This window comes from Bacillus cereus group sp. RP29, from assembly GCF_040459765.1.
GTDB classification, from domain to species: Bacteria; Bacillota; Bacilli; order Bacillales; family Bacillaceae_G; genus Bacillus_A; species Bacillus_A paranthracis.
Window position 1 is genome coordinate 4,437,624 of the sequence record NZ_JARVHN010000001.1, and the last position, 57,671, is coordinate 4,495,294.

Genomic DNA, 57,671 nt, shown 5'->3' on the forward strand with positions numbered 1-57,671 from the left:
GCAGATGAATTACGCTCAGTAATCAAGCAATCAATTGAATTACTTTCACAAGAAGAAGTAGTAATTCCTGCAGAACCTGCGAAAGAAGAAGAATGGCAGAACGAAGACGGTCATATCCTTACTCTTATCTCAGAGGACGATATGTGGAACGTGTACGCTGGTGTAAATTTAGACGGTACATTTAACTCTTATCCAGAAGCTGCGGAATACCTTGATGAAGAAGGGTTTTCACGTAAATAAAAATAGAAAGTGGGCATCCCCCACTTTCTATTTTTTTGCCCCTTTTAAAGACTCTCTAAGCACAAACTTCTGTAATTTCCCACTCGCATTACGAGGCAGTTCATCCACAAATAAATAATGACGTGGACGTTTATAATCCGCTAATTCATCACTTTCTTTACAATACGTTTCTAAATCAGCCTCTGTAATTGTTTCATCTTTCTTTACAACAACTGCCACAACACGTTCTCCCCATAATTCATCTGGCTCACCAAGCACCGCAACATCTAATATACCAGGATGACTATGGAGAAAATCTTCAATTTCACGTGGATAAATATTAACGCCACCACTAATCACCATATCATCCACGCGATCTGCGACGAATAAATAGCCGTCTTTATCGAAGTAACCTAAATCACCAGAGTGATACCACCCTTTATACATCGATTTTGCATTTGCCTCTTCTCGGTTATGATAACCAGCCATCATAGTTGGACCGCGCAAAATAATCTCTCCTACTTCATAAGGAGGCAATACATCATCTGGTTCTGCCGGTGCATCTTCGTTTGGTTTTACAATTCGAATTTCATGACTAAAGCACGGTGTTCCTGCTGAACCTGCTTTCGTAATTTGATCCTCTTCTACGAGAAATGCAACAACAGGTCCCATTTCTGTCATTCCATAAATTTGTACAAGATCAATATAAAGACGTTCTTTACATTCCTTCACTAATGCTGGTGCCATTGCAGCCCCGCCGTATATACCGATCTTCATTGACGTTAAATCATACTGCGTTAAATCCTTTTGCAACAGCATATTCCACATCGTCGGTGCTGCAAAAAACGTCGTAATCTTCTCTTCTTGAATTGTATGTAATACTGTTTCTGTGTCAAAATGATGTAAAATAACATTCTTTCCACCAACTTGAATGCGCGGTATAATTCCAGCATTCAACTCACCGCAATGATATAACGGCGCTACAACAAGCCCAATACTATCTCGATTATATTTTAGGAAATACGTACAAATCATACTATGCTCAGCCATTTCGCGATGACGATGTAATACACCTTTCGGATGACCTGTCGTACCGCTTGTATACAGCATCGAACAATAATCCATTTCATTAATTTCGATATCTATTTTCTTAGAAGATGCTGCGTTCACTTTTTCATGGTAAGAACTTGCATAAGAAGGTGTATCGTCTTCTACATACCAAAAAGACGAATTCGGAAAATCTCGTTCAATGATAGCCACGGTTGGCTCAACTGCTTTTTCAAAAACAACTACTTTCGAGGATGCGTCCTGGAGAATATAAGATACTTCTTTTGCTTTTAAGCGGAAATTAATTGGGTTAAAGATCGCTCCAATTTTTGCACAGGCTAAGTAAACGTTTACAAATTCACGGCAATTATATAAGTAAACAGATACCGTATCGCCCTTTCTTACCCCTTCTTCTAATAAAGCATGCGCCGTTTTATTTATTTGCTCATCCCACTGTTTATACGTCCAGCGAATATTTTTTTCTGGTTCCACTAACGCCTCTTTATTCGGATACTTACCAACAGATAAATCAAATATTCTCCCTATCGTCATGTACATGCCAACAATTTCCCCCTTTTCTCTTTCATAAATCTATCATTTCGTCCATAAGTAGACATTGTCCTTTAATGATTTGACTAATTTTTCTGATTATTATCGACATAGTTTTACAAACAGTTCCACTTTTGGCGGTAAGTGAAATTATATCGGCGTTTTTCGAAATATATCGGCGCAACTTGAATTATATCGGCGTTTTTCGAAATATATCGGCGCAACTTGAATTATATCGGCGTTTTTTCGAATATATCGACTTACCGACAAAAACTGACAAGATAAAAAAGAAGCTGTCCCGACTCGGAACAGCTCCTTTCTTCTTATGCAAATAGCTCTTCTAAAATTTTCAGTTTGTCTTCTGTATATTTTACGAAGCCATCGTTATATGATTTTGGATCTTTCGGATTAGCAAAGTGCGTAATTGCACCTGTCTTCGGGTGAACAAATTTACTTGATGCCCCGCAGCCAAGTCCGATAATCGATTGTACTTCTTCCATAATGACAATGTTGTAAATACTTTCTTGCGTCGGCATTGCATAACCAACGTTCTCTAAGTTACCTAAAATATTCTTTTGACGGTATAGGTAATATGGTACGTAATTATGCTTTTGCGTCCACTCTTCTGCTTCGTGCATCATCGCTGTAATTTCTTCGCGACCTGCTACTTTATATTTACGTTTGTTTTGCGTCATTTCGGAAGCACGTTTAAATGATAACGTATGAACTGTTAATGATTCTGGCATTAACTTTTCTGTTTCATCTAGCGTATGCTTGAAAATATCTAACCCTTCACCAGGAAGACCAATAATTAAATCCATATTAATATTATTCATTCCCATTTCACGAGCTAAATGATACTTCTCAATTGTTTCTTCTACAGTATGATGACGTCCAATTGCTTTTAATGTTTCTTGATGGTATGACTGCGGATTAATACTAATACGGTCAATGTTCCATTTATTTAACACTTCTAGCTTCGCTGGCGTAATTGTATCTGGGCGACCTGCCTCAACTGTTACTTCACGCACATTTTTCACATCTGGGAACGCTTCATACATTTCTTCATACAGCATATCCATCTCTTCTGCTGTAATACTTGTCGGTGTACCGCCGCCGTAATAAATCGTCGTAACTGTTACACCTTTTTCTTTTAAAAACTTACCAATTTCACGAACTTCATAATGTAAACCACCTAAGAATGAATCAACAGAGCCTTGACGTCCGTTAATTGCATACGCCGGGAATGTACAATATGCACATTTTGTTGGGCAGAATGGGATACCGATATAAATACTTACTTCCTCTTTCAAACGATATAAATCCGGAACTACCGCTAATTGGCAATCAACGATACGTTGAAGGAGTTCAATTTTCTCTTCATGAATTAAATAACTTTCACGAAGTTCTTGGTGTGCTTCTTCTTTTGACATACCGTTTTGAAGCATTTTATGAAGAAGTTTCGTTGGACGAACTCCAGTTAAAATACCCCAGCTTTGTTCAATACCAGTTAACTGCTGAAGAACAGAAAGATATACATAAGAAACAACGTGCTTCACTTGCTTCATACGCTCTTTTTCATCTGTAAAAGCAGATAAATCTTTTGCGAATGTTTCTTCATACACATTTCCAGTCGCAACATCTGTTAAACGAGCTGATGCTTTCACATTCTCTTCAATGTGTATATCAACGATAAGATTTGCTTCCTCTTGTTCAAATCCAATCGTACTATCTTCAAAAAATAAGCCGCCAATATTTTGTAGCGGACGTAAAAAACGATCATCTTGTAACGTTTTAATTGAAATTAACAACATTATCACCTTTTCATTTGCAAACTCTCTTTAGTTTACTTGAAGGGCGTTTGCAGGTCAATACAGAAGGTTTTACCTTATCTTCTTTCGGTATATCCTTAACCTATACATAAAAAAATGAAAAACAAAAAACGTAGCCAAAAGCTACGTTTTTCTTTTATCGTTTCGGTGTATTTTTATGATTCTTCAAAAACGGAAGCGGGAATTGCTTGCGGAAATGCTCTTTAATCATATACTCTACGCCGTTCTCACTATTTGAACGTGTAATCCAGTCGGCCGCTTGTTTTACCTCTACAGGCGCGTTCCCCATCGCTACCCCGAGACCCACATTTTCAATAACCTCTAAATCTTCCATGCTATCTCCAATGGCAACCATTTCGTTTAACGAAATATTTAAATGCTCTCCAAGCAATTGTAATCCACGTAATTTTGATACATTTTGTGGCAAAATTTCTATTCGTTTGGAATCACATTCAATATACTCTATATCTTGAAACGCTTTTCTTAATGTATTCAGTCCTCTTTCTTTTTCACCTTTCGTTTGGAAAAGAACATCAATTTTTGGCGCCGCGACTGGATGATCACGAAGCGCATCACCTAACGAATCTACAAATTGAACTGGATAAAATAACGGATCCGCACTCGATAGCACAGTACGCGCAATTAAGTTTGGTGTATTTCTCTCACGATTTCCGATTGAAAACCGTTCATGAGAAATGCGGACGTTACAGTCAAAATGCTCCAATACTTGCACAATGTTAAATGTCTTCTCTTCCGATAATCTTCTTTGAACGTACGGCTTATCTAAAGTTGCTGAAACGAAAGCACCGCCATGTGTCACTAATATAGAATCTAATTTTAACGCCTTTGCTACTTTATGAGCGGACTGAAAATTCCGGCTCGTAAATAATGTAACGTATACGTCTTTTCTTTTTACAAATTCAATTGTTTCTCTTAATCCTTTTGCAATTTTTCCGTTGTTGTATAGTAGTGTCCCATCTATGTTAAGAGCTAGTAAGCGATAAATCATGTCGCACTCCCCCTCTTCGCTGTTGTACTCTATCCATAATTTATGAAATAAATGTAGCAAATAGAACGAGTTAGAATTACTACTGAAAATTTGGTTTACTATATACATATACACTCAGTAAAGGAGATAGTACAATGCAGGCACCTCCTTCCTTTTATGAAGGCGATACGTTAGAAGTCGCAAAAAAATTACTCGGACAGAAACTTGTTCATATTGTAGATGGAATAAAGCGAAGTGGAATCATTGTTGAAGTAGAAGCATACAAAGGTCCGGGTGATAAGGCCGCACATAGTTACGGCGGCAGACGGACGGATCGTACGGAAGTCATGTTTGGTGCGCCAGGACATGCTTACGTATATTTAATTTACGGTATGTACCATTGTTTTAACGTCATTACAGCACCAGTAGGCACCCCGCAAGGTGTTCTCATTCGAGCCCTTGAGCCGGTAGATGGAATAGAAGAAATAAAACTAGCGCGCTACAACAAAACAGACATTACAAAAGCACAGTATAAAAACTTAACGAACGGACCTGGAAAATTATGTCGTGCCCTTGGAATCACTTTAGAAGAACGAGGCGTATCATTACAAAGTGACACATTGCATATTGAACTCGTCCCAGAAGAAGAACACATATCATCACAATATAAAATAACAGCAGGACCTCGTATTAATATCGACTATGCAGAAGAAGCTGTACATTATCCGTGGCGTTTTTATTATGAGGGGCATCCGTTTGTTTCAAAGAAATAAAGTGAAACTTTAATCAGTGGGGAGTGCCTTCATCCCCCACTGATTATTAGTTGAACCAATCGGACTTTTATGGGCAGTTGATCCCCCGCCTAACTTCTTTGCTTTCGCTGAATTTGGAGGTGGGGATTTTACTGCCCATTAAAGCGGGATAAACAATATCGACTTACCGACAAATAAAAGAAGATGTTGTCTCATAAGTCTCTTTCGAAGTAAAATCACATGAAAGTGAAAGGAAGAAACGTTATTAAATCAACGCTTCTTCCTTTCACTTTCTATTCGATTTTGGCTAAAAAGCACCTTTTGGGACAGCCTCTCTCCCTTTTACTCTGCACCTTCCGCAGTCGCAATATTATCCTCTAAGTTTTCTCTTGATAATTCAGCCGCCATAAAGTCAGCTGTTTCTGGAAGTGCTAAATGCATATGAGCTTTTTGACAAATTTGGATCGTACAGTTTTCAACAACATAGTCGAAAACATGTCCGCCCCCGCTTCTCTCATCATCAATGTAATGTAAATGGAATCCAGCTACACCAATACCTTGCGCATAATCTGGCGTCCAAAATCCAGCAAGCGTACCTTCTGTATTTTCAAATGAGAAGATTGGTTGTGATTTCGTCACTTCAACGAGCGGTGTATACGGTTTTTCTTGTCTTGGAACAGTTCTCGTTCTTACTTCACGGAACGTACCATCCATTCGAATACCATAAAATAGGTTTTTACTCGGCATTAATTCATGTAATAATGCTTCCACTTCTTCACGATTCATCGGATGCTCCACTGTATAACTCATTTCTTTCTCAAAAAACGTTACAGTCGCAAACGGTGTTGTTTCTTCTGGCTCTACTTTTTCTGCTGAACCGTCTGAACGTAAATGATAAAATTCATTATCAAACGCGATCATTTCACCATCTAATTGATCAAATGTGCCGATACCGAAATCACCACGTTCTTTTAGTTCCTCAAAGCTAATCACACCATCATATATACCATCTAATAGCGCAAGCATTGTAGATGTTTGATATACTTCATTACTCGTTTTCGTTTTTTTTGCATCAATATCAATTAATTGCGCAACAGTCATCTCAAATCTGCCTCCATTAGTTTAATTGGTTTGGTAATAATTTTTCGCTTAATTTAATGTTGTCACGATAGTCAATTGGAATATCAATAATGACAGGACCATCTGCTGCTAATGCTTCTTTTAATACCCCTTCTAATTCATCAGGCGTGTTAACACGAAGACCTAACGCCCCGAAACTTTCCGCATATTTCACAAGATCAACATCGCCAAACTTTGTAGCTGATGTTCTGCCGTATTTCATCATTTGTTGGAATGCAACCATATCATATGTGCCGTCTCTCCAAACGAGATGGACGATTGGAGAATTTAAACGTACCGCCGTTTCTAACTCCATCGCTGAGAATAAGAAACCACCGTCACCTGATACAGAAACTACTTTTTTACCTGGTTCTACTAAAGTAGCTGCGATTGCCCAAGGAAGTGCAACACCTAACGTTTGCATACCGTTACTAAATAATAATCTACGTGGTTCATAAGAACGGAAACATCTCGCCATCCAAATAGAATGGGAACCGATGTCACATGTAACGGTTGTATCGTCACTAATTAAAGAACGAAGTGTACGAATCACTTGAAGTGGATGCGTAACACCTTCTGAAGGACGATTTGGAACTTCTGCTTGTTCTGATAATTTCGCACGTAATCGTTCTAATACTGCTTCTGATTTCGTACTTAACACAAGTTTCGGTAATTTTTCTGCGATACTATTTACTGTTAAGGCAATATCACCAATTAATTCACGCTCTGGTTGGTAATCATGATCGATATCTGCTTGATGGTCATCAAGATGAATAATTGTTCTGTCCCCAAGTTTATTCCAGAATTTCGGATCATACTCAATTGGGTCATAACCGATAGAAATAACAAGGTCCGCTTCTTCTAGTAAAATATCACCTGGTTGGTTACGGAATAATCCAACGCGGCCGAAGAAATGATCTTCTAATTCACGTGAAATCGCACCAGCTGCTTGATATGTTTCAACGACAGGAAGTTCTGTATCCGCAATTAATTCACGAACAGCTTTTGTCACTTCATTTGTGCTTGCTCTCATACCGAGTAAAATAACCGGCAATTTCGCTGCTTTTATTTTTTCTACTACGTATGTAATATCATGTGTGGGAGCGATTCCAAGCTGTGGCTTAGAAAGCGCACCGATAGACTCTACAGTCGTTTCCGCAGTCATAACGTCTTGCGGAAGACTTACTAAAGTAGCGCCTGGATTTGTGGAAGTCGCACTTCGAAATGCATTTGATAATGCTTCTGGCACATTATCAGGATGCTCTACTTCTACGCTATATTTTGTGATTGGTTCGAATAGTGCAGCATTATCCATAGATTGGTGCGTACGTTTTAATCGATCTGTACGCGGAACTGCACCAGCTAAAGCAACAACGGGATCACTCTCCGCATTCGCAGTAACAAGACCTGTCGCTAAATTTGATGTCCCTGGTCCTGAAGTTACAAGACATACGCCCGGTTTTCCTGTTAATCTACCAATCGCAGCTGCCATAAATGCTGCATTTTGTTCATGACGACAAACAATTAACTCTGGTCCTCTTTCTTGCAGTACATCAAATACAGAGTCAATCTTCGCTCCTGGAATACCGAAAACATGTGTAACACCTTGTTTAATTAAACAATCAACAACAAGATCTGCTCCTTTTGTTTTTGTCTTCACGTCGTTTGCTTTTACACCTGTACTCAAAACTAATCATTCCTTTATTTCATAATGTGTGTAATAAAGATTTTAAACTTCACCTGGTTAATTAACGTGGTGAAGTATTATTTATCATTATATTACAAATGCATTATTTTTCCAACGATATGAATTTGACAGTTTTATGACACTCATTAAGGAATGCGCTTACAACCCTTTATTTATCTTAAAATAATATTTTCATATTTTCTCGAAAAAATCTAAAAAACTTCCATCTCATCACGGTACCAAAATGTTTACAGTACCTTGCAAAGAACACTACTAAATGATATATTTGTAAATATTGGAACACCCATTAATTGGAATAACATTCGTAGTTAGTATATCCCCCTCTCAAAAAAGAGCGAATTCTCAGCTATAATTCATTATTTTATAAAGGGAAGTGATTACAATGAACAAAAGTGAATTTTTAAGCCAACTTAGTTCCTCCCTACGGAATATACCTAATTCAGAAAAGGAGGATATCATCTCAGAGTACGAAACTCATTTTATTAGTGGTAAACAGGATGGAATATGCGAAGAAGAAATTTCTAAAAAACTAGGAAACCCTAAAGCTATTGCTAAAGAACTTAATGTTTCCTATGCAATAAGCAATGCTGACAAGAAACGAAGCTTCAAAAATATGATAACTGCACTATTTTCTGTTATGAGCTTAAGTGTTTTAAACTTTGCCTTTATCTTTATCGCCTTTTTCGTACTACTCTTTTTATTACCTTTTCTTCTAGCACTAATCATTGCCACTCCAGTATTAATTATTTCACCTATTTTATTAATAGGATTAGGATTCTTTAAAGGGTTTCATCAAATTAGTTATTCCGATGTTTATAATGTGTTCATCGCTTTTTGCGTCGGTTTACTCATATCCGTCGTATGTTATCAAATGGTCAAACATATATACGCACTTTTAGTAAAGTATTTGAAATGGAATATAGCTATTTTACAAAGACACTAATGAATAAAAAAGGAGAGTAAAATGAAGAAATATACTTTATATTCACTCATGCTACTTACAGTTTTATTTCTATCAGCTTGTTCAAACAGTGCACAACCTAAGGAAGAAAACGATGTACAATCTATTACAGATGTTACGGTTAAAATTCCGGAAACTATATTCACTTCCTCAAAAAAGAATGAAACGATTAATGAAGATGAAATGAAACGAAGTATAAAAACTTATTTAGATTATAGCGGAGAGTTATACGAAAACATCGTTGCACTTTCGTCAGCCATGTCTGACGAGAATGCAACGGAATCTGACCGGGAGAAATTAAAACAACTAGTAGATTTAGCACAACAAAACGATGCGAATTTCCTTAATTTTATTAATAACAATACGATCCCTCATGATTATAAACAGCCTTCAAAGGAAATTCATGATTACATTTCAGCGTCTACGGCACTTTCAGTAGAATTAGGGCAAGAACTAGACAAACTCGCTGAAGATGGCAACTTGTTCAAAACCAATTTTTCTTTTACAAAGCGCTTTGAGAAAGTGAATGGAAGAAAGCAAAAAGAGATTGAAAAGTTTTTGAGGGAGAAAAACATTGAAACGAAGTATTTCAAGAAATAACAAATAAAAAAGACGCCCCTATACTAGGAGCGTCTTCTCTCATTACGCTTGTTGTTGCGCGCTATATAATTCTTCAAGTGGTTTCATGATAATTTTGTTAACGTCGCCGATTACAACATTTAAGCGTTGCTCAGTTTCCATTAACTTTGTAATTTTAGCATCTTGTTGAATGCGAACTACAACTTCTTGTGCTTGTTGGTTGTCTTCTTCAGTGATTTCTTGGCCTTGCATCATTTTTTGTTGTAGGCTAAGTTGCATTGTGCGGAACTCATCGAATAAGTTCTTTGAAGCTGCATCAGCTTGAACTGCTGCGTAGCTCTCTTTTAACGTTTTGAAGTCATCGTTTTCAGCGATTGCTTTTTGTAATTCATATGCTACATCATGAATGTTTTTTGTCATTTTATTTTTCCTCCTTTAGAAGGCTAGCGCTTATCATACGCACTGCCTTTTACGTGCATTTACATACGCACCTCTTCTTACCATATCAAACTATGCAAGAGATGTGAAGAAATTTCACTTTTATTTGTATGTACATATGTTATTATTTCAGAAACAACAGTAATAACCCTTGCACAATTCCAATCATACCGCCTAATAAGGCACCTAAATACGTAATCATTTTCAGTTCATTTTTTGTAATGGACAGCACTAAATCTTCTAGTCTCTCCGTGGAAAATGTGGACACTTCTTGCTGCACAATTTCAGCCAAGTGGAGATTATTTAGTATACTCGCTACGTTTTCTGCTCCCCACTTCAAGCCTTTCGTTACTGCACTTGGGACTACCTTTTCCATAATTGTTTCTCGAACTGGCTCACATACTTGCTGCACAGATTGATTTAAAAACTTGCTCACTGTTTCCTCCACTTTAACTGCAGACAATATGGAGCTTACAATCATTTCTTTTTCTACAAACGTTTCTAATTCTTTTACATCTCTTCCTTTTAACTTTTCCCACTCTTTTTGCAGTACTTCAGTTAAAAGCTGCTTTGTGCCATCTTGCCCTAAAAACTTAATAACCTCAGGCTGCACACGATCCACTACACTTACATTCCCTAAAAACATTCCGACTAAGTTAAGCAATGTCCCCCTAGAAGCAAAGAAATCATCAATCATTTTTGAAAGACGAGATTTCCCTTCTTCACTTTCAAAAAAATGAATTGCTCGCTTTAAAATAAACGCCGAGACATTTGGAATTGCATTCTCTATTTTTTCATGAACAGAATGAGGTAAAGCTTGTTCCCATGTATATGTATAGTACTCTTCTAAAAATGCCTGAATCTTTTCTGTAATCACCTGTTCGATTTTCTCAGTTGCTTCTTTTTCTACATGCGCTACGTCCCATTTTTCTAACATGTGTCGCAGTGACTGTTCATTCGCCATTACTTTATCTACTTCTACTTGTGCCCAGTGGATTAAACCTTTTTGAAACTCTTCATTTGTTAACTTCTTGCCGATTCCTTCTGGTGTTAACAAATGTTCGACAACCATTTTCCCTAATTGAACAGCAAGCTCATCGCGGCGCTTCGGAATTAATCCTGGTGTAAATGGCACTTGAAACTTCCCAATATACATAGGGCGATGAGGACGAAATAACATTTTTATTGCTAAATGATTTGTAAATCCTCCAATAATTGCTCCGAGCCCTGTCGTCGTTAACATACTTAACCATATATTCATTACAATCAACCTTTCGCTTCTCCAAAACTATAGCATATCATCATACGGACAAAAGTATAATGGTATAAAAACGTATTTGCAATATATAGCTTCGCCTATTATGCCAACATTTTGTTAGTAAAGGAGTGATTTCGTTGGTTCTCGGTATTTTAACTTCTCACCCTCATTGTGAGCAAACGTATTACACCGAAATCGCTAAACGCGCTCGGCTTTATCATAATGTCGTTGCCCAGTTTACGCCGTTTGGTATTGATCCTAAAACAGATCTTATTTCTGGTCTGATTTATGATACAGATACAGGAAAATGGAAAGAGCAAATATTCCCTATTCCTTCTTATATATACGATCGTTCTTCTTTTAACGAGGAAACAAACGTCGAAAAAGCAAAGTCAATTATTCGCTCATTACACAACCGTGCTTCCACTACCTTTTTAAATAACACACTCATTGACTTAAGCGAACTACATGATGTATTTCTCACGAATAAAAAATTATCTCCTTATATACCAAAATTTGAAATAGCAACGATACACAACGTTTTCAAACTGTTATTAAAAACAAAAGATATTATTATACGTCCTACTAACGCACATTCCAATGAAAGTTTGTACCGGGTCGTTTATAAAAATAAAACGTTTCATGTTGATACGATAAATGATGCTTACCATACTTCTACTCCAATTAAACGAACTGATGAATTTATATCTTGGTACAAATCTCATATACGATCAGCACGTTACATCACGCATACAATGCTGCAACCTCCAAATCAATTAACATACCCACTCCATATTCGAACCATTTTACAAAAAAATAAAGAACAGAAGTGGAACGTTATCGGTCAGTTTATACAAAAAAGTTCATTTCCGAATCAACTTTTACTATCGGCAACCGATGATTCCTCCCTGCATGCATTTTCAAAAATTAAATACGTACTATCTAGTACCGGTGTACAATTGTTACAAGACGCTTTACAAGACATTATAAATGAAGTGTTTCAAACGCTAGATGCATCTTATTCTTCATTATTCGAGCTAGAGCTTTCCACTATTATGGATCAAAAAGGGGCAATTTGGCTTATGTATGTCAACACGATTCCCCCGTACGAACATTACATTCGCCATAGTGATTCATTAGCCGAAAAAATATATCACGGACCATTACAATTTAGTCGCTTTACACCATAAAGAAAGGGGGTAAGTCTATTTTGAAAGAGCACATATATACGTTAAATATTTCAGATGAACATCCAAATAGTATTACTTTACCTTATATTTTTTCCATCACACCACCAATTACATCCCTTTCCTTCGGCCTACGCCATGTTGCAAGTGAAGAGGTAAAAATTCATTATTCCTTTACTCGCGAAATCATTATTGGAAAACAAATTGCAGAGAAACTTTTACTGCCTCATTCCACTACTATCCATGCATTCACACAAAACCAAACGATTATTTTCGGACCATTAATCGGGATTTTCACGACTGGTTTTAACGATGACGCTTCTAATCCTTTAGGGAACCGTTCAACTTCTCTTGGCGAGTTACTAACGCCACCATTCACCTTACGACCATTTGTATTCGTTTTTGGTGTGCAACATATAGACTGGGAAGACGAAACAATTGAAGGGTATTTCTTTCAAGAGGAAAAATGGATAAAGAAAAAAGTCCCTTTACCGAATGTCATTTACGATCGATTACCAAATCGGAAAGCCGAAAATTATAAACCGATCGTAAGAGCAAAAAGAAAGTTAGAGCATGACTATGCGATTCCATGGTTTAACCCAGGTTTTTTTAATAAATGGGAAGTGCATCAACTTCTTATGAAAGATGAATCCATTATGCCGTTATTACCAAACACAGAAACATTTCAGCACTTCGAACAAGTGGAACGATTTCTCGGAACGTATAAATCCATTTATATGAAACCGATTCATGGTAGCTTCGGTAGAAACATTCATCAAATATTTTATTCCCAAACAGAGAATTGCTACTACTGTCGTTATCGCGAAAATGAAGAAAATAAACTAAGAAAGTACCAATCATTAGAAACACTTCTGAACCATGTGTTAAAAGGACATGATTTAAAAAAGTTTATCGTACAACAAGGTATCTCCTTGCTACGCTTCGATGGGCAGCCTGTTGATTTCCGCATTCATACAAATAAAAATCATTTCGGCCAATGGATGGTCAGTGCAATCGTCGCAAAAATTGCTGGCAAAGGTAGCTTAACAACGCATGTAAATAGCGGTGGCGATACGAAATTGCTGCAAGAACTTTTTCCTGATTCAACGAAACAAATTCAAATTGAAAATAAATTAAAACATACAGCCTTACAAATTAGTTACGCGCTCGATGAACAAGTAACCGGAAATATTGGAGAAATCGGTTTTGATATCGGTTTAGACACGCAGGAAAACCCGTGGCTCTTTGAAGCAAACTCTAAACCAGGGCGAACTGTATTCCAAGATGCCAAGTTAAAAGAACAAAGTGAACTAACGCGCCAATTATTTTACGAATATGCCATCTACTTAACTGAACACTCTTTGCGCGATACAAAAGAAAAAATGTCTCAAATAAAATCAGAGACTTCCTCAAACAACGAGCATATTCCGTCTCCTATGATTCACTCACAAATACAAAAACAAAAACTTCCACCTCATTCATAAGGTGGAAGTTTTCTATTTACACAAGTTTTACTACAAACTCTGTTTCCACGTTACATACTCCGCAATAAAAAATATGATTGCAATATTCATTTGAATTATTATGTGTCAATCCATCTACTGCACTTAATAATTCTTGGTCCATATACGCACTATAATCGTCTATGTAATCTACAGCCTTCCCATAATCTTGGAGTATACTTTGGCAATTTTGACAAGAATATGTTTGTGATTCTAATGCGTTGCAAAGCGGGCAAATTCCCATCACGATTCCTCCATATAATTGTATCTAGCTACGTATAGGAGCGTCTTGCCCCGTTCTTACTTACATTTACCTCAAAATAGCAGGATACAAAAAGAAAAATATATTTCATATCGCTCTTAGTTTTACCTTCTTTCTAAAAAATAAAACGATTACTCTTATTTCATAATTTACGAAATCACTAAGATTTTTTTACAAAATTTACAAATTATTATTTCGTATATCTTTCTAGGTAACATCCATACTATGAGTACAAACTTAATTACCGATGGATTAGCGCCAAACGGGGCGATAATCTGGTTCAACTCCAGCTAGTCCAACCAAAAAAATTTTTATAACTCTAAGGAGGATATATTCCTATGGCAAACCAAAATTCTTCAAATCAATTAGTAGTACCAGGAGCAACAGCTGCAATCGACCAAATGAAGTACGAAATCGCTCAAGAATTTGGTGTACAATTAGGAGCAGATTCTACAGCTCGTGCTAACGGTTCTGTTGGTGGCGAAATCACAAAACGTCTAGTTGCAATGGCTGAGCAAAGCCTTGGCGGATTCCACAAATAAATATATATGGCAAAAAGGTCTCAAGGCATATGCCTTGAGACCTTCCTTCATTTATTGCAACATTTGTAAAAACTTCTTCGTACGTTCTTCTTTTGGATTTGTAAATACTTCTTCTGGTGTACCTTGTTCGACAACGACACCGCCATCCATGAAAATAACACGGTTCGCAATTTGATGTGCAAAACGCATTTCGTGCGTTACAATGACCATCGTCATACCTTCTTTAGCAAGTTCTTTCATTACTTTCAGAACTTCTTGAACGAGTTCAGGATCAAGCGCTGACGTCGGCTCATCAAATAGTAACACTTCTGGTTCCATTGCAAGCGCGCGAGCAATTCCAACGCGCTGTTGTTGTCCGCCTGATAATTGGAACGGATATAAATCCACTTTATCTGCTAGACCCACTTTTTCAAGGAAATAGTTTGCTTTTTTCTTCGCTTCTTCTTTCCCCATCTTTTTCACCGTAACGAGCCCTTCCATTACATTTTGAAGTGCTGTTAAATGCGGGAATAGATTATGGTGCTGGAATACCATACCTGTTTGCGTACGAAGGTTGACAATATCTTTCTTCGTTACTTTTTGAGAGAAGTTAAGCTCTTTATTACCGATACGAATATGACCAGCGTTTGGCGTTTCTAATACGTTAAGGCAACGCAGGAATGTCGTTTTACCAGATCCAGACGGCCCGATAATAACAACAACCTCGCCCTTCTCAACTGTTAAATCTATATGCTTTAGTACGGTATTATCTCCGAAACTTTTTTGTAAGTGCTGAATTGAAATCATAAAAACAAAAACTCCTTTTGTAAAAGGATTATTTTAATGTATAGCGTTCTGAACGCTTTTCTAACATCTGTTGTACGATTGATAATAAGAAACAAATAACCCAATAAATAAGACCTGCTTCAAAATAAACAATTAAAAACTCATAGTTCATTGCCGCAATTTCCTGCGCTTTTCGGAACATTTCTGTTACTAAAATTAACGATGCTAATGAAGTATCTTTCACTAAGCTAATAAATGTATTCGAAAGCGGCGGAATTGATACGCGCGTTGCTTGCGGTAAAATAACACGTTTTAACGCTTGCGGATATGTCATCCCAATTGTGTAAGCTGCTTCCCACTGCCCTTTCGGAATGGAAAGGATAGAAGCACGAATAATTTCAGATGCATACGCACCGACATTTAATGAAAATCCAACAACTGCTGCTGTATATGGCTCAACTTCAATATTAAGAGTTGGCAGACCATAGAAAATGATAAATAACTGTACAAGAAGTGGCGTTCCGCGAATGATAGATACATAGATACGAGCAATCCATTGTAAAATACGACTACCTGAAATACGTGCAAGCGCCGTTAACGTCGCAAGTATAAGACCGATAATAAATGTAATAAGCGTTAATGGAATTGTCGTAAAAACAGCTTCCTTCAGCATCGGCATGAAGGAAGACTGCATAATATCTACCCAAGTAGACAATCGATCTGAAACCAATGCACTACTTAGATACATTTTCACCGAACCATTTTTTCGTTATTTTGTCATACGTACCGTCTTTTTTCATATCTTCTAACGCTTTATCTACTTCTTGTACAAGCTTAGTGCTACCTTTACGGAATAAGAATCCACTTTGTGACGCTTCTTTTTCTGTATCTACAATTTTAATTTTTGCATCTTTTTTCGTTTCTAAATAATTTAATACTGATAACTTATCATTAATTGTAAAATCAACGCGTCCTGAAGCTAATAATTCTGCCGCTTGGCTAAATCCTTCTACACCTTCGATTTCTGCACCGTTTTTCTTAGCAATATCTGCATAGTTACTTGTTAAAGATTGTGCTCCTTTTAATCCTTTTACATCAGCAAATGTAGCAGGTTTATCTTTATCTTTTGCGATAACTAATGCCGCTGAAGATGAAATGTATGGTTTAGAGAAGTCGTATTTCTTTTGACGATCTTCACGAATACCAACTTCGTTTGCAACCATATCAAAGCGTTTTGCATCTAAACCAGCAAGTAAGCTATCCCATTGCGTTTCTTTAAATACAGGTTTTACACCTAAACGTTTTGCAACTTCTTCTGATAGTTCAACGTCAAATCCAGTTAATTTATTGCTTGAATCGTGGAACGTAAATGGTGGGTATGTACCTTCTGTACCAATTACAAGTTCACCGCTTTGTTTAATCTTTTGTAACGCGTCTTGACTAGCTGTATCTTTTTTCTCTTCTTTACCGCAGCCGGCTACAATCCCGATCGCTAATGTAGTTACTGCAAGCACTGAAAATAATTTCTTCATGATGGTAATCCTCCAAGTATTCTGATAGGAATTTAAAAACTATATTGATTGTATGCAATCTTGAACAATTTTTCAATGAAAATGTTCTTATTTAGTTTATCCTTTTTCTTCATAATCAAACAAAAAGGAAAAATAATGCTACATACAAAAAATAAGTAACATTTTTTAATATAGCATTTATTGTACGAAAGGTAAAATAATACTTCTTATTTAATTGCCGTGATTCACTAAAAAAAGAACTTGTGAAAATCACAAGTTCCTCCCCATACCTATTAAGCGCTCTGATTCCCTTCCATTTGCGTTTTGTACATATCGTAATAACGCCCGCGCTTTTTCATTAATTCATCATGAGATCCTTTTTCTAAAATCGTCCCTCTATCAAGTACGATAATTTGATCTGCACTTTTAATTGTTGAAAGACGGTGGGCAATAATAAATGTCGTTCTTCCTTTTTTCACAACTTCTAGCGCTTGTTGAATCATCGCCTCTGTTTCTGTATCGATACTAGATGTCGCTTCATCTAAAATTAAAATGGCTGGGTCAAAAGCGAGCGCCCTAGCAAACGATATAAGCTGACGTTCTCCGGTTGAAAGTGTACTTCCTTTCTCCGTAATTTCTTCATTTATATTGTTCGCAAATCTTTCAGCACCTACATCACGCAATGCTTTTACGATGCGCTCTTTTGAAATATTTTCATTTTCTAAACTAACATTAGATGCTACTGTTCCGCTAAATAAAAATGGATCTTGCAGTACAATTCCCATATGTTCACGAGTTGCTTGTTTCGGCATCTCTTTTACGTCATGACCGTCAATTGTAAGCTTTCCTTTTTCAAACTCGTAAAACTGAAAGAGTACATTCATAATGGAACTTTTTCCTGAGCCAGTATGACCGACAAGTGCGACTGTCTCGCCTTGTTTCGCTTCAAATGAAATATTTTTTAACACTTCATCTTTTCCATTATAAGAAAACGACACATTATCAAACTTCACATTTCCTTGTAAGCGAGGTATACGTTCTTCTTCTACTGCTTCCCCTTTTTCCTCTAATAATTCAAAAACACGTTCTGATGCAACGCGCGATTGTTCTAAATTAGCAAGCTGGTTCACCATATTTGTAATTGGTGAGAACAATCGTGTTAAATAATCAACGAACGCATACAGTATCCCTAAAGAAATGACGCCTGTAGCACTTAATGAAGCACCGCCGAAATACCAAATTACTCCTGTGAAAGCAATATTTCTTAATACGGCTACTAAATTATGAGAAGTTGCTGCATTTAAATTCAAAATTTTATTTTGATACTTAAAATAATCGCCATTTAATTCTTCAAACTCTTTTTTCGTTTCACGCTCTTGACGGAACGCTTGAATAATTGGCATCCCTTGAATGGATTCATTCACTGTTCCGTTAATATCAGATAAACGAGAGCGCATTTTATGATTGTATACAGACGCGTACTTTCTATATAAAATAGCCCAAACAATTAAAATTGGGATGATGAGTAAACATAACGTCGCCAATTTTACATCAAGTAAAAATAGCGCAGCAAATATCCCAATAATATAGATGATACTAGAAACGAATGTTGCCAGCACCGTTACATATAAATCACGAATGGCCTCTGTATCATTCGTTACACGCGACACAATTTTCCCTGCTGGTAAATGATCGAAATAACGAATTGGCAACGTTTGAATATGAGAAAAGACATCTTCCCTCATAATTTGAATAATTTTGTTCGCTGCCTTCTGTAAGAAAAACTGCTTTCCGTATGCAAATAATGAAACGACTACTAATAAAGCGAAGTATCCACCACCAAGTAATAATAGACGGTTTATTTCTGGTTTATAAAACGCAAACACTTCTTCTTTCGTCAATGCTTTCGCTTTATACACTTGCACCGCCTTACCATTTTGAACGGTAATCATATCACCTTTTACAGTCCGTGACCCTTCTAGATTTACTTTATTCGGTACAAAGTAATATTGAAAACCGACTTGCATCACGCGTACTTCTTTTCCTTTTTTCTCACCTTCCTGGAAGCGATCGCTTCGCTTATAAAAGGCGCCATTATACGAAACAGCCTCTTCACTCTTTTCTGTTTCATACCAAGGCTTCTCTATTCCAACGATATGATCGTCAATCATCGTTTTCGCGACGAAAGGACCAGCAAGCTCTGCGATGACGAAAATAAATAACATTAGCATCGCTGCAAAAATCGTCCCTTTTACTTTCATTGCGTATTGAAACAATCGTTTTGAAACGCTCATATTTTCACCCCACTATCCGCACTTTCACTTTCTCCCTGTTGTCTTTCAAACTGTTCCGCATACCAGCCTCCCTTTTGAATAAGCTGATCATGCGTACCTTCTTCTATTACTTCTCCTTCATCCATCACGAGAATCCAATCCGCATGTTGTACGGCAGATAAACGGTGCGTCGTAATAATCGTCGTCTTTCCGCTTCTCTCTGTTCTTATATTTTCAATGATCGCTGCTTCCGTACGAGCATCAACAGCTGATAAAGAATCATCTAAAATTAATATTTCCGGATTTTGAATAACAGCTCGTGCAATCGAAATCCTTTGTTTTTGCCCTCCTGATAAGGAAACACCTTTCTCTCCGACGAGCGTTTCTAACCCTTCTGGTAAAAACTCTAAGTCTTTTTTAAACGCTGCAATTTCAATCGCTTTCTCGAGTTCCTCTTCCGTCGCTTCCCTATTTCCGAATAAAATATTTTCCTTCGCTGTTTTTGAGAATAAAATATGTTCCTGCGGTACATAACCAATCCACCCAAGCACATTTTCATTCGTCATTTGATCTAACGTCACATCAGAGACTGCAATATCTCCATCTCCAAGCGGATATTGGCGAAGAAGCTGACGTACGAGCGTCGTTTTTCCGCTTCCTGTTTTTCCAACAACACCAAGCGTTTCCCCTTGTTTTAATGTAAACGAAACCTTTTTTAAATTTGTTTCAGTTGATGAAGGATATGAAAAGGTAACATCATCAAACTGAATATAATCCGGCTCTTGTACAAGCTTTGGATGTTTCGGATCCTTTACATCTGGTTCATACGCTAACGTTTCATTTACACGGTCGAGTGACGCATTTCCTCTTTGCATGACATTGATTAATTCACCAATTGCAAACATCGGCCAAATCATCATCCCTAAATACACGTTAAAGGAAACAAGTTCACCAAGTGTCACCTTTGATTGAAATACAAGATATGCGCCATACACTAAACCAATTAAATAACTAAGACCGACAAGCATTTTCACAGTTGGCTGGAATAGTGCATCAATTCTAGCTACTTTCATATTCTTTTCGTAGACGTCATCTCCTAATTGATGAAATCTTTCCTGATCTGCATTCTCTTGTACATACGCACGAATAACACGCACGCCAGCAATCGATTCTAATACTTTATCGTTCATATCACCGAACGCATCTTGCGCAACTGTAAATCTTTCATGCAATTTCTTTCCATATATATTCATCGCATACGCCATAATTGGAAGCGGTATAAGTGCCGCAAATGTAAGCTCCCAACTAATTGTAAATCCCATCATAAAGACAATCGTAAGCATATATAAACTCGAATCAACGAGCGTTAATATACCGAAACCAGCTGTCATAGCGATTGCTTTTAAATCATTTGTCGCTCTCGCCATTAAATCACCAGTACGATTTTTTTGATAAAAAGTCGGCGTCATCTTAAGTAAATGCCCCATAAATTTAGAGCGCATCGTTTTCTCAAGCACGAATGCACCGCCAAACAATTGATGTTGCCATACGAAAGTGAGGCCATACCCAACTATCGTAACCCCAATTAAAATAAGAATAGACTGTATAATGGCTTCGTTCGATAACGTTCCTGTTTTTATATTATCTATCGTAACCCCTAACACTTTCGGGGGAATAACTTCAACTATATTCACAATTAAAAGAGCTCCAATGGCGATACTATATCTCTTCCAGTGCTCCTTAAAAAACCACTTTAACTTTAGTAATACTGAAAACAATGTAATCTCTCCCTTCTCGTTCTCGTTTATCTCTCATTTCTTTATCCGCTATCCAGACCCATTACATTTACATTTCGTAACCCATACAATCTCATCACATTTTTCCACCTTCCAAAGTTTTATTTAGTAACATGGAAAATAAACAAAAAAAAGCATACCGCCGCTTGACGATATGCACAAAAATGCATAAAAGCGTACGTTACGATATACGCAACGTACGCTTTTTATAAGACAAAAATGCCCTATATATCCGCACGGGTTGCGTAATGATATAAATGTTTTCTGCCATTTAACAGAGCTAAACCCATTACATTTACGATTACAATCATTACGCACACCCCCTTCATTTATTTTCCATTTATAATCTTATAACTTTATTGAGTATTCTGTCAATTGTTTTTTTTACAAATTGAATAAAAACATATGATCCATCATTTCGAAATAAGGGAATGTTCTGTAAGAAAGGGCATACAAAATAAAAACTTCATAAGAAATCGTTTTCACAAATATTTCATTTGAAAAATGTTATCAAACCCCATACAATCACCTTATACTCACTCTTACAAGTTGCTATTTTAGGAGGACTAATCATGACAACTAGCAATACGTACAAATTTTATTTAAATGGAGAATGGAGAGAAAGCTCTTCAGGAGAAACAATCGAAATTCCATCTCCATACTTACACGAAGTAATTGGACAAGTACAAGCAATTACTCGCGGAGAAGTAGATGAAGCAATTGCATCTGCAAAGGAAGCTCAAAAATCATGGGCGGAAGCTTCTCTACAAGATCGCGCAAAGTATTTATATAAATGGGCTGATGAGCTCGTAAATATGCAGGATGAAATTGCCGATATCATTATGAAAGAAGTCGGTAAAGGATATAAAGATGCGAAGAAAGAAGTTGTTCGTACAGCTGATTTCATTCGTTATACGATTGAAGAAGCTTTACATATGCACGGTGAAAGCATGATGGGCGATAGCTTCCCGGGCGGTACAAAATCAAAACTTGCGATTATCCAACGCGCACCACTTGGTGTTGTATTAGCAATCGCACCATTTAACTACCCAGTAAACTTATCTGCTGCAAAACTTGCACCAGCATTAATTATGGGTAACGCTGTTATTTTCAAACCAGCAACTCAAGGTGCAATTAGCGGTATTAAAATGGTGGAAGCACTTCATAAAGCTGGCCTTCCAAAAGGTCTTGTAAACGTAGCGACAGGACGTGGTTCTGTAATTGGTGACTACTTAGTAGAACACGAAGGCATCAATATGGTATCGTTCACAGGTGGTACAAACACAGGTAAACATTTAGCAAAAAAAGCTTCAATGATTCCACTTGTATTAGAACTTGGTGGTAAAGACCCTGGTATCGTTCGTGAAGATGCTGACTTACAAGATGCTGCAAACCATATCGTAAGCGGTGCATTCTCTTACTCTGGTCAACGTTGTACAGCTATTAAACGTGTACTTGTACACGAAAACGTAGCAGACGAGCTTGTTGGCTTATTAAAAGAGCAAGTAGCTAAACTATCAGTTGGATCTCCAGAACAAGACAGCACAATCGTTCCATTAATCGACGATAAATCTGCTGACTTCGTTCAAGGTTTAGTTGACGACGCTGTGGAAAAAGGTGCAACAATCGTTATCGGTAATAAACGTGAGCGTAACTTAATTTATCCAACATTAATCGACCACGTAACAGAAGAAATGAAAGTTGCTTGGGAAGAGCCATTTGGCCCAATCCTTCCAATCATCCGTGTTTCTTCAGATGAGCAAGCAATTGAAATTGCTAACAAATCAGAGTTCGGTCTGCAAGCAAGTGTCTTCACTAAAGACATTAACAAAGCATTTGCAATTGCTAACAAAATCGAAACTGGTTCTGTTCAAATTAACGGACGCACAGAGCGCGGTCCTGACCACTTCCCATTCATCGGTGTAAAAGGTTCAGGTATGGGCGCACAAGGTATCCGTAAGAGCCTTGAGTCTATGACACGTGAAAAAGTAACTGTATTAAACTTAGTTTAATCTTATACAAAGAAGCTGATCTAATTTTAGATCAGCTTCTTTTCTATATAGATACTTCCCAAAAACGAAGTATTTCGTTCTACTTTCGATTTGGTTTTCCAAATCGAACTAAAACATGCCATAATAATTTTAATTCCTGAAGCACTTCCTCATAAGTTCCACGATCACTCCAAGATAATGGATTGCGTTTCAAATCCACTACAGCAGAGCCAATTATATTGGCATCGATACAATTATGTCGTGCAATACGCCTTGCCAAAGATGGCATTTTGGAACCTCTAAAATTCATTGGAACTTCGTCTACCGGCAGTACAAAACCCATGTGCCAATACAAATCAATAGCATACTTCAGGCAAATTTCTTCTAAAGTTCTTCCTACATCCGTACCCTTAATTGAAATGACCTTAATCCTTTCAATTAAAAGTGCATTTTTTCCTTCTTATGCAACTAACCTAGTGTATTGAACAAAAAGTACTTTCATACAGTCTAATTACAGATGCGAGCATTCTTTACGGGTAAATCCACACATTCTACAGAAATGTGATATCCTAGCCAACGCTCAGCAATATGTTCAAATGATAAGGCAGAGCCTGTTGTAAAAAATCGATGCTCAGGATTCAGATTGTCAGACAAAATTCCTTTGTGCTGTAAAATTGTGCTTAACTCTATCGCTGTTTCTTCTGCAGAACTAATAATCGTTACATCCTCTCCTAGTTCCTTTTTAATATAAGACTCTAAAAGTGGATAATGCGTACACCCAAGAATTAACGTATCTATATCTTCTTTCGTTAATGGCAGTAAAGCTTGTTTCACTTGCTCGGTTACATATGCTGTATCTTCTAATTGATTTTCTACAACTGTAGCTAAGGTCGGGCACGCATGACTATGCACTTTCAAATATGTATCAAGCTCATGCAATGCTTTTTCGTACATATTAGATTTTATCGTACCTACAGTTCCAATTACTCCGATTTCCCCTTTCTTCGTCACTTTAATTGCCGCTCTTGCTCCTGGATGGATAACGCCAATAACCGGAATAGAAAGTGCTTCTTGCAGCGCAGTCAATGCAGCAGCTGCTGCAGTATTACATGCTACAACTAGAGCTTTTAACGGAAACTGTTTGAGGAACTCAACCATTTCAAATACGAAAGATTGTACCTCTTCTACACTTCTTGGCCCATACGGACAACGCTCATTATCACCAATATAATAAATGCTCTCTTTAGGCAATTGTCTTATAATTTCGCTCGCAACTGTTAATCCCCCAACTCCCGAATCTAACACACCTATTACTGAATGTTTATGACATACAGACATATACTTCATCCCCTTTTCAATCATCTAGCGCCAACAACATTTATTATATTATGAAAATTCAATATTACATAATAATCCCTCTTACTTTTAATCACAAACTCTTCTCTATAATCTGATTATTATTATATCCATTGACGTATAAAAATTCATTTGTTACTCTTAAATACGTTAAATTAATATTTAAATCCTCATTCGTATCTCGGTGAGGTAGAGGTTGCAGTCATTAAGAGTATCATTTCAGGAGATGTAGTGGCATTGATGAACGAATGAGAAAGGAATGATTGCCGAAGTAAGCCCGTGTCCACCATGCACGCTTGCTGGGTCTGCTACTTAATAAGTGCAGAACTGTCACAAACGTTTCGTTTGTGGAGAGCTATCGAGAGGTATGTCGTGGGTTTCTTATAAGATAGAAAGCATGTAGCGGCAAATTACGTGCTTTTTTTGTTTTGTTTGGGACTTCTCTTCCTGACTCAGGAAGACATACATATCTCCTCGCTTGACTTGGTTATACTAACTTTGGAGGTATTTTCTATGCAACAAAAAAAATGGGGCTTTTGGGTACTCACAGCTTTCGTTGTCGGTAACATGGTTGGCGCTGGTATTTTCATGGTGCCAAGTACGTTGGCACAAACAGCAAGCCCTCTCGGTGTCACTTTAGCTTGGTTAACAACAGGATTTGGTGTTTTAATGCTAGCTCTTGTTTTCGGTAATTTAGCAATTCGTCGTCCTGATTTAACGACAGGGCCACAAAGTCATGCATATGCTTTATTCTCAACACCAAAAAAGAAAAAAATGGCTGGTTTCAGTATGGTATGGGGATATTGGGTTGCAAACTGGGCAAGTAACGTTGCCATCATTACATCATTTGCGGGATATTTATCACTCTTCTTCCCAATTATGAAAGATACACGATTACTATTTTCAATCGGTTCTTTTAATGTAGAAGTCGGAAAACTAATTACATTTACGATTTGTTCCATCTTACTTTGGGGAACTCATATTATATTAACAAACGGTGTAAGCGGAGCTGGAAAGCTAAACTTCTTAGCAACAACAACGAAAGTAACTGGATTCCTATTATTCATCGTCGTTACATTATTTGCATTCGAAGCTTCTAAGTTTGGACAATGGTACACACCGATGATCGATAAATCAGGTGTATCACACGGCCTTCTTTCACAAGTAAACTTAGCTGCTCTTACGACGCTTTGGGCGTTTATCGGAATTGAATCAGCGGTTCTTTTATCAAACCGTGCTGTTTCTCCAAAAACGGTAAAACGCGCAACAGTTGCGGGATTACTTATTACAGTTGCGATTTACTTAGGAATTACAATTTTAACAATGGGTGTACTTCACATTGATAAATTACAAGCTTCTGAACGTCCATTAGCAGATGCACTAAACGCTGCAATGGGTCATGGCGGCGGGAAACTGATGGCATTACTTGCTCTTACTTCCCTATTCGGTTCCATCTTAGGCTGGATTTTATTAAGCTCAGAAGTACCATATCAAGCAGCAAAAGAAGGTTTCTTCCCTTCCTTCTTCACAAAAACAAACAAAAAAGGAAGTCCAATTTATTCATTACGATTAACAAACATTATGTCGCAAGTGTTCTTATTCTCAACATTATCAGGAACAATTGCGGAAGCTTATACATTCGTTATTACTGTATCGACACTGGCCTACCTCATTCCATATCTCGTTTCACCAATCTTCCAGTTAAAACTAGTCGCAACTGGTGAAACGTATAAAAATGAAATGCGGGCAAGAATTACAGATGGCATAGTCGCAGTGATTGCACTTTGCTACGCACTGTGGGTTATTAAAACAGGAGCAGCCGATATAAAAACATTCCTTCTCGGAATTGGTTTATTCGTAATCGGCTTTGCCTTCTATCCATTAATGAATCGTGATCAGAAAAAAAATAACGAAAAGAAAAACGGGCAAGTTGCATAACGCAATTTGCTCGTTTTTTCTTTTCCAAAACATATATAATAGAACAAAGAGGTGAAAAACATGTCAATCGAATCACTATGGAGCAGCCGCTTCCAACAACATATGCAAAATATCATTACATACTTTGCACGTATGATTAACGGTTTACTATATAGCTTTATCTTTATTTCATGCGTTGGCGCATACTACTATGCTCAGTTTCTAAAAGCATCTCCTTCTAAAGGAATATCTTTACTACTCATCACGATTGTACTTACATTCATTATAACGAGATGCCCTATTCGTACATTTATTCAGAAACCTGACGCTGTCTATTTACTAGCACTAGAAGAGAAATTAACTTCTTATTTCAAAAAATCTCTTCTATACAATTACATCATTCAGCTTTTCCCATTATTATTTACGTTCCTTATTCTCGTTCCGCTTGCACTGCAATCATTACAATTAACGATACCTTTCTTATGTACAATCTTTATCATTTTAATGGTTACGAAAGCTTGGAACATATACATACATTGGATGTGGCGTGATCGTCACGAAAAAAATATATGGCTGATTATTCGTATTGCTTGTAACGCCCTAGTCATTTATATGCTGTTTTATGTAGCAAATGTTCTCATATTAGGCGGATTACTCTTACTACTTGCTTTCCTGCTTCTATATACGAAAAAACAGCCTACAAAACGAATACCGTGGGATTACATAATCGAGCAAGAAGAAAAAATGAACGTTCGTTTCTATCAAATTGCTAGCATCTTCACCGATGTTCCGCAACTGAATAAGCAAGTAAATAAAAGAAAATGGCTTACAACTTGGATTGAACCTTTATTACATAAAAAACGAGCAACTTTCTTCTATTTACATACACTAGCATTTTTACGCGGGAATGATTATTTCGGTATATATATTCGCTTAGGGTTGATCGGTGCCTTCGCCTTATATTTTATACCAAGCATATACGTAAAAGGCGCTATCGCATATATCGTCCTATATATGATTTCTATGCAGCTCCGTTCCCTATGGAAATATTTTTCGGGAAATATTATTGTAGCATTATATCCAATTGATACTGAAAAACGAATGAATCAATTTCTTCACTTACTCTTTATATTGCTAAGCATTCAGCTCATTATATTTTCAATTGTTATACTCATTGCTACAGGTCAATTTTTACATAGCCTTATCATTATGATTGTCGGGTTACTCTGGATCAAATTTATTATTGTACCAAAAACGAAACAACGCGTTTCTTCGTTTTAACGAAAAGAATTATCTTAAATGCCAAGGAGAAAATAAAGTATCTCCTTGGCTTTTTTATTTTCCCTTCTCAAACAAGAATCACTGGTACAACCAACGTTTTATGATTTTTACATACAAAAACGATAATACATGTTTACATCCTAACAAAAAGGGTATCTATTAATTAACAGCGTAAAGGAGGGGCCTATATTGTGAATAAAAAAATGGAACAATTGAAGCACCACGTTACCGACAATCAACGCAAACATGCTTTAACAACAAACCAAGGAGTAAAAATAGCCGAAGATGAATTCTCTTTAAAGATGGGCTTAAGAGGCCCAACCTTAATGGAGGATTTCCACTTTCGCGAGAAAATGACCCACTTTGATCATGAACGAATTCCTGAAAGAATTGTTCATGCACGCGGAGTTGGCGCTCATGGTTATTTTCAGCTTTATGAATCGTTAGAGGCATATACAAAAGCAGATTTTCTTACTAATCCTTCAAAGAAAACACCTGTATTTGTACGGTTCTCGACCGTTCAAGGCTCTAAAGGATCCAATGACACAGTAAGAGATGTACGCGGATTCGCCACAAAATTTTATACAGATGAAGGTAACTATGATTTAGTAGGTAATAATATGCCTGTATTCTTTATCCAAGATGCTATTAAATTCCCTGATTTTGTCCATGCAGTTAAACCAGAACCACATAATGATATTCCTCAGGGAGCTAGCGCTCATGATACATTTTGGGATTTTGTTGCGCATAATCCCGAGTCTACTCATATGGTTATGTGGCAGATGAGCGACCGTGCTATTCCGCGTAGTTTACGAATGATGGAAGGTTTTGGGGTTCATACATTTCGACTTATTAATAAAGAAGGAAAAGCCCACTTCGTAAAATTTCATTGGAAACCTACCCTCGGGGTTCATTCATTAGTATGGGATGAAGCTCAAAGGATTGCTGGGAAAAACCCTGATTTCCATCGTCAAGATTTATATGAAGCAATTGAAAAGGGCGATTATCCAGAATGGGAGCTTGGATTGCAGCTAATTCCAGAAGAAGATGAGCATGCATTTGATTTTGATATTTTAGATCCAACGAAATTATGGCCAGAAGAAGAAGTTCCTGTAAAACTAGTTGGTAAAATGACATTGAACAAAAATGTTGATAACTTCTTTGCAGAAACGGAGCAGGTAGCTTTCCACCCTGGCCATGTCGTACCAGGTATTGATTTTTCAAATGATCCTCTTCTGCAAGGAAGATTGTTCTCCTATACAGATACACAATTATCTCGTTTAGGAGGCCCTAATTTTCACCAAATTCCTATTAACCAGCCCGTATGTCCTTTTCATAATAATCAACGTGATGGCATGCATCAAATGCAGATTCATCGCGGTCAAACAAGCTATCACCCTAATGGCTTAAATAATAATCAACCAGCAACCGTGCAAGCTGAACAGGGCGGATATGAGCATTATCAAGAAAAGATTGATGGACATAAAATTAGGGGGCGCAGTAAAAGCTTTCTTAACTTTTATTCGCAAGCTAAACTTTTCTACAATAGTATGAACCCTATTGAAAAGCAGCACATAAAAGATGCATTTTGCTTTGAAGTTGGGAAGTGCAAATCAGACATGGTGAAGGCAAATGTAATTGCTCTACTGAATCATGTCGATCGTCAATTAGCAAAGGAAGTCGCTAACATGATTGGAGCCCCTTTGCCTAAAGAAAATCACGAAATAAATTCGGATGCAAAATCACCTGCACTAAGCATGTCCAACACTATTTTTAAAGCTGATTCCAAAAATGTGGCAATTCTATTGAATGGTGACCCAAGCGTCTCCCTTCTGTCCGAATGGATTCAAGCTTTTGTACAACACCGAATGAACTATAGCATCATAGATAATAAAATTCATCAGTTCAATGATTCCATTAAAGTAACGGATACTTATACAACAGCAGACTCTGCACTTTTTGATGCGGTATTAGTGTTTAGTAGCGAATCTGTCATTCAACCCCCTGTTTTAGAATTTGCAGAAACTACTTTTAAACACTTTAAACCGATAGCCTATGTCCTTAGCGATCCTCATGCTTTAGACAATAGTAAAATCAAATTAGATGGAGCAGGAATTTACAACTTAACAAACACTTCAATTGAGGCATTTATAGAAGGCATTGCCCAAGGACGATTCTGGAACCGATAATATAATATAAGGAGCGGATTAAAATGAGTAAAAAAATTGCTATTTTAATAACGGATTATTTCGAGGACACAGAATACACAGAGCCAGCAGAAGCTTTTAAACAAAAGGGATATGAATTAACAACTATTGAAACAGAAAAAGGTAAAACGGTACACGGTAAACAAGGAAAAAGTGAAATTGTAATTGATAAAGGTATCGATGATGTTTCTCCAGAAAACTTTGACGCACTCTTCATACCGGGTGGATTTTCTCCAGATATACTTCGTGCGGATGAGCGTTTCGTTCACTTTAGTAAAGCATTTATGGATGCGGAAAAACCTGTTTTTGCTATTTGTCACGGACCTCAGCTACTCATCACTGCACAAACACTTGAAGGACGTGATGTCACTGGATATAAATCTATTGAAGTCGATTTAAAAAACGCCGGCGGAAACTTTCACGATAAAGAAGTAGTCGTATGCCAAAATCAGCTAGTAACAAGTAGACAACCTGAGGACATCCCGGCGTTTATTGAAGAATCGTTGCGTATATTGGAATAGTTATTAAAGATTAATCAAAGTAGCTATTTAGCTACTTTGATTAATCTTTTTATTTGTATGAAAAACAAAAAAGAACCTTATTTTTAATGATCTTTTCATACACCCTCTTTTCTCTCCCCGGAACTTCTAATCACTTTTCATAAGCAGTTCTCATATAGTGAAAATGACTATACAATTCCTATCCATAAGTTAAATAATGATTTTACACATATATAAATACAAAAGATGGGAGCCTTATTTATGAATAACAATCCACCTTCAACGCCCCCAAATCCAGCGGAAACGAATAATAATGAAGTGAGCTTACAAACGTTACGCGTCATCGGACTTATTGTACTAATTAGTGGCTACATATTAGTCACTCTTTCTGAAGTAGGAACGTTAAAAAATCTTTTACTACAACCGAGCACCACTCCAAATTTAGCTGAAGTTGATCCGTTTTAAAAGCCATATGAAAAGCGATTTCTAGCATCGCTTTTCATATCGTTTTATCCAATCTGAGAAACCTCCCCCTCATACTTCTCTCTCCCAATCGCCTTCATAAATAATAAAATACTGCTCATACCAACGATAAAGTACAGAGCACTCATGCCCCAAGATGCGATAAATGAACCTAACATAACACCCAATGCCCCGTTCATTTTTGCTACTTGAAAGACCATTCCGTTAATCGCCATATATGAACCTCTCGCCTCATTTGGTACCATATCTGCCATAATAGATTGACGCACTGGCACATACATCATCTCTCCTACCGTTTGGAAAAGCCCTGCAATTAATAAAATCCATAAACTATTGCTCGTTCCGAGTATTGTAAATCCAATTGTATAAATGAATAAGCCTACATATAATATTTTCAAATCGTTGAAGCTTTTCAGCATTTTAATAAGAAGTGCTGAACATAATACAACTAAAATTGTATTCTCTGCAGAAATCCAGCTCAGCATGCGAATACCTGTTAAATCAAACGTAACACCATTCCCGAATAAAAAGTGCACCGTTTCAAATTCCTTCTGCAAACGTACTCCTAAATAATTATTAATTTGAAACTCTAACGATAATGTACATATACTTGCTGCACAAAAAATTAAAAATGCTCTATCTTTCATTACGACTTTATAACTATCTGCCATATCTTTTAATACATTTTTCTTCTCTACTATTTTTCTAGCTACATACACCTCTTCCATATATACAGCCATCACATATAAAGTAATAACTGCAATCACTGTTAATCCGATAAACAATTGCAATCTATAGTTCTCAAATAGTAATCCGCCAAATATCGCTCCAATCGCAATGGATAAATTAATTGCCCAGTAGTTAATGCTGTACATCACTTTTCGATTCTCAGGTGTACTCACATCAATTAACATCGCCTCTGTCGCAGGATTCATAAGTCCAGATCCTAAACTATTCACTAGCATAAAGATAAATGTTAACCAAGGTGAATCTACATAATCGGAATTTGCAATCCCCATACAAGCAATGGAAATGACTTGTATACTTTGACCGATAATCATAACCTTTTTACGACCAAGCCGATCTCCAACATACCCACCGTACAAACCAATTACTAATGAAGCTATGACATTAATAAGTAGTAACGCACCAGCAATCGCACTACCTAACTTTATTGAAAAATAAATCGCCATAAATGGAAAAATCATCGTGGATACAGTACGTGTTAAAAACGAAGTTATAATTCTAATTTTTATATTTCGATGCATACTCCAAAATCCCATTGTTTCCCCCTCCTTATGCTTACTTATTTTACTTTGAAAAAAAGGAAGAAAAAGGTTAGAATATTCTAAAGAGTTTCCCCTTTTATGATAGAAGGAAGTGTATATATGAAAATTATGGACTATTACATTAGACTAAGACTACATGCACAAGATCAACAGCATATGCGAAATAGCTTACAAGAATTAGCGGATGTTTTATATTGCAGTACGAAAAACGTAAAGATTTTATTAAAGAAAATGAGCGAGGAGCAATTAATTAGCTGGACTCCAGGGCGAGGTCGCGGGAATAAAACGGAAATTCTATTTATACATAATTTCGTAGAAGCGATTGAGTCCTATACAGATGAACTGTTAGCGCAAGAAAAATTAAAAGATATCTTTCTTCTTTTAAAAGAACCCCTACCCCTTGCACTTCAAAAAAAGATAGAAAATAAACTACATCATCATTTTGGATACGAACCTTCAAATGATATGTACGACATATTAAAAATTCCTATATCGAGAAAGATAGTCCCATTAGATCCGGCTTTTGTGGCTGTAACTACAGAAAGCCATCTTACAAGTCAAATTTTTGATACGTTAGTCGTTTATAACGATGTTACGGAAAAAATGGAGCCACACATTGCGCATACGTGGGAATTAAGTGAAGACGGGCTTACGTGGACTTTTTATTTACGAAAGGATGTATATTTTCATAACGAAACAGTTTTAACTTCTAAAGATGTACGATTTTCATTTGAAAGACTAAAAGAAGTTCACTCTCCTTTCGAATGGTTAACAGCAGAAATTGTTCAAATTGAAACGCCATCACCACTGCAAATTCGATTTCATTTAGCAAAACAAAATTTATTTTTCTTACACTATGTAAGTTCCATACAACTAGCAATTTTGCCGCGTGATGCAGTTATTCAAAATCATCATTATATAGGTACTGGACCTTTCAAACTTGCCCATTACTCTGAAGATAATATCGTGCTCGAAGCGTTCACTCATTATTTTAAAGAGCGCGCTTTATTAGACCGTATTGAATTTTGGGGTATTCCTGATCATGTACAAATCGATGCTGATTATGAACTACCAAATGAAGAAGAAAATGAAAGGCATAATATACAAATAGAAGAAATAGGTTGTATTTATGCTGGCTTCAACTTTACAAAACCTGGTCCTCATCACGACATTTACTTTCGAAAGGCTTGGAGAGAACTATATGATGTTGAAATGATACTTCGTAACATAGAAGGAAGACGAACAATTGCTGCATCAAGCTTTTTCCCTGAAAGAAGTCGCCAAGCTTCTAAAAGGTCTTACTCTTTAGAAAAAGCAAAAGAGTATTTAAAAAAGAGCACTTATAATGGAGAGACGCTACATATTTACTTCTTCGCATTTAAAGATAGTGCAAATGATGCATATTTCTTAAAAGAACGATGTGATGGTCTAGGTATACAAGTAGAGCTTCACCCATTTCTCGTTTCAGATTATATGAACCGTTCTATCGATCAGCATGCCGATATTATTTTCATGGGAGAAGTGTTTGCTTCCAATCACGAACTTGCATTCTTAAATGTATTTAAAAATAAAAGTTGCTTCATAAACCGCTTCATGGACCCGCACTATGAAAAACAAATTAACTGTTTACTTGATACATTTTTATTAGAAGAAAATAAGGAGAAGCGCTATGAGCTCATGTATGAGATCGAAGAATTTTTACAAACAGAACACATCATTTTATTTAACTATCACGTTTTAAAAAGAAAGACATACCCTTCTTCTTTAAAAAACGTAACAATTGATTCATTCGGTTGGGCAAATTTTGCGAAGTTATGGATACAGCCATCCATGTATTAACATGCAAGTTTTTATAAAAGGAGAAGGTACTACATCCTTAGTAGTACCTTCTTCACATACAAATACAAACTATTATTTAATTACTTCATCTAAGTGATCTTTCAAGTTCAATAAATATTGCTCAATATCCGGATTCTTCACCACATCATAACAAGCAAAACTCTTTAACGGACTCATCCCAAGAAACTTCTGCACGCGGTGTAAATGACTAAGCGTTGATTCTAGACTTTCCCCTTCAAAGAACTTCGTCTTATCTCCAAATGAATTTTCAGGTGCATTCCAAGTTGTAGAGAACATATACTCTTTCTCTGTTAATAAACCACCTGTTCCGTATTCATCTGCACCTTTAAAGAACAAACCGTATTCATATACTTCATCCATATACGTTTTAAATAATCCTGGAACACTAAACCAATAAATCGGTGTTTGATAAATCACAACATCAGCCCATAAAAATTTATCTTGTTCTTCCTTTATATTGTATCCATCTTGAATCGTTGTTGTTTTCACTTGATGACTCTCGCTTAATACCGCCACCATATGATCCACTAACGTTTTATTTAATCGTCCTTCCTTTGTACCGTATTTTTCATGTCCATTTATAATAAATATTTTTTTCATCGTTTTCCTCTCCCCTACTCTATTCCTCGCTTATTAACCCAAGTTGCTGTTTCAACGTAAGATTATCTTCTAAATGCCAGTCTTCCGTAATCTTTCCGTCTTTCACATGCAAAATATCTATTGCAGAAAAGCTAATATTTTTACCGTTATGCGTTCCTGTAAAAGAAAGACGAGCTGTTACTTTATCACCGACGACTAATAAATCTTCAATCTCGCAATGTATATTAGGAACGACTTTACGAAAGTTTTGTGCTGCAAACTTTAACCCTTCAACACCTTGTGGTCGCTCTTTTGGCAACGTATTATCGAAAAAATCTTTCGTAACAGTCTGCGAAAGAAGCTCCTCTTTACCTGTATCCCAAAATGCATAAAAACGCTGCGCTGCATGAACCATTTCGGTCGCTTCCATTTTACTTAGTGAAGGATCGATTGTCATTTTTTTTGCCTTTGGCATTTCTTTTAATAACTGTACTTCAGTTTTTCCCTCCACGCCACATGCTACAAGCACAATACAAATAACAAACAAACTAAGAAATCCAAACAACTTTTTTATCCCCATGAAAATCACCACCTCCTCCTCTAAATCCTTTGTATTTCGTATTGCTATTGTATATGCACTTACTTCCTTTATGAAAGTAGTGATATTTTTTTCATATAGTTACCAAAAGTATAGTTTTGTGATACTATAAAGCAAATTCATTCAAAAAATTTTATGGAGGCTAGTTCCATGAACAATATAGATCCAGTTGAATTAACGAAAGGTTTACCTGGCATACCTTGTCCCATCGCTAAAACGCTTGATGTAATTCGTACAAAATGGACGTTTTTAATCATTCGCGACCTTCTTATCGAAGGAACATTACGCTTTAGTGATTTACAAAAATCAATGGACGGGATTAGCCCGAAAACATTATCGCTTCGACTAAAAGAATTAGAGTCTCAAGGCATTATAACGAGAAAAGTATATCCAGAAGTTCCGCCTCGTGTAGAGTACACATTAACGGATAAAGGAAAGCAATTAGAGGGGATATTTATTGAATTACAACGGTTTGGATTAAGCTTATAAACCAAAAAAACTTACCATCGTTAAACAGGCTATAATTAGAAGTAATTATAGCCTCATTGAAACGTAAGATTAAGAAGTTAGCAGAAGAGAAGAAACAATTACGTGAGCAATTGAAGATTGCTTATGCAGATATATACAAAAAGAATTTAGAATATGAGGGGGAACTTTGTCCACCTTTATTCTGTCACTAAGTAGCGTATAAATTTATATTTTATTAGTTTATCTTCACACTATTAAACGTCTCCATATGTGTGCATCAACTTAAAAATTTTATAATGCCCCCACAAGATAAAATCTATATTTTTTCTTGTGGGGGTATACACGCAAAGCAACTAAATCTTTGGCTTGTTATTTACTAGTTCGTTGCACAAACCCTACATTTCTAGCAGGATCTCGTAAAATATTAGAGGATAAAAGACTTGAATTTCTTGAGTAAATAGTTAAGAGTTCTCTATATTTTTAATTATTTCTTTTCCAATCTCTTTTAAAAGACATTTCAATTACATTCTAATATTCTCGACTACTTTTACAATTTTTCAATCTTCTCAAGTTATTTTATCTAAAATATGATTAATGTGCGCCACTTAATTTAACTAAAATTTTTGCTTGCGCTTTATCATGAATTAACGCTTCAAAACCTTGTTCAGCAATATTATCTATATCAACTTTGCTTGTAATAATTGATTGTGCAGGTAATCTTCCATTAGCGAGTAATTGAATGACCTCATTATAAGTTTCATTACTGTACCCCACAGATCCCAATAATTTTACGCCACTAAAGAGTAAGGAAGCAGGAGCATTAAATTGGATATCTTGAGTATGGAAGCTGATAACCATCATTGTGCCACGAACTTTAGTTGATTGAATGGCTTGATTAAATGTTGACTCAACACCTGCAGCTTCAATTGTCACATCTGCTCCATCTGGGAATAATTTACGAATTTCTTCTACAGGGTTTACTTCTTTAGCATTAAAGACATGCGTCGCACCCACTTCGGTTGCTTTGGCAAGCCGACTATCAAATAAATCAACAACAATAATATTAGAAGCACCTGCAGCTTTTGCACCTAAAACAGCAAATAGCCCAATAGGGCCGGCGCCATAAACAACAACAGTATCTCCTTCTCCTACATTTGAATCCTTAATTGATTGGAATGATACAGCTGCTGGTTCTACCATTGCTGCTACTTCTAGTGATAAATTATCTGGAATTTTAAAAATCGTTTTTTGTGGAAGTATCACGTATTCAGCAAACCCTCCGTCGATTTGTGCACCTACTGCGTCTAAAGTGATAAAACGTTCAGTTTCAGCATTTGAAGGATCTTTAAGCATCATTGGATAAATACATACTCTGTCCCCTTCTTTAAATTTTGTTACCAGGGAACCAACCTCTGCAATTTCACCAGAGAACTCATGTCCGATTACCATATTCTTATTCATTGGTACTGAATCTGGTGGCAAGTATGCATGTAAATCAGAACCACAAATACCAGCCCATGCCACTTTAACTTTTACATCATTGGGTTGTAACTCTTTTGTTTCTCTTTCCTCGATACGAATATCTTTTTCACCATACCACACTGCGGCTTTCATAAAAAATCCTCCCTCAAATAATTGGAATATTATATATAATTTTCATTTAATATTAGATCGTAATTCGTTTTTTAAAGCATAACGGTAATTTTTTTGCTCTTTAACCTTACTCATGCCTCCTTTGCTATGTTCAATAATCTATCATAGGTTTTTGAGGAAGACGATGAGCAAAAAATAATATACGTCTCGAATTGAGACATTTGTTTTAATTTGGTTCATTTATCAATAAGTTCTTAGAAATCTGAATCAACTCTTCTTTTGTATAGGAATATTCATTGCTTAACCATTTTTTTATAATCTCAAAAAAGCCACTACAGTAAAAATCACACAGTACCATTGGATAATCTGAGTTTTGGATTTTTTTCGAAAGCGGATCATTATATTCCATTGAGTTTTCATATAAATTTTCTGCACCAAATCGAATCAATTTTTCGTATAACTCAAGGCTATTATTTTTACTAGTAATATTAAAAAACAATGCACGATTAACATCTATGTATTCAATTATTTCCTCAAACAATGTATGTTCTAAATCCAATCCTTCTTTTGTTTGTTCAAAAAGATTGATTGCGATGGAATTTGATACATCGCTAAATAATTCATATTTATCCTCATAATGACGGTAAAATGTGCTTCTATGAATCATTGCTTTTTCACAAATATGATTGATTGTGATGGATGAAAATGTTTTTTCTTTTAATAAATCCATAAACGCATCTTTTATTATGTTTTGTGTGCGTAAACGTGTGAAATTACTCAATTTTAGTATCCTCCTATATTGAATCTAAGTACTGCATGAATTTGTAATTGTTTTCCTAATCCTTATCTCCTTTTAGTATGCCTAAATTAGTGATAATCTGGCATTTCCCCACGAATATAATCCTTTTATGAAACTGAGATGAATCATATAAATTTGGCTCTGGCGCGAATATACCAGAGCCAAAATATTTAATTTAGTTCACTTTTTACAGGGAAAGAATGTAATCCGTATATAGAACTACTATTTGAGATAGGAACAGGAAGATCCTGGTCAATAAATGAAAATGATTTATATCTTTTTATTAATTCCGTTAATACAATTTTTGCTTCTAATCTAGCTAGAGGAGCACCTAAACAAAAATGGATGCCATGTCCAAATGTAAGATGAGGATTACGTTTACGATATATGTTAAAACTATCGGCATCTTTGAATTGATGCGAGTCACGGTTAGCTGATCCAACCCAAGCTGAAATAATTTGGTCTACTTGTAAAGTTTGTCCTTTTAATTGAATCTCTTTTTTTACTCTGCGTACAATTCTTTGAACTGGTGAACGATACCGCAATACTTCTTCAATTGCTTTCGGAACAAGAGATACATCCTGTTGTAATTGATCATAAACATTTGGATGTTCTATGAAGCAATATAAAGCGTTTCCAAGTAAATTGGTTGTTGTTTCATTACCCGCTACTAAAAGTAGTTTACAAAACGGTACTATTTCTTTTCCTGAAATGTTTTTGTCCGCTTCACTTTGAACTAATAAAGAAATAATGTTATTTGAATCTTTTTTGGATTTCCCTCGATTGGATTGTATGATTTCTTCAAAAAACTCTCCTAATTCATTTTCTGCTTGTAAACGTGTATTAAAAAATTCTTCCAAATAATCCGAATCATCATGACTCGGTGAACTTACGATAATATCAGACCATCTCTTAAACCTTTCCATATCCTTAGCAGAAACACCTAACATTTCAGCAATTACTATAACTGGTAACGGATAAAATAACTCTCTAACAATATCAAAAGTTTCACGATTAGATAATTGATTGAGTATATCGTTTGTGATTTGCTGGATTCTAGGTTCCCATTCCCTTAATGCTTTAGGAGTGAAAGACCGATTTACAATAGACCGAATTTGCGTATGCTTTGGCGGATCCATCCCAAGAATACTTTGTGGAAATGGAGACTTTTTCTTCTCAGGCATAATACTAGAAAAGTACTCTTTATCCTCTAAGACAGTTTTTACATCTTCGTACAAAAAAACATTCCACATGTCTGCCTGATGATTAAAACAAATAGGCTCCTTTTCTCGCATCTCTTTATACCATGCAAATGGTTTATACGGATCTTCTAAAGCCTTTTTTCCCATCAACTTATTTGTAGGAATCATAACAACTGATTGATAAGGTGTTTTCATATACAACAATCTCCTCTCAAAAAAATTTCATTACACCGAATAATATTCACCGAATGTCATTCGGTGTAATGAGGATTATACAACAAGAACCAAAATATTCAAACTACTTTTTCGGTTTTAAAATATCCGTTAATATATAAATAAGGGGGAATAGACATTGCACAAAAAAACTCTGACAAATAGAAAACAACAAGCTTTACTAACACAGAACAATATATTTCATGTGTTTTTAAATTTAATGAGAGAAAAGAAATTTGAAAATATAACAATTGAAGATATTTGTAAAAAAGCAAATGTATCAGTAGGAACTTTTTATCATTATTTCACTTCCAAAGAGGATATTTATAAAAAATTATTTCAACAAATTGAAGAAAATCTACATGTTGAATTAGAAAATATAGATCAACATACAACAATGCAAACAACTATTTTAACTTTCTTCCAATGCATAGCTGAATATACAACTAAATTAGAGTTACATATAAATCTTCTTAACGATTTCAACAAAAGGTCATTTATATATGAGCCTTCACTCATTTACGAAGCTCTAAATGGCTTTGTTTACAAAGGACAACTTGAAAAAGAATTAACAAATGATATGAGTGTAGAAGAAATAACAACGTATCTTTTTACAATTGCTAGAGGACTTATATTAGATTGGTGTCTTTTAGATGGAAAATACTCACTAGAACAGAGAATGAATACTTATATGAATTTAGCATTGAAATCTTTAAAGCCTTAAATTTTAATCAAGCCCTACGCTTTGTTGCTTCATTTTGTACATTTCATTCAGTTTTATTTTTTCTAGGTGTTACGCAGCTGGAAAAAAAGAAAAAGCATGCCCCTTCTTTATACTGCGAGAAGGGCATGCTTTTTCTTTTTTTACAATACAACTTATAAATCCCACATCAATCCATTTCAAGATAGTTAATTTCCCTTTTCCTATCCCCTCGGAAAAGGAGAATAACAGTCAAAATACATATGAAAAATCAAGAAAATGAATATTTCATACAGGTTAGTTTTAGCACTGTGTATACTTTATATCGTTAAAAATCCATTAAAAAATGAACCACTTTGAGATATATGTCGCATTTTGAAACACATAAACATTTTTGATTATCGTTTTCCTCTAATGCCTATGATAAATTGCTATACATAGCTAGCTTACAATTATATTTCTAAAAATAATATTTCACCTTTCATAAAAAATAAAAAGGAGTTTTTAAAATGAAGAACCGAGTAAACCCAGCATTATTACCAGGCTTAGAAATGTATCCAGATCAAGATTTACGCCCAGAGTGTTTGCCAGTAATGAGAGAAGAAGCATCAAAAGTCTTCCCTCCTACCATTGTTGATGAAACTCTTTCTGTAACAAATGAAGTCATTGAGGGACCTGATGCAAATCCATTACGATTAAAAATTTATCATCCAAAATCAAATAATGAATCCTTACCTGCTCTGTTGTGGATACATGGTGGCGGATATATCTTGGGATCTATAAATGATAACGATGATCTTGCTGTAAAAATTGCAAAAGAGGCTAACTGTATGGTCGTTTCTGTAGATTACCGTTTAGCTCCTGAACATCCTTATCCAGCTCCAATTGAAGATTGTTATGCAGCATTAAAATGGATTGCTGATAACGCGGAGACATTGAACATTGATTCGAATCGAATTGGTGTTGCAGGAGTGAGCGCTGGTGGCGGACTAACAGCTGCATTAACATTATTAGCCCGTGATCGCCAATATCCTTCTATTTGTTTCCAAATGCCGCTTTATCCAATGATTGATGATCGTAATAACACACCTTCTGCCAATGAAATTAAAGAAGGATTTGTTTGGAATCAAAAATCAAATGAAGCTGGCTGGAAAATGTATTTAGGAGAATTACATGGAACGGATCATATTCCCGCTTATGCAGCCGCTGCTCGAGCAGAAGATTATCGTAATTTACCACGTACCTACACATGCGTTGGTCAATTGGACCCATTCCGTAGTGAAACATTAACCTATGTAACCAAACTTGCAGAAGCTGGTGTTGATGTCGAGTTCCATTTATATCCTGGAGCTTATCATGGGTTCGAAATGATGCATCCGGATACTGATATATCTATTCACGCTTGGAATGATTATGTGCGAGCAGTTAAAACTGGTTTCGCAAGAAAGTAACTAAGGTAGCGACAAAAAATTTCATAATAAAGGACAATTTTTAATGAAGAATAGAGTTCATCCAGAATTAAGAGAAATGTTTTCTGTATTACCAGAAGTAGATAATAGTCCGGAAAATTTCCAACAATATAGGAAATGGGCTAAAGAATCTTTTACTGCAACAGTTCTATCATCGAATGATGAAGTTACTGTATCTAATCGATTTATACCTGGGCCTGAAAGAGCGCCTGAAGTTAGAGTTCGCATTTATGAGCCAACTAAAAAAACAAAAGCTTTACCTGGGGTCCTTTGGATACACGGTGGTGGATATCAAGTGGGATCACCCGAAATGGATGACAAACTTTGTGAAAAGTTCGTATTGGAAGCCAACTGTATAGTGGTTTCGGTTGACTATCGATTAGCACCGGAAAATCCATTCCCTGCACCACTTGAGGACTGCTATGCAGCTTTACAGTGGGTTTCTAATAATTCGGAAGATCTTAGTGTCGATTCTTCTCGAATTGCAATTGCCGGAATGAGTGCGGGAGGTGGACTAACAGCAGCCCTTGCCCTTTTAGCAAGAGATAGAAAGGGACCATCAATCATATTCCAAATGCCACTATGCCCTATGATTGATGATCGTAATATAAAACCTTCTGCTTTTGAGATAACGGATTCAAAATTATGGAACAGAAAAGCTAATATCTCTGGCTGGAAAATGTATTTAGGTTCAGTTTACGGTGAAGAGGTGTCCCCATACGCTGCTCCAGCTCGTGCAACTGACCTTACAGGACTTCCACCAACTTATACAATGGTGGGTGAAATAGACTTATTCCGAGACGAGACAATTGAATATGCGAATAGATTAATGCAAGCTGGAGTACCAACAGAGTTTCATGTTTATCCTGGTGGCTACCATGGATTCGAATTAATAGTGCCTAATGCTGAAATTAGCCAAAGAGCTGAGGAAGAATATATCAGTGCATTAAAGCGAGCATTACAAAAAACAGAAGTTTAAATATATATGAGGATTTTATATAGCATATAGTAAAAAATAAGAGAAAGAGTCTATGAAGAGAGCAGCTCCTCTGTCACTAAGTCTTATAGAGATAAAAAAGTACTGGCAATGCCAGTACTTTTTTATTATTATTTATGCTCGCTGTTCAACATTGACTCTTTTAATAAAGAACGAGATTATTAATCCAACAATTACTACAATGATAGCAAAGATAAAGGTATTTTGAACACCGTTTGTAAAGGCCAGAACTTGGTTTAATGGATTTTCTTTATCAGATACTGTCTGAAGGAAGCTTCTTGAACCTGAGGAAAGAATTGAAATTCCAACAGCTGTTCCAATAGCACCAGCAACTTGTTGTAAGGTGTTCATAATCGCTGTTCCATGCGGGTATAGTTCAGGTGGCAGCTGATTTAATCCGTTTGTTTGAGCTGGCATCATAATCATTGAAATTCCAACCATAAGTGCAATGTGTAGTGCAACAATAAATCCTGTAGATGTTTCCAATGTTAAGGTTGAGAAACCATACAGTGCACATGCTACAATGACAAGTCCAGGAATAACTAGCCATTTAGGACCAAAACGGTCAAATAATCCCCCCATAACAGGCGAAAGAATTCCATTAATAATTCCTCCCGGTAGAAGCATAAGACCCGCTGCAAACGTTGATAACGCCAATGATGTTTGTAAGTATAATGGTAAAATCATCATCGTACAAAGCAGCACCATCATGCATACTAAAATTAAGAGAAGTCCAATAACGAACATTGGATATTTAAAAGCCTTAAGGTCTAACATTGGCTCATCCATCTTCATTTGACGAAGGGAAAATGCAATTAATCCAACGACTCCAATAACAAGAGAAAGAATAACGTGTGAGCTTCCCCAGCCTCCACTTTCTCCAGCGCTACTGAAACCAAATACGATACCGCCAAAACCAATTGTTGAAAGAATGATTGAGAAAATATCGATTCTTGGCTTTGTTAGTTTTGTTACGTTTTGCATGAAGAATGTACCAAATACTAATGCGATAATTAATAATGGGAGTGAAATCCAAAAAATCCAGTGCCACGTTAACGTTTTTAGAATCAACCCTGAGACGGTTGGTCCAACAGCTGGAGCAAACATAATGACAAGCCCGATAATTCCCATAGCTCTTCCACGCTTATGTGGTGGAATAATAACAAGAATGGTGTTAAACATAAGTGGTAAAAGTAAAGCTGTTCCTACTGCTTGTACAATGCGGGCAATCATTAATACGCTAAATGTTGGTGCAATAGCTCCGATTAATGTTCCGATAATGGAGAATACAAGAGATGCGATAAAAAGCTGTCTTGTTGTAAACCATTGAAGAATTAAACCTGAAATTGGCACAAGAATTCCTAATGTTAATAAGTAGCCGGTTGTCAGCCACTGTGCTGTTGTCTCTAGAATATCAAAACCTGTAATTAAATCTTTTAACGCCATATTTAAGGCTGTTTCACTAAACAAGCCGATAAATCCAGCAATAAGAAATGACGTAATAATCGGCAGAGCTCTGATGTTAGAGTTCTCTGCTGTTGTTTGTTGATTCCCCATATTAAATTGTCTTCCTCTCTCTTACCTAATTCTTTTATTTGAATTTTCGATTTTAATAACCTTTCCTTAACACCTCGTGGCACTCCCAAATCAGCTCTTCTATTCCCGTCTGGCCTTTCAGCCTACGGCGAACGATTTCTGAGGATAGATTCTGGACTTTGAGCGCTCTTGGTGCTCTTCTTTCGAAGTATGCCTGAAAGGCTGCTTCAATGTCATTATTGTTTTTGAGCTCTTCGGCGAGAACGATTGCATCCTCAATAGCCATGGCTCCTCCTTGCGCAAGAGTCGGAGCTCCGACGTGGGCGGCGTCTCCTCCAATGACGACGCGGCCTTTGTACCATGGCTCTTGCACTGCGACTTGTTCCAATTTGTTAAAAATAACAGGGTAATCTTTTGACATATGCTTTGTAATAAAATCAAGTCCCGGAAAGCCTAAGAGAATCTCTTTGACTCTATTAAACCGGGTATCTTCCTCATCCCAGTAATCGCTGGCGCAAGGCTGGAGCACAAAGACATAGCCGGCGCGTTCAGCTAATGGTACGACGCCGATTTGCGTTTCTCCGCTTATATACATCAATGACGAATCCTCAAATTTGTAATCAGGAAGCTCGAAATAAAATCGCCACGCTCCCATACCGAGATGCTCTTTTTCTATTTCCTTTTGCAGCATCATATTCCTTACAGTTGAATGAATGCCGTCAAAGCCTACTAAAATATCAGCCTTTATCTTTTCTCCGTCGTCAAATATGGCAGAGACCGATTCAGCCCTTTCTTCATAAGCAACAACCTTTTTCCCCCACTTGATATCTACACCCGCTGCATCAGCATGCTTGATGAGAATATCACTTAATGTTTTTCGCGGGATATTATTGCGCCCTGGAAGTGTGTCGTCTAAAAAGGATTCACTGACTTGAAACTGCAGATTCCCCTGTGCATCAAATGTTTTCAGCCATTTTGTTTGAAAGCCATGTTCACAACACTCTTCGAATACATCCAATTCTTTCAAGACAGCCAGTGCGTTTTGCGGCATAAGAATCCCCGCACCGGTTTTGCGATTTTCTAAAGCCGCTTCGCACAAGGTAACAGAAAATCCTACTTTACTAAGGGAAATAGACGCTGACAATCCGCCAATTCCCCCACCAGCTATCAAAATATGTTTCATATAAATAACCCCTTTTAGTTCTTTAAAAAATAGTTAGGCGCCTAACTACATTACTTTACTACATCCTCAGAAAAATTGTCAATCATCTTTAAGTCAGGTTGTATTATGATATTAACTCCTTTATAATCGTGTCATAACTAACGAACGGGAGCTTATTTTAATGGAATTAAAACATTTACCTAAATATAAATATTTAACAGAACACACCGAGACGTATTCCAATATAGATGCCAGTTCTCTTGAATTGTTTTTATCTCTATTTGATATATCAAAAAAAATGAATCATGTGATGGAGCGTTACTTTGCAGGCAGAGGGCTGTCTGAAGGAAAATTCAAAATCCTGATGCTACTCTTCGACGCAAAAGACCACTCGTTAAGTCCGACAGAACTTGCAAAGCAATCAAACGTTACGAAAGCAACGATTACAGGTTTGCTGGACGGGCTGGTGAGGGACGGTTTTGTCAGCCGCACGCATCAAAATAAGGATAAACGAAAAATCAGCATTGAACTGACAAAAGAGGGAAAAGAACAACTGAAACAATTTCTACCCGGTCATTTCAGTAAAATCTCTGCGGTAATGGAAAACTACAGCGATGAGGAAAAAGAAATGTTTATCAATATCCTGGGAGATCTATTTGAAAAACTGAGCGTGTTTAAAGACTAAAACGCATTTTTTTGGTCCCACCACATCGTTATTCAGCTAAAATTTTATAGTATATAGTACCCCTAGAACGAAATTTTGTACTAACTTGTAATAAAATATTCATTTTTTCATTTTGAGGGTATTTGTATTGCTTAGGTTGATGGCGGTGAGACTAGTTCCATGAACGATATAAATCCAGTTGAATTAATGAAAGGTTTACCTGGCATACCTTGTGCCCTATCGCTAAAACGATTGATGTAATTCGTACAAAATGGACGTTTCTAATCATCCGTGACCTTCTTATCGAAGGAACATTACACTTTAGTGATTTACAAAATCAATGGACGGCATTAGTCCGAAAACATTATTGCTTCAACTAAAAGAATTAGAAGCTCAAGACATTATAACGAGAAAAGTATATCCAGAAGTTCCGCCTCGTGTAGAGTACACATTAACGGATAAAGGAAAGCAATTAGAGAGGATATTTATTGAATTAAAGCGGTTTGGATTAAGCTTATAAACCAAAAACCCCTTACCATCGTAAGGGGTTTTATTACTTCGCAAAACTTTCAGCTAGCTGTTTTTCTCTCCACATAAATGTAATAGCGAGACCAACTATTAAAACAATTCCTGAAAATGCATATGGATAATGAATGTTCATATCAAATAATATTCCACCCATTGCTGGTCCTGCTATATTTCCTAAACTCGTATAAGTCGAGTTCATACCAGCAACGAATCCTTGCTCTTTTCCAGCTGCTTTTGATAAAAACGTCGTTAAAGCTGGGCGAAGCAAATCAAATGCAAGGAAAATGAAGCACGTAACGAGAAGTACAATCCAATAATTAAAGACTACAGTTGAAACGAACGCTAATACTGCACCTACAATTAAACAGATTTGAATTAACACTTTTTCACCGAACATATCAACCAATTTACCAAACATAAATACTTGCACAACTACCCCAAAGATTGAACTAATTGTAATAATTGCCGCAATATCTTTCGGTGTGAACCCAAACTTATGATCAGAAAACAGACTAAACACCGTTTCATATGCCGATAAACCGAACGCAAGTACAAATACGATAATAAATGCGATTGCATACATTGGATGTAATGATTTCTTTAAATCACCAATAAAGCTTGATTCTTTCGTATTAGAAGAAATCTCTGCAAGCTCTTCTTTCGTTAACGGTTCTTTCAAAATAAAGATCGAAATGACACATGCTATAAAAGCAATTGCTGCTGCAACGAAAAACGGCACACGTATACCGTATTCTGCAATAAATCCGCCGATTCCAGGTCCTATAATAAAGCCGGTACTAATAGCAGCAGATAAATACCCCATCGCCTTTGGACGTTCCTGTATAGATGTAATATCCGCAACATATGCCGTAACACCAGGCATAATAAACGCAGCACTAATTCCGCCTAACACCCTCGCTGCATAGAGCATCCATACATCTGTTCCTAATCCAAACAGAAGCTCTGAAACACCAAAAATAAATAATCCAATGATTATCATTTTCTTCCTACCATAAAGGTCGACCCACCGGCCTGTAATAGGTGAAGCAATAAGCTGAGCCATTGCAAACACTGCAACGAGATATCCCATCGTCTTACCTGTTAAACCCATATCATTCATAAAGGACGGCATAACCGGAATGATTAATCCAATCCCTAAAAAAGCGATAAATATATTACTCAAAAGAATGACCAATACCATCTTTTGTTCTTTTATCGGTTTCTTCACTTTCAACACCTCTTCCCGTAAGCTCCCCTCAAAAAAATAATGCCCAAGAAGCTTTTTCTTTATCCTGCTATTTGTGGGCTAATCATGAGTAGAGATGCCCCTACTCGTTAGAATTTCGCTGTATCCTTCCACACATACATACGCATTAGATGAATGACTATCATTCAGTTTTCCTCAAAAATGAACCTACCTTCTCAGACAGGTTCATCTCACTATTTCTTTATATGTAATGCATGTGTTAAAAAATCTAGTACTTCTGCCTTTTGTAACTCGACTTGCTCATCATCTTTATGATCATATAAATACACTTGCTCCGCTGCTGATTCAACTAGAGCGATAAATAACTTCGCTGTTCGCTCTGCGTGGACCGAATCACGAATTTCACCCGCTTCTTTCGCCTCATTTAAAAATTCACTTAGCCACATATAAAGAGGCTCATACACAGCTTCCCATTCTTTTATATGTTCTGTAGATGCAAGACCCGCATACATTAAAGCTTGTATTTCACGATATTCCTCTATGAAGTGAAACACCGCATCTATTACTTGCGTTACTTTACTTGAGAAAGGCGCATCGTTTTGCACTTTTTCTTTTACTGCAAGTATCATCTTTTCAACCATCACTTCTGCTATTGCAGGCATAACAGATAACTTAGAAGGAAAATATAAATAGAAAGTTCCTTGTGCAATGCCAGCTAATTTCACGATATCAGAAATCTTCGTTTTTTCAACGCCCTTTTCCTGAAATACTTCAATCGCTGCATAGACAATTTTCTCTTTTTTATTCATCATCTAAACCCTTTCACACGCGTATTGAATGACTGTCACTCATTTTATAAGATAATCGATTGTACTGTCAATGATAGTGAACTTTGCGAGGAAATCATTTTTTTCATAATAAAATCTCCTAACAAAAAATTAGGAGATAAAAATGCCAAATACCTTTAAGAAAGAGCCTTTAACCCTGTCACGCCGCATACAATAAGAGCTACACTAATGATACGTGCTTTACTTTTCGACTCACCAAACAAGAACATGTTTAATAAAACGGCACCTGCTGTTCCAATACCAATCCAAACCGCATACGCGACACTTACTTGTAAAAATAAGAAAGATGTATACAAGAATGCAAAGGATGTAGCAAACCCACCTATATAAAGAGCCCCATTTGCTAATGTTTTATCTTTACTATACATTTTAAGACCGATTACACCGACTATTTCACTAATTGCAGCACAAAATACGAAAAACCAACCCATCTTTAAGCAGCTCCTTCCATAGTATCTTCTTTATTATCAGCTAGCTTTAAACCGATAACGCCAGCTACAACCATCACGATAAAGAATAATTTTCCTACACTGAAACTCCCGCCGAAAAGGAATACATCCATTAAGAAAGTACCTACCGTACCAGCTCCGGCGAAAACAGCATATACAGTCCCTGTTGCAAGATGCTCACACGCTTTAGAAAGAAAGTGAAAATCAACAGCGATAACGCCTAAAATAATAATCCAATGCCACCAAGTATCGGCCGTATTAAAACCAAATACCCAAAAAATTTCAAAGATACATGTTAATATGACATATAACCAAGCTCTATTCTTCATACCTCTCACCTCTTATGACTGACTATCAGTCATTTTTATTTTAAAAAATATACTCTTTCATCAATACTATATAAAAACAACTATCATCCTCATTTACCATTTATATTTATTCCGTTTTCAAACTAACTACATCCTTCCAAAGAAGAAATGACTGAATGTCATTCATATATATTGTACATGAATATTTTAAAAACTGTCAATGCCGAAAGTTTATTTAAAATTTCTTTCATCCGATTTGTATATTTCCTAATAATCTGTCAATACTGCTAGTAACATAATATTTTCTCCACTCCCCCTTGGAGAGATCCCTTGAATGGAGCAGTGAGCTTGTGCTAGCTGCTCTTTTTATTTTCATCTTTCATAATCTCATTCAATCGCATATTCACTTGATTCAAAATAAATATTTACTTATGCAATACTGTCACGATATTCCTCTCTATAAATTCCCGAAAAGCCATTTTGAATTCTTTTTAAATCTGATTTTCTTCGCTCTAAATCAATAATGAGATGTTTAGCTTCTTCAGATTTCAAACTACACATCCCTTTCTACAAAATAGCATTTTCACTCAATTGTCATTTCACTTTTTTGTTCTACAATTCGATATGCAATATTTCATATTTCATTATCGCAATATCACTTTATTAACCAGCATTTTATATAAACGAGTTTCTATTATGTATTAAATCAACATTTGTAATTTAATTCCTTATTTAAAATATATAGTTTTTATTTTTAAACACTATATTCGAATAATTATATTGGAATTTCTTGTTCTACACATCCAAATACATATTGTGTATTATGTAGGAGAAGAGTAATTAAAAGACTTACTCTTTGCTATTGAGGGAAGAGCCTGAGAGCCATATCAGGCTCTTCTTTGTTTATATATATCATGTATTTGAATTTTGCAGTATGCAAAACTAATTAAAGTTCTTAACAACATTTCATTTTTGACTAAAATATAGATGCCCACTATTACATAAATAAGAATGGGCCTTTTTCTCCCTGAAAACTTCACCCAACATACCGAATCATCGCCACCTCATCACAATAATCTACCTTTGGACAATGTCTACAATCAATCCATACCTTCTCTGGTAACGTCTCTCTATTCACAAAAACAAACCCGCACTTTTGAAAAAATTCCGTTTCATATGTTAAAGAAATAACTCTACTCACTTTTATTTTCGCTGCCTCATTTATTACATGGTTTACTAACATACGTCCGATCCCTTTTCCTGCATATGTATGCGAAACGACTAACGATCGTACTTCTGCAAGGTCCTCCCCTAATACATGTAAACCAGCAACTCCGACGATTTCCCCCTCTTCTTTCACAACATACAAACATTGTAAATATTGATAGAGAGACAAAAGAGAACGCGGTAAAACCACTCCCTCTTTTGCATAAACTTCAATGAGACTATAAATGTCTTTCACATCACTCGTAACCGCATTACAGATTTTCATATGCTATCCCCTTGCCCCCGATATTAATATTTATAACCAGAAATGAATTTTAATACATAATTTTATATAATAATACATCTCTCTTTTCTTCTCGTCAATCACTTTATACAAACAAAAAACCAAGCAATCTAATCGATGCTCGGTTCCTCATTTCGTATCGGTAATACGGTCGAATATTTAATTTCTCGAAGTGCTAAACTCGTCTGTATCCTTGTAATACCAAGCTTATTTAGCTTTCTAATAAACTGCTCTAATTCTTTACGATCACGATTTGCAACCTTTAATAAATAATCATACTCTCCTGTTAAACAGTGACATTCTAACACTTCAGGCATCGCTTCTAATTCTTTTTCCAACACTTCAAGTTTATCCGATTGATGAATATTCGTACTCATAAAAATGAAGCATAACAAATCAAAACCAAGCTTTTCTTGGTTTAAAATGGCTACTTGCTTATCAATGAATCCTTCTCCATCTAATCTTTTTATTCTCGCATGCATCGCAGCTGGTGATAAATTAACACGTCGCGCAAGCTCTGCATTACTTACTTGTGACTCCTTCTGTAATATATCTAAAATTTGTACATCTAAATCATCCAACACTTTAATAACAGACGACTCCATTATAATTCCCCCTTTTTTCTTACCGATGATTATTCGAAAAAACACCTTATAACTGATATAAAACTGAATATCTTTCTCTAAATATCATTCATAACAAAACATTTCATCGATTTTTATCCATTATACAAAATAATATATTACACAATAAAGAAAAATGCTAAAATTATTTACAATTCACACTGATTACAACAAAGGGGATTTTAATATGCCTTATTTTTATGTCTTTTTACTATTACTAACGAGCTTATTATGGGGAGGAAACTTTGTCGTTGGAAAATCACTTGTTGATCACGCATCTCCAATGACACTTACAAGTTTAAGATGGATGATTGCGATTGTTTGTTTATTACCAATGGTATGGTTTAAAGAAAAGAAAATCATTCCACCACGCGCGGCAATACTTCCGTTAATATTGATGGGAATTTCAGGGGTTGCTCTTTTTAACATCTTTCAATTTTTAGCATTAGAAAAAACATCCGCAACAAATGTAGGGCTTATTTCTACATTAAACGCGATTTCTATTGCACTATTTTCTGTCTTATTTCTAAAAGAAAAAGTAAATACACTTCAAATTCTATCCATGATTCTTTCATTCTTTGGAGTTATTCTTGTCCTATTAAAAGGTAACTTTGCACTTTTATTTTCACTACATTTTAATAGTGGTGACTTATGGATGATTGCCGCTGTTTGCATTTGGGGAATGTATTCTGTTTGTAGTAAATGGGCAACAAAAACAACGACACCGCTTATGGCGACGCTTTACTCTGGTATTTTCGGCGTTATTTTATTACTGCCATTTAACATAGGAAGCTTCACTGTTACAAATATCAACACTTCTTTTATAACATCACTTTTATATACTGGACTCATTTCCACAGTTCTTTGTATGGTATTTTGGAATGTTGGCGTACAAAAATTAGGAGCAACTACATCCGGCATTTTTCTAAACTTCAATCCCATTTTCACAGCTATTTTAGCATTCCTTTTCCTCGGAGAAGAATTAACGTGGATTCAAATTTTAGGGACAATGATCGTTGTGACAGGATGTTATTTATTTTCTCATTTCAAAACAGTTGCCGTTCAGCCTGTTAGACCTTTAATGCGAAAACATTCTTAATGAAAAAACATCGTCATCTGGGTTGGCGATGTTTTTATTTTCTCTTCATTTCTTTTATATACTGCTTTTCCTCTTCTGGCGATAAACGTTCCGTCGCCTTGCCAGTATCTCCACCTTGAAGGCTCCATAAAAAGTTATGCTCCTCAACAGTTTGAGAAAAATCTCCTTTTTCCCATCTATTTATAATAGAAAATAACTTCATTTTATATTGAAAATCTGTGCTATTTTCAATATCTCTTTTCACATTAGAAATTTCCTTGTTTGTCATTTCTACAAATCCCCATTTTTCAGAGGATTTTACCTTTTGGTGTACCATTTTGTGCATAGTAGAAATAATTTCACCTTCACTAACTTGCGGAGATTCTTCTGCAACTTTCTTCTCTTTTTCGTTTGCCACTTGCTGGGTTTGAATATTTTTATTTTCTTTTTCCACATATGCAAGCAATTTCTTTCCGCCAACTATAGACGAGAAAATTATTATAATTATAATGCATATACCTACGCCCCATTTAAAAAGCATTAACTCTTCATCGCTTCTCTAACAAGATGACTATCTACATATTGCTTAAACTTCACAATTTTTCCGTCCTCAAGTTGCCATATATGAACAAATTCTGCTTCAAATGATTTTCCCGTTTCTTTATAAACTCCTGAATACATACCTTCAGCAATAATTACATCTTTTCCGCTTACTTCATGATATGTATTTACACTTGCTTTATAATCATCCCATTCTGATCCTAATCGGCTAAATACATTTTCCATTATTGCTTCTACACCTATATAAGTTCCCCCGTATGGGAATCCTTCTGCCTCTGTCCATTCTACTTTTTCAGAGAGGGCTTCCGCTAAATGTTTTGCATTCGAAGAAGCTGATCCTTCATATGTACTTCGAATTATTTCTAAATTTGATTTAGACATGTTACTTCCTCCCGTTTTATTTTTTGCACAAGTTGTAACGAAGTTAGTTACAACTTGTGCAAAAAAATATTTAAATTATTTTATTCTTAATCTATTAGTTGTAATTATTATAGTTACAATAATGATTCAAGTCAACAATTTATAAATAAAATCTACTTCGTTTTCATTACTTTCTCTTTTAAGAAACGATCTACATATCCTTCTGCTTTTACAACGAATAAATACGCACCCATTGATAATAATGCAAGGTCTAATTCATATCCTGGATTCTTTCCATCTCCTAATAAACCTGCTGCTCCATTTACCTTTACGATAGCTCCAGCTAAAATAAGAGCGAATAACAATCCTACATATCTTACGCCTAAACCGATAATTAATAATATACCACCAACTAATTCAACTGTTGCTACGCCATATGCAAGACCACCTGGTAAGCCAATGCTTGTAAACCAGCCTGCTACGTTATCGATACCTGATTGAAACTTCGCTAAACCATGTGCAAAGAACGTTACTCCTAACACGATACGAATAATTAAGTTACCAATGTATTGATTCATTTTGAACTCTCCTTTTTGTTTTGTTATGGTGAACTTTTATTTACAAGTCAAAACAATACGGTATTTCATTTCATTCGTCAAATACTTTTTTAAAGAAAACAAAAAACATTATCCCTTTTACGGATAATGTTTTCTTACAAAATAGCGCTAATTCAGGCTTTTACTCTATTACACAAGAAATTTGAAACATTTTTCCAGCGCCAACATACGGCAATAAAGAAATATCCTCTTCTACAACCATGCCAACAACGTTCACTTTCTCATCTGCAGGCAAATCATGTATAGCAACTTGCATCTCTCCTGCATATCTACCGTACAATTCATTATCAATTGTAATGCTGCCTTTCTTTCTTGTAATTGTATGCATCGGCTGTAAAATCACTTTATGTTCTTCTCGCGATTCTACTGAGCGAATGACATCACGGGCTGGATCCAGCCTATTTGTATGCACTCGTTCCACTATTTTTAATACTTCTTTATCAGTTATAAACGATTTGTACCGCAGCGGAATAATCCCTCTACTCGCACTCGCTATCTCTTGTACACTTTCTACACTTCCGCTTATATCCCCGATTAACACTTTATCGACACCACAATCTTGTACAAGTTCTAAATACGCTTCAAGCGGGCGCATATTGCGGTGCTTTTCTAACGTTGGTAAGCCTTCATATAACGGGCCCCGTTTCTCCCCATCCCCTGGAATAAATGCCATCGTTTTTATTCCGCACTCATGCAAGTATTGGTTTTGTTTTTGTAAAAAGGACTTTGCTAGTCCTGTTTCTGGACGCGGGTAAAAATTATGCCACGCTTCTACATTCTCGACCCGTATCTTTTCAGTAATTAACTCTTTCCAAAATGAATCTGTAATCGTGCTCGCATTTAAAGCTACTTTCATCTTGTGAGATACGCGTGCGATTTCTTTTGGCGCAATGCCGTAGTCCATTCTTAAGCCTGTAATGCCCCAGTCCAGTAGATCCTCCACATTTTCATACGTCATCCCTAAATGGTGTAACGATTTTGGAGAAACATCGACCATTAATTCCATGTTATTTTCAAGAGCTTGTTTCCCAAGCATTTGAATTAGCTCTTTATACGTACCAGGGTCATCTTCAGGAATGTGCAATGATGTAAAAATAGATGAAAACCCGTTTTCCTTCGCTACTTTTAGCCACTCTTCTTGCTTCTTTACTCGTTCTTTTGCAAGGTAAATTGAAACTCCAATCATATGAATCTCCCTTTCTATAAATAGAAAAAGAGAAAGGAATCCCTTTCTCTATATGTTTTCTGCCATTTCTTCTTTAAATCCGAAGAAGTACGTAAAGATGAATCCGAACGTATATGCCACTACTAATCCAAGGAAATATAATAAATATTTATTATCAGCAATTAACGGAATTAATGATAATCCTGATACACCAATTCCGAGTGCAGCTGTTTTCATAACTGCTTGGAACGCACCGCCAACTGCTGCTCCTAAACAAGCTGTAAGAAACGGTTTTCCCAGTGGTAATGTAACCCCATATAATAACGGTTCACCAATTCCTAAAAATCCAACTGGTAATGCCCCTTTAATTACGTTACGCAGTCGTTTGTTTTTTGTTTTTACAAAAATAGCAATCGCTGCTCCTACTTGCCCAGCGCCAGCCATTGCAAGTACCGGTAATAAAGGCGTTACGTGCGTTTGATTAATAAACTCCATATGAATCGGTGTTAAACCGTGATGTAATCCGACCATAACGAGCGGTAAAAATGTTCCAGCAAGTACTGCCCCAGCAAACGCTCCGCCAATACTTAAAATACCATTAATTCCGCTCGTAATTCCTTCAGATAAGAAACCTGCTACCGGCTGAATTGCTAACATCGTTACGATACTTACGACTAACACAGTAATAAGCGGCGTTACAATAATATCAACTGCATTTGGTACAGCTTTTCGAACTTGTCTTTCCACTACAACCATAAGCCACGCTGCAAAAATAACGGCAAACAATCCGCCCCGTCCGGGTACGAGCGCTTCACCGAATAATTTTACATTCGCCATCGCCGGGTTAAAAATTAAAATACCAGCAATCGCCCCAAGAACTGGAGTCCCGCCAAACTCTTTCGCTGTATTCCAGCCGACTAAAATGCCTAAGAATGTAAAGATACCGCCGCCAATAAGTAATAACATTTGTAGCCACGTTGCATTCGGATCAGCACCTGCGTTTTTCGCAAAGTTAGCAACCCCGTTTATAATACCTGACGCAACAAGACCCGGAATTAACGGAATGAAAATACTTCCTATTTTTCTTAAAAAGTTTTTCACCGGTGTATTATTTTTCTTCTTCATCTCTGACTTCATCTCTTGCCCAAGATCTTCAAGGTGATGATCTGCCACCTCACCAATTCGCAGTCCCGTTAAACCTTCCATCTCTGCTGCTACTTTATTTACCGTTCCCGGACCAACGACAACTTGAAGCGTCTCATCTTCAATAACGCCCATAACCCCTTCAACCTTTTTTAAAAGGTCCATGTTCACTTTACTTTCATCATGAAGCGTTAATCGTAGTCTCGTCATACAATGAGCGATGCCACGAATATTTTTTATTCCCCCAAGTTGCTCTGAAATTTCTTTCGCCATTCTCTCTTCTTTCCTCATAATAGAATCCCCCTCCCTATTATTTATAGTGCCTTCTTCACAAACCCTTTTGCTTCTTTTAGTTTCTCCAGTGCTTCCCCATACTCACACTGCAATAACACCATAACAATCGCAGCTTTCACGTTACGTTCTGCTTTTTCATAATGCTCTGCTGCTACTTCATAACTAACCCCTGTTGCTTCCACAATAATTCGTTTTGATCGTTCTATTAACTTTTCATTTGTAGATTGAACATCTACCATTAAATTTTTATATACTTTTCCAACACCAATCATAGAAGCTGTTGAAATCATATTCAGCACTAGTTTTTGCGCTGTACCAGCTTTCAAACGCGTTGATCCTGTTAAAATTTCTGCGCCTGTTTCTACTTCCACGTTTAGTTTTGCATATTTACTTATTTCAGCATTTTTATTACAGGAGATACTAGCTGTACTCGCTCCTACGCTATTCGCGTACTTCAAGCCACCAATAACATAAGGAGTTCGACCACTTGCTGCAATTCCAATCACTGTATCTTTCTCATTTAATCCAATACTTTTCAAATCTTCTTCTGCTAATTCTTCGCGATCTTCTGCACCTTCTACCGCTTTAGTAAACGCTTTCAATCCACCTGCTATAAATCCTTGCACCATTTTATCGTCTGTGCCAAATGTCGGCGGACATTCCACTGCGTCCAAAATACCTAAACGGCCACTCGTACCAGCCCCAATGTAAATTAATCGGCCCTCTTCTTCGAAAGATTGAATAACAGCCCCTACAACCTTTTCAATTTGTTCTATTTCATTTTCAACTGCTAATGCAACAGTTCGATCTTCTTCATTCATACTTTGC

General features: G+C 36.3%; 56 protein-coding genes, 2 pseudogenes and 1 riboswitch (2 of these 59 cut by a window edge). Of the genes and pseudogenes, 22 read left to right on the top strand and 36 right to left on the bottom strand.

Going from position 1 to position 57,671, the window contains the following annotated elements; translation table 11 throughout:
• A protein-coding gene (locus tag QCI47_RS23570) for a hypothetical protein (protein ID WP_061131399.1) crosses the window boundary here: on the top strand, positions 1–240 show its 3' portion. Its footprint begins 225 nt before the window's first position; the window shows 240 of its 465 coding nt (coding positions 226–465); its start codon lies off the left edge, out of view; the stop codon is at positions 238–240.
• Positions 241–267: 27 nt separating this feature from the next.
• Here the strand turns inward: QCI47_RS23570 and QCI47_RS23575 are convergent, their stop codons facing one another.
• The 3 genes from QCI47_RS23575 to QCI47_RS23585 all read right to left on the bottom strand — a co-directional run bounded on the left by QCI47_RS23575 (position 268) and on the right by QCI47_RS23585 (position 4,656).
• A complete protein-coding gene (locus QCI47_RS23575; protein ID WP_061131398.1) occupies positions 268–1,824 on the bottom strand; it encodes a fatty acid--CoA ligase in 1,557 nt (518 codons plus the stop codon).
• A 314-nt stretch (positions 1,825–2,138) separates the two neighbouring features.
• Complete coding sequence (locus tag QCI47_RS23580; RefSeq protein ID WP_002002173.1) at positions 2,139–3,629, bottom strand: coproporphyrinogen III oxidase; 1,491 nt, start codon at positions 3,627–3,629, stop codon at positions 2,139–2,141.
• 154 nt (positions 3,630–3,783) lie between these two features.
• Positions 3,784–4,656, bottom strand: a complete 873-nt coding sequence (locus QCI47_RS23585; RefSeq protein WP_000640425.1) for a Cof-type HAD-IIB family hydrolase — start codon at positions 4,654–4,656, stop codon at positions 3,784–3,786.
• A 134-nt stretch (positions 4,657–4,790) separates the two neighbouring features.
• Here QCI47_RS23585 and QCI47_RS23590 point away from each other — a divergent pair, with 134 nt between their 5' ends.
• Positions 4,791–5,408: a DNA-3-methyladenine glycosylase gene (locus QCI47_RS23590; RefSeq protein ID WP_001148802.1), complete on the top strand. Its 618-nt coding sequence runs from the start codon at positions 4,791–4,793 to the stop codon at positions 5,406–5,408.
• Positions 5,409–5,729: 321 nt separating this feature from the next.
• On the opposite strand, the gene alsD is transcribed toward QCI47_RS23590, so the two are convergent.
• Positions 5,730–6,488, bottom strand: a complete 759-nt coding sequence (gene alsD / locus QCI47_RS23595; protein ID WP_000215032.1) for an alpha-acetolactate decarboxylase — start codon at positions 6,486–6,488, stop codon at positions 5,730–5,732.
• Between the two features lie 16 nt (positions 6,489–6,504).
• Positions 6,505–8,193, bottom strand: coding sequence for an acetolactate synthase AlsS (gene alsS / locus QCI47_RS23600; RefSeq protein ID WP_250669653.1), 1,689 nt, complete (start codon positions 8,191–8,193; stop codon positions 6,505–6,507).
• Between the two features lie 403 nt (positions 8,194–8,596).
• Here alsS and QCI47_RS23605 point away from each other — a divergent pair, with 403 nt between their 5' ends.
• Entirely contained in the window at positions 8,597–9,157 is a 561-nt protein-coding gene (locus QCI47_RS23605; RefSeq protein ID WP_001042981.1) for a DUF1700 domain-containing protein, read from the top strand.
• A 21-nt stretch (positions 9,158–9,178) separates the two neighbouring features.
• Entirely contained in the window at positions 9,179–9,775 is a 597-nt protein-coding gene (locus QCI47_RS23610) for an NDxxF motif lipoprotein (protein ID WP_071741506.1), read from the top strand.
• 42 nt (positions 9,776–9,817) lie between these two features.
• On the opposite strand, the gene QCI47_RS23615 is transcribed toward QCI47_RS23610, so the two are convergent.
• Complete coding sequence (locus QCI47_RS23615) at positions 9,818–10,174, bottom strand: YlbF/YmcA family competence regulator (protein WP_000164606.1); 357 nt, start codon at positions 10,172–10,174, stop codon at positions 9,818–9,820.
• A 142-nt stretch (positions 10,175–10,316) separates the two neighbouring features.
• Entirely contained in the window at positions 10,317–11,453 is a 1,137-nt protein-coding gene (locus QCI47_RS23620; protein WP_116777217.1) for a DUF445 domain-containing protein, read from the bottom strand.
• A gap of 134 nt (positions 11,454–11,587) precedes the next feature.
• On the opposite strand from QCI47_RS23620, the gene QCI47_RS23625 reads away from it, so the two are divergent.
• Positions 11,588–12,640, top strand: a complete 1,053-nt coding sequence (locus QCI47_RS23625) for a YheC/YheD family protein (protein WP_309422394.1) — start codon at positions 11,588–11,590, stop codon at positions 12,638–12,640.
• Positions 12,641–12,660: 20 nt separating this feature from the next.
• Positions 12,661–14,121: a YheC/YheD family endospore coat-associated protein gene (locus QCI47_RS23630; protein WP_071741508.1), complete on the top strand. Its 1,461-nt coding sequence runs from the start codon at positions 12,661–12,663 to the stop codon at positions 14,119–14,121.
• A 16-nt stretch (positions 14,122–14,137) separates the two neighbouring features.
• Here the strand turns inward: QCI47_RS23630 and QCI47_RS23635 are convergent, their stop codons facing one another.
• The gene (locus QCI47_RS23635) at positions 14,138–14,383 is read right to left on the bottom strand and encodes a hypothetical protein (protein WP_000510467.1); all 246 of its coding nucleotides are present in this window, start codon (positions 14,381–14,383) and stop codon (positions 14,138–14,140) included.
• A 356-nt stretch (positions 14,384–14,739) separates the two neighbouring features.
• Here QCI47_RS23635 and sasP point away from each other — a divergent pair, with 356 nt between their 5' ends.
• Complete coding sequence (gene sasP / locus QCI47_RS23640; RefSeq protein ID WP_000013338.1) at positions 14,740–14,943, top strand: small acid-soluble spore protein, SasP family; 204 nt, start codon at positions 14,740–14,742, stop codon at positions 14,941–14,943.
• A 51-nt stretch (positions 14,944–14,994) separates the two neighbouring features.
• On the opposite strand, the gene QCI47_RS23645 is transcribed toward sasP, so the two are convergent.
• From QCI47_RS23645 to QCI47_RS23665, 5 genes are all read right to left on the bottom strand, one after another.
• Positions 14,995–15,729 carry an amino acid ABC transporter ATP-binding protein gene (locus QCI47_RS23645; RefSeq protein WP_000623602.1) on the bottom strand — a complete coding sequence of 245 codons (735 nt, stop codon included), beginning with the start codon at positions 15,727–15,729 and terminating at the stop codon, positions 14,995–14,997.
• A gap of 28 nt (positions 15,730–15,757) precedes the next feature.
• Entirely contained in the window at positions 15,758–16,456 is a 699-nt protein-coding gene (locus QCI47_RS23650; protein WP_000281503.1) for an amino acid ABC transporter permease, read from the bottom strand.
• Complete coding sequence (locus QCI47_RS23655) at positions 16,443–17,240, bottom strand: amino acid ABC transporter substrate-binding protein (RefSeq protein ID WP_061131389.1); 798 nt, start codon at positions 17,238–17,240, stop codon at positions 16,443–16,445. The genes QCI47_RS23650 and QCI47_RS23655 overlap by 14 nt, the downstream gene beginning before the upstream one ends.
• Positions 17,241–17,512: 272 nt before the next feature.
• Positions 17,513–19,513 carry an ABC transporter ATP-binding protein gene (locus QCI47_RS23660; protein WP_061131388.1) on the bottom strand — a complete coding sequence of 667 codons (2,001 nt, stop codon included), beginning with the start codon at positions 19,511–19,513 and terminating at the stop codon, positions 17,513–17,515.
• Complete coding sequence (locus tag QCI47_RS23665; protein WP_309422397.1) at positions 19,510–21,270, bottom strand: ABC transporter ATP-binding protein; 1,761 nt, start codon at positions 21,268–21,270, stop codon at positions 19,510–19,512. The genes QCI47_RS23660 and QCI47_RS23665 overlap by 4 nt, the downstream gene beginning before the upstream one ends.
• 590 nt (positions 21,271–21,860) lie before the next feature.
• Here QCI47_RS23665 and gapN point away from each other — a divergent pair.
• Entirely contained in the window at positions 21,861–23,300 is a 1,440-nt protein-coding gene (gapN, locus tag QCI47_RS23670) for an NADP-dependent glyceraldehyde-3-phosphate dehydrogenase (protein WP_000213631.1), read from the top strand.
• A 79-nt stretch (positions 23,301–23,379) separates the two neighbouring features.
• On the opposite strand, the pseudogene QCI47_RS23675 reads toward gapN, so the two are convergent.
• Positions 23,380–23,697, bottom strand: a pseudogene (locus tag QCI47_RS23675) (DUF3626 domain-containing protein); the annotation flags it as partial.
• A gap of 89 nt (positions 23,698–23,786) precedes the next feature.
• A complete protein-coding gene (racE, locus tag QCI47_RS23680; RefSeq protein ID WP_000109652.1) occupies positions 23,787–24,617 on the bottom strand; it encodes a glutamate racemase in 831 nt (276 codons plus the stop codon).
• 200 nt (positions 24,618–24,817) lie between these two features.
• A riboswitch (Lysine riboswitch) is annotated at positions 24,818–25,001 on the top strand.
• Between the two features lie 147 nt (positions 25,002–25,148).
• Here racE and QCI47_RS23685 point away from each other — a divergent pair.
• From QCI47_RS23685 to QCI47_RS23705, 5 genes are all read left to right on the top strand, one after another.
• On the top strand, positions 25,149–26,573 hold the full coding sequence (locus tag QCI47_RS23685; protein WP_001186312.1) for an amino acid permease: 1,425 nt from the start codon (positions 25,149–25,151) through the stop codon (positions 26,571–26,573).
• Positions 26,574–26,633: 60 nt separating this feature from the next.
• Positions 26,634–27,833: an ABC transporter permease gene (locus tag QCI47_RS23690; protein ID WP_309422398.1), complete on the top strand. Its 1,200-nt coding sequence runs from the start codon at positions 26,634–26,636 to the stop codon at positions 27,831–27,833.
• A gap of 191 nt (positions 27,834–28,024) precedes the next feature.
• The gene (locus QCI47_RS23695; protein ID WP_309422399.1) at positions 28,025–30,022 is read left to right on the top strand and encodes a catalase; all 1,998 of its coding nucleotides are present in this window, start codon (positions 28,025–28,027) and stop codon (positions 30,020–30,022) included.
• A 23-nt stretch (positions 30,023–30,045) separates the two neighbouring features.
• The gene (locus QCI47_RS23700; RefSeq protein ID WP_000037526.1) at positions 30,046–30,561 is read left to right on the top strand and encodes a type 1 glutamine amidotransferase domain-containing protein; all 516 of its coding nucleotides are present in this window, start codon (positions 30,046–30,048) and stop codon (positions 30,559–30,561) included.
• A gap of 240 nt (positions 30,562–30,801) precedes the next feature.
• Positions 30,802–31,005 carry a hypothetical protein gene (locus QCI47_RS23705; protein WP_001063858.1) on the top strand — a complete coding sequence of 68 codons (204 nt, stop codon included), beginning with the start codon at positions 30,802–30,804 and terminating at the stop codon, positions 31,003–31,005.
• A 44-nt stretch (positions 31,006–31,049) separates the two neighbouring features.
• Here QCI47_RS23705 and QCI47_RS23710 read toward each other — a convergent pair whose 3' ends face one another.
• Complete coding sequence (locus QCI47_RS23710) at positions 31,050–32,306, bottom strand: MDR family MFS transporter (RefSeq protein ID WP_071741516.1); 1,257 nt, start codon at positions 32,304–32,306, stop codon at positions 31,050–31,052.
• A gap of 84 nt (positions 32,307–32,390) precedes the next feature.
• On the opposite strand from QCI47_RS23710, the gene QCI47_RS23715 reads away from it, so the two are divergent.
• Positions 32,391–34,151 carry an SgrR family transcriptional regulator gene (locus QCI47_RS23715; protein WP_139339197.1) on the top strand — a complete coding sequence of 587 codons (1,761 nt, stop codon included), beginning with the start codon at positions 32,391–32,393 and terminating at the stop codon, positions 34,149–34,151.
• A gap of 72 nt (positions 34,152–34,223) precedes the next feature.
• Here the strand turns inward: QCI47_RS23715 and QCI47_RS23720 are convergent, their stop codons facing one another.
• A complete protein-coding gene (locus QCI47_RS23720; RefSeq protein ID WP_000718020.1) occupies positions 34,224–34,772 on the bottom strand; it encodes an NAD(P)H-dependent oxidoreductase in 549 nt (182 codons plus the stop codon).
• 19 nt (positions 34,773–34,791) lie between these two features.
• The gene (locus QCI47_RS23725) at positions 34,792–35,331 is read right to left on the bottom strand and encodes an ester cyclase (protein WP_000511555.1); all 540 of its coding nucleotides are present in this window, start codon (positions 35,329–35,331) and stop codon (positions 34,792–34,794) included.
• A 168-nt stretch (positions 35,332–35,499) separates the two neighbouring features.
• Between QCI47_RS23725 and QCI47_RS23730 the strand changes: the two genes are divergently transcribed.
• Positions 35,500–35,838: a winged helix-turn-helix transcriptional regulator gene (locus QCI47_RS23730; protein WP_309422401.1), complete on the top strand. Its 339-nt coding sequence runs from the start codon at positions 35,500–35,502 to the stop codon at positions 35,836–35,838.
• A 56-nt stretch (positions 35,839–35,894) separates the two neighbouring features.
• Entirely contained in the window at positions 35,895–36,029 is a 135-nt protein-coding gene (locus QCI47_RS23735; RefSeq protein WP_255256530.1) for a hypothetical protein, read from the top strand.
• 379 nt (positions 36,030–36,408) lie between these two features.
• On the opposite strand, the gene QCI47_RS23740 is transcribed toward QCI47_RS23735, so the two are convergent.
• From QCI47_RS23740 to QCI47_RS23750, 3 genes are all read right to left on the bottom strand, one after another.
• Positions 36,409–37,431 (bottom strand): 2,3-butanediol dehydrogenase, encoded by a 1,023-nt coding sequence (locus QCI47_RS23740; protein WP_309422403.1) that lies wholly within the window; start codon positions 37,429–37,431, stop codon positions 36,409–36,411.
• Between the two features lie 205 nt (positions 37,432–37,636).
• Positions 37,637–38,191 (bottom strand): TetR/AcrR family transcriptional regulator, encoded by a 555-nt coding sequence (locus tag QCI47_RS23745; protein WP_000064552.1) that lies wholly within the window; start codon positions 38,189–38,191, stop codon positions 37,637–37,639.
• A 188-nt stretch (positions 38,192–38,379) separates the two neighbouring features.
• On the bottom strand, positions 38,380–39,606 hold the full coding sequence (locus tag QCI47_RS23750) for a cytochrome P450 (protein ID WP_076868821.1): 1,227 nt from the start codon (positions 39,604–39,606) through the stop codon (positions 38,380–38,382).
• 157 nt (positions 39,607–39,763) lie between these two features.
• On the opposite strand from QCI47_RS23750, the gene QCI47_RS23755 reads away from it, so the two are divergent.
• The 3 genes from QCI47_RS23755 (at position 39,764) to QCI47_RS23765 (ending at position 42,772) form a co-directional block, all read left to right on the top strand.
• A complete protein-coding gene (locus tag QCI47_RS23755) occupies positions 39,764–40,348 on the top strand; it encodes a TetR/AcrR family transcriptional regulator (protein ID WP_000549137.1) in 585 nt (194 codons plus the stop codon).
• 485 nt (positions 40,349–40,833) lie between these two features.
• Complete coding sequence (locus tag QCI47_RS23760; RefSeq protein ID WP_242230744.1) at positions 40,834–41,775, top strand: alpha/beta hydrolase; 942 nt, start codon at positions 40,834–40,836, stop codon at positions 41,773–41,775.
• Between the two features lie 43 nt (positions 41,776–41,818).
• On the top strand, positions 41,819–42,772 hold the full coding sequence (locus QCI47_RS23765; protein ID WP_309422404.1) for an alpha/beta hydrolase: 954 nt from the start codon (positions 41,819–41,821) through the stop codon (positions 42,770–42,772).
• Between the two features lie 132 nt (positions 42,773–42,904).
• On the opposite strand, the gene QCI47_RS23770 is transcribed toward QCI47_RS23765, so the two are convergent.
• Both QCI47_RS23770 and QCI47_RS23775 read right to left on the bottom strand, forming a co-directional pair.
• The gene (locus QCI47_RS23770; protein ID WP_000528112.1) at positions 42,905–44,347 is read right to left on the bottom strand and encodes a DHA2 family efflux MFS transporter permease subunit; all 1,443 of its coding nucleotides are present in this window, start codon (positions 44,345–44,347) and stop codon (positions 42,905–42,907) included.
• Positions 44,348–44,399: 52 nt separating this feature from the next.
• Positions 44,400–45,509, bottom strand: a complete 1,110-nt coding sequence (locus QCI47_RS23775; protein ID WP_000680551.1) for an FAD-dependent oxidoreductase — start codon at positions 45,507–45,509, stop codon at positions 44,400–44,402.
• A gap of 160 nt (positions 45,510–45,669) precedes the next feature.
• On the opposite strand from QCI47_RS23775, the gene yetL reads away from it, so the two are divergent.
• Both yetL and QCI47_RS23785 read left to right on the top strand, forming a co-directional pair.
• Positions 45,670–46,173 (top strand): transcriptional regulator YetL, encoded by a 504-nt coding sequence (yetL, locus tag QCI47_RS23780; protein ID WP_000420689.1) that lies wholly within the window; start codon positions 45,670–45,672, stop codon positions 46,171–46,173.
• A gap of 159 nt (positions 46,174–46,332) precedes the next feature.
• Positions 46,333–46,672 (top strand): annotated as a pseudogene (locus tag QCI47_RS23785) (winged helix-turn-helix transcriptional regulator).
• Positions 46,673–46,705: 33 nt separating this feature from the next.
• Here QCI47_RS23785 and QCI47_RS23790 read toward each other — a convergent pair.
• From QCI47_RS23790 to QCI47_RS23820, 7 genes are all read right to left on the bottom strand, one after another.
• On the bottom strand, positions 46,706–47,908 hold the full coding sequence (locus tag QCI47_RS23790; RefSeq protein WP_076868818.1) for an MFS transporter: 1,203 nt from the start codon (positions 47,906–47,908) through the stop codon (positions 46,706–46,708).
• Between the two features lie 212 nt (positions 47,909–48,120).
• The gene (locus tag QCI47_RS23795) at positions 48,121–48,699 is read right to left on the bottom strand and encodes a TetR/AcrR family transcriptional regulator (protein ID WP_002163739.1); all 579 of its coding nucleotides are present in this window, start codon (positions 48,697–48,699) and stop codon (positions 48,121–48,123) included.
• Between the two features lie 152 nt (positions 48,700–48,851).
• Complete coding sequence (locus QCI47_RS23800; protein WP_000539674.1) at positions 48,852–49,166, bottom strand: DMT family transporter; 315 nt, start codon at positions 49,164–49,166, stop codon at positions 48,852–48,854.
• Positions 49,167–49,168: 2 nt separating this feature from the next.
• Complete coding sequence (locus QCI47_RS23805) at positions 49,169–49,513, bottom strand: DMT family transporter (protein ID WP_061131379.1); 345 nt, start codon at positions 49,511–49,513, stop codon at positions 49,169–49,171.
• 408 nt (positions 49,514–49,921) lie between these two features.
• The gene (locus QCI47_RS23810; RefSeq protein WP_255285330.1) at positions 49,922–50,044 is read right to left on the bottom strand and encodes a hypothetical protein; all 123 of its coding nucleotides are present in this window, start codon (positions 50,042–50,044) and stop codon (positions 49,922–49,924) included.
• A gap of 484 nt (positions 50,045–50,528) precedes the next feature.
• Positions 50,529–50,984 (bottom strand): N-acetyltransferase, encoded by a 456-nt coding sequence (locus tag QCI47_RS23815; RefSeq protein WP_061131378.1) that lies wholly within the window; start codon positions 50,982–50,984, stop codon positions 50,529–50,531.
• 128 nt (positions 50,985–51,112) lie between these two features.
• Complete coding sequence (locus QCI47_RS23820) at positions 51,113–51,607, bottom strand: Lrp/AsnC family transcriptional regulator (RefSeq protein WP_000446106.1); 495 nt, start codon at positions 51,605–51,607, stop codon at positions 51,113–51,115.
• A gap of 205 nt (positions 51,608–51,812) precedes the next feature.
• Here QCI47_RS23820 and QCI47_RS23825 point away from each other — a divergent pair, with 205 nt between their 5' ends.
• A complete protein-coding gene (locus QCI47_RS23825; protein ID WP_061131377.1) occupies positions 51,813–52,724 on the top strand; it encodes a DMT family transporter in 912 nt (303 codons plus the stop codon).
• Between the two features lie 34 nt (positions 52,725–52,758).
• Here QCI47_RS23825 and QCI47_RS23830 read toward each other — a convergent pair whose 3' ends face one another.
• The 6 genes from QCI47_RS23830 to murQ all read right to left on the bottom strand — a co-directional run.
• A complete protein-coding gene (locus tag QCI47_RS23830; RefSeq protein WP_309422405.1) occupies positions 52,759–53,244 on the bottom strand; it encodes a PRK06770 family protein in 486 nt (161 codons plus the stop codon).
• Entirely contained in the window at positions 53,244–53,645 is a 402-nt protein-coding gene (locus tag QCI47_RS23835; RefSeq protein WP_061131375.1) for a nuclear transport factor 2 family protein, read from the bottom strand. The genes QCI47_RS23830 and QCI47_RS23835 overlap by 1 nt, the downstream gene beginning before the upstream one ends.
• A 152-nt stretch (positions 53,646–53,797) precedes the next feature.
• Positions 53,798–54,202, bottom strand: coding sequence for a DoxX family protein (locus tag QCI47_RS23840; RefSeq protein ID WP_001077751.1), 405 nt, complete (start codon positions 54,200–54,202; stop codon positions 53,798–53,800).
• 160 nt (positions 54,203–54,362) lie between these two features.
• Complete coding sequence (locus QCI47_RS23845; RefSeq protein ID WP_061131374.1) at positions 54,363–55,427, bottom strand: DUF871 domain-containing protein; 1,065 nt, start codon at positions 55,425–55,427, stop codon at positions 54,363–54,365.
• A gap of 48 nt (positions 55,428–55,475) precedes the next feature.
• A complete protein-coding gene (locus tag QCI47_RS23850; protein ID WP_061131373.1) occupies positions 55,476–56,840 on the bottom strand; it encodes a PTS transporter subunit EIIC in 1,365 nt (454 codons plus the stop codon).
• A gap of 23 nt (positions 56,841–56,863) precedes the next feature.
• Positions 56,864–57,671, bottom strand: the 3' portion of a protein-coding gene (murQ, locus tag QCI47_RS23855; protein ID WP_000892362.1) for an N-acetylmuramic acid 6-phosphate etherase. 77 nt of this gene lie beyond the right edge of the window; 808 of the gene's 885 nt are visible here — the last part of the coding sequence; the start codon falls outside the window, past its right edge — the gene reads right to left on this strand; its stop codon occupies positions 56,864–56,866.

What these genes read in the sequence shown, in the direction of transcription:
- QCI47_RS23605 (WP_001042981.1), top strand. Translation starts at nt 8,597, where the DNA reads ATGAACAAAAGTGAATTTTTAAGCCAACTTAGTTCCTCCCTACGGAAT.
- QCI47_RS23830 (WP_309422405.1), bottom strand. Translation starts at nt 53,244, where the DNA reads ATGCTTTTTAAATGGGGCGTAGGTATATGCATTATAATTATAATAATT.
- QCI47_RS23700 (WP_000037526.1), top strand. Translation starts at nt 30,046, where the DNA reads ATGAGTAAAAAAATTGCTATTTTAATAACGGATTATTTCGAGGACACA.
- QCI47_RS23660 (WP_061131388.1), bottom strand. Translation starts at nt 19,513, where the DNA reads ATGAGCGTTTCAAAACGATTGTTTCAATACGCAATGAAAGTAAAAGGG.
- QCI47_RS23815 (WP_061131378.1), bottom strand. Translation starts at nt 50,984, where the DNA reads ATGAAAATCTGTAATGCGGTTACGAGTGATGTGAAAGACATTTATAGT.
- QCI47_RS23800 (WP_000539674.1), bottom strand. Translation starts at nt 49,166, where the DNA reads ATGGGTTGGTTTTTCGTATTTTGTGCTGCAATTAGTGAAATAGTCGGT.
- QCI47_RS23805 (WP_061131379.1), bottom strand. Translation starts at nt 49,513, where the DNA reads ATGAAGAATAGAGCTTGGTTATATGTCATATTAACATGTATCTTTGAA.
- QCI47_RS23650 (WP_000281503.1), bottom strand. Translation starts at nt 16,456, where the DNA reads ATGTATCTAAGTAGTGCATTGGTTTCAGATCGATTGTCTACTTGGGTA.
- QCI47_RS23635 (WP_000510467.1), bottom strand. Translation starts at nt 14,383, where the DNA reads ATGGGAATTTGCCCGCTTTGCAACGCATTAGAATCACAAACATATTCT.
- QCI47_RS23585 (WP_000640425.1), bottom strand. Translation starts at nt 4,656, where the DNA reads ATGATTTATCGCTTACTAGCTCTTAACATAGATGGGACACTACTATAC.
- QCI47_RS23720 (WP_000718020.1), bottom strand. Translation starts at nt 34,772, where the DNA reads ATGAAAAAAATATTTATTATAAATGGACATGAAAAATACGGTACAAAG.
- QCI47_RS23850 (WP_061131373.1), bottom strand. Translation starts at nt 56,840, where the DNA reads ATGAGGAAAGAAGAGAGAATGGCGAAAGAAATTTCAGAGCAACTTGGG.
- QCI47_RS23710 (WP_071741516.1), bottom strand. Translation starts at nt 32,306, where the DNA reads ATGGGATTTTGGAGTATGCATCGAAATATAAAAATTAGAATTATAACT.
- QCI47_RS23825 (WP_061131377.1), top strand. Translation starts at nt 51,813, where the DNA reads ATGCCTTATTTTTATGTCTTTTTACTATTACTAACGAGCTTATTATGG.
- QCI47_RS23770 (WP_000528112.1), bottom strand. Translation starts at nt 44,347, where the DNA reads ATGGGGAATCAACAAACAACAGCAGAGAACTCTAACATCAGAGCTCTG.
- QCI47_RS23730 (WP_309422401.1), top strand. Translation starts at nt 35,500, where the DNA reads ATGAACAATATAGATCCAGTTGAATTAACGAAAGGTTTACCTGGCATA.
- yetL (WP_000420689.1), top strand. Translation starts at nt 45,670, where the DNA reads ATGGAATTAAAACATTTACCTAAATATAAATATTTAACAGAACACACC.
- QCI47_RS23685 (WP_001186312.1), top strand. Translation starts at nt 25,149, where the DNA reads ATGCAACAAAAAAAATGGGGCTTTTGGGTACTCACAGCTTTCGTTGTC.
- QCI47_RS23725 (WP_000511555.1), bottom strand. Translation starts at nt 35,331, where the DNA reads ATGGGGATAAAAAAGTTGTTTGGATTTCTTAGTTTGTTTGTTATTTGT.
- QCI47_RS23765 (WP_309422404.1), top strand. Translation starts at nt 41,819, where the DNA reads ATGAAGAATAGAGTTCATCCAGAATTAAGAGAAATGTTTTCTGTATTA.
- QCI47_RS23615 (WP_000164606.1), bottom strand. Translation starts at nt 10,174, where the DNA reads ATGACAAAAAACATTCATGATGTAGCATATGAATTACAAAAAGCAATC.
- QCI47_RS23575 (WP_061131398.1), bottom strand. Translation starts at nt 1,824, where the DNA reads ATGTACATGACGATAGGGAGAATATTTGATTTATCTGTTGGTAAGTAT.
- QCI47_RS23590 (WP_001148802.1), top strand. Translation starts at nt 4,791, where the DNA reads ATGCAGGCACCTCCTTCCTTTTATGAAGGCGATACGTTAGAAGTCGCA.
- QCI47_RS23645 (WP_000623602.1), bottom strand. Translation starts at nt 15,729, where the DNA reads ATGATTTCAATTCAGCACTTACAAAAAAGTTTCGGAGATAATACCGTA.
- QCI47_RS23715 (WP_139339197.1), top strand. Translation starts at nt 32,391, where the DNA reads ATGATAGAAGGAAGTGTATATATGAAAATTATGGACTATTACATTAGA.
- QCI47_RS23760 (WP_242230744.1), top strand. Translation starts at nt 40,834, where the DNA reads ATGAAGAACCGAGTAAACCCAGCATTATTACCAGGCTTAGAAATGTAT.
- QCI47_RS23845 (WP_061131374.1), bottom strand. Translation starts at nt 55,427, where the DNA reads ATGATTGGAGTTTCAATTTACCTTGCAAAAGAACGAGTAAAGAAGCAA.
- QCI47_RS23750 (WP_076868821.1), bottom strand. Translation starts at nt 39,606, where the DNA reads ATGAAAACACCTTATCAATCAGTTGTTATGATTCCTACAAATAAGTTG.
- QCI47_RS23610 (WP_071741506.1), top strand. Translation starts at nt 9,179, where the DNA reads ATGAAGAAATATACTTTATATTCACTCATGCTACTTACAGTTTTATTT.
- QCI47_RS23795 (WP_002163739.1), bottom strand. Translation starts at nt 48,699, where the DNA reads ATGATGAATAAAAAAGAGAAAATTGTCTATGCAGCGATTGAAGTATTT.
- QCI47_RS23775 (WP_000680551.1), bottom strand. Translation starts at nt 45,509, where the DNA reads ATGAAACATATTTTGATAGCTGGTGGGGGAATTGGCGGATTGTCAGCG.
- racE (WP_000109652.1), bottom strand. Translation starts at nt 24,617, where the DNA reads ATGTCTGTATGTCATAAACATTCAGTAATAGGTGTGTTAGATTCGGGA.
- sasP (WP_000013338.1), top strand. Translation starts at nt 14,740, where the DNA reads ATGGCAAACCAAAATTCTTCAAATCAATTAGTAGTACCAGGAGCAACA.
- gapN (WP_000213631.1), top strand. Translation starts at nt 21,861, where the DNA reads ATGACAACTAGCAATACGTACAAATTTTATTTAAATGGAGAATGGAGA.
- QCI47_RS23840 (WP_001077751.1), bottom strand. Translation starts at nt 54,202, where the DNA reads ATGAATCAATACATTGGTAACTTAATTATTCGTATCGTGTTAGGAGTA.
- QCI47_RS23580 (WP_002002173.1), bottom strand. Translation starts at nt 3,629, where the DNA reads ATGTTGTTAATTTCAATTAAAACGTTACAAGATGATCGTTTTTTACGT.
- QCI47_RS23835 (WP_061131375.1), bottom strand. Translation starts at nt 53,645, where the DNA reads ATGTCTAAATCAAATTTAGAAATAATTCGAAGTACATATGAAGGATCA.
- QCI47_RS23655 (WP_061131389.1), bottom strand. Translation starts at nt 17,240, where the DNA reads ATGAAGAAATTATTTTCAGTGCTTGCAGTAACTACATTAGCGATCGGG.
- alsD (WP_000215032.1), bottom strand. Translation starts at nt 6,488, where the DNA reads ATGACTGTTGCGCAATTAATTGATATTGATGCAAAAAAAACGAAAACG.
- QCI47_RS23740 (WP_309422403.1), bottom strand. Translation starts at nt 37,431, where the DNA reads ATGAAAGCCGCAGTGTGGTATGGTGAAAAAGATATTCGTATCGAGGAA.
- QCI47_RS23820 (WP_000446106.1), bottom strand. Translation starts at nt 51,607, where the DNA reads ATGGAGTCGTCTGTTATTAAAGTGTTGGATGATTTAGATGTACAAATT.
- QCI47_RS23690 (WP_309422398.1), top strand. Translation starts at nt 26,634, where the DNA reads ATGTCAATCGAATCACTATGGAGCAGCCGCTTCCAACAACATATGCAA.
- QCI47_RS23705 (WP_001063858.1), top strand. Translation starts at nt 30,802, where the DNA reads ATGAATAACAATCCACCTTCAACGCCCCCAAATCCAGCGGAAACGAAT.
- QCI47_RS23620 (WP_116777217.1), bottom strand. Translation starts at nt 11,453, where the DNA reads ATGAATATATGGTTAAGTATGTTAACGACGACAGGGCTCGGAGCAATT.